Annotated in this window: 53 protein-coding genes, 1 tRNA gene, 1 other RNA gene and 1 riboswitch (1 of these 56 cut by a window edge); of the genes, 37 read left to right on the top strand and 18 right to left on the bottom strand. The window is 37.8% G+C overall.

Annotation, left to right across the window (positions count from 1 at the left end; genetic code table 11):
• The 3 genes in view from SOLCA_RS10755 to SOLCA_RS10765 are tightly spaced (at most 51 nt apart) and all read right to left on the bottom strand, a layout consistent with a single transcriptional unit that may run on beyond the window.
• Positions 1–188, bottom strand: the 5' portion of a protein-coding gene (locus SOLCA_RS10755; RefSeq protein ID WP_014680474.1) for a DUF1493 family protein. It extends 151 nt beyond the left edge of the window; the window shows 188 of its 339 coding nt (coding positions 1–188); the start codon lies at positions 186–188; its stop codon lies beyond the left edge, outside the window.
• Between the two features lies 1 nt (position 189).
• Positions 190–4,503 (bottom strand): DUF6443 domain-containing protein, encoded by a 4,314-nt coding sequence (locus SOLCA_RS10760; RefSeq protein WP_014680475.1) that lies wholly within the window; start codon positions 4,501–4,503, stop codon positions 190–192.
• 51 nt (positions 4,504–4,554) lie between these two features.
• Positions 4,555–7,812, bottom strand: coding sequence for a hypothetical protein (locus SOLCA_RS10765; protein ID WP_042479663.1), 3,258 nt, complete (start codon positions 7,810–7,812; stop codon positions 4,555–4,557).
• A 557-nt stretch (positions 7,813–8,369) separates the two neighbouring features.
• Between SOLCA_RS10765 and SOLCA_RS10770 the strand changes: the two genes are divergently transcribed.
• Positions 8,370–8,570: a hypothetical protein gene (locus SOLCA_RS10770; RefSeq protein WP_042479665.1), complete on the top strand. Its 201-nt coding sequence runs from the start codon at positions 8,370–8,372 to the stop codon at positions 8,568–8,570.
• A 42-nt stretch (positions 8,571–8,612) separates the two neighbouring features.
• Positions 8,613–8,891: a hypothetical protein gene (locus SOLCA_RS23335; protein ID WP_014680477.1), complete on the top strand. Its 279-nt coding sequence runs from the start codon at positions 8,613–8,615 to the stop codon at positions 8,889–8,891.
• Here the strand turns inward: SOLCA_RS23335 and SOLCA_RS10780 are convergent.
• The 5 genes from SOLCA_RS10780 to SOLCA_RS10800 all read right to left on the bottom strand — a co-directional run bounded on the left by SOLCA_RS10780 (position 8,871) and on the right by SOLCA_RS10800 (position 13,741).
• Positions 8,871–9,272: a hypothetical protein gene (locus tag SOLCA_RS10780; RefSeq protein ID WP_042479669.1), complete on the bottom strand. Its 402-nt coding sequence runs from the start codon at positions 9,270–9,272 to the stop codon at positions 8,871–8,873. The genes SOLCA_RS23335 and SOLCA_RS10780 overlap by 21 nt on opposite strands.
• Positions 9,259–11,202 (bottom strand): PPC domain-containing protein, encoded by a 1,944-nt coding sequence (locus SOLCA_RS10785; protein WP_042479671.1) that lies wholly within the window; start codon positions 11,200–11,202, stop codon positions 9,259–9,261. The genes SOLCA_RS10780 and SOLCA_RS10785 overlap by 14 nt, the downstream gene beginning before the upstream one ends.
• Before the next feature lie 15 nt (positions 11,203–11,217).
• Positions 11,218–11,781 carry a DUF6252 family protein gene (locus tag SOLCA_RS10790; RefSeq protein WP_014680478.1) on the bottom strand — a complete coding sequence of 188 codons (564 nt, stop codon included), beginning with the start codon at positions 11,779–11,781 and terminating at the stop codon, positions 11,218–11,220.
• Between the two features lie 374 nt (positions 11,782–12,155).
• Entirely contained in the window at positions 12,156–12,410 is a 255-nt protein-coding gene (locus SOLCA_RS10795; RefSeq protein WP_014680479.1) for a helix-turn-helix domain-containing protein, read from the bottom strand.
• 74 nt (positions 12,411–12,484) lie between these two features.
• Positions 12,485–13,741, bottom strand: coding sequence for a site-specific integrase (locus SOLCA_RS10800; RefSeq protein WP_014680480.1), 1,257 nt, complete (start codon positions 13,739–13,741; stop codon positions 12,485–12,487).
• Between the two features lie 486 nt (positions 13,742–14,227).
• Between SOLCA_RS10800 and SOLCA_RS23340 the strand changes: the two genes are divergently transcribed.
• From SOLCA_RS23340 to SOLCA_RS10815, 4 genes are read left to right on the top strand one after another with little or no spacing between them, the layout of a single operon-like run.
• On the top strand, positions 14,228–14,392 hold the full coding sequence (locus tag SOLCA_RS23340; RefSeq protein ID WP_014680481.1) for a hypothetical protein: 165 nt from the start codon (positions 14,228–14,230) through the stop codon (positions 14,390–14,392).
• A complete protein-coding gene (locus SOLCA_RS10805) occupies positions 14,379–15,854 on the top strand; it encodes a recombinase family protein (protein ID WP_014680482.1) in 1,476 nt (491 codons plus the stop codon). The genes SOLCA_RS23340 and SOLCA_RS10805 overlap by 14 nt, the downstream gene beginning before the upstream one ends.
• A 31-nt stretch (positions 15,855–15,885) precedes the next feature.
• Entirely contained in the window at positions 15,886–16,251 is a 366-nt protein-coding gene (locus SOLCA_RS23480) for an ISAon1 family transposase N-terminal region protein (protein WP_042479674.1), read from the top strand.
• Positions 16,252–16,261: 10 nt separating this feature from the next.
• Entirely contained in the window at positions 16,262–17,215 is a 954-nt protein-coding gene (locus SOLCA_RS10815) for an ISAon1 family transposase (RefSeq protein WP_042479364.1), read from the top strand.
• Positions 17,216–17,325: 110 nt separating this feature from the next.
• On the opposite strand, the gene SOLCA_RS10820 is transcribed toward SOLCA_RS10815, so the two are convergent.
• A tRNA-His gene (locus SOLCA_RS10820) sits at positions 17,326–17,401 on the bottom strand.
• 179 nt (positions 17,402–17,580) lie between these two features.
• On the opposite strand from SOLCA_RS10820, the gene rnhA reads away from it, so the two are divergent.
• From rnhA to SOLCA_RS10835, 3 genes are all read left to right on the top strand, one after another.
• A complete protein-coding gene (rnhA, locus tag SOLCA_RS10825; RefSeq protein ID WP_014680484.1) occupies positions 17,581–18,039 on the top strand; it encodes a ribonuclease HI in 459 nt (152 codons plus the stop codon).
• Complete coding sequence (locus SOLCA_RS10830) at positions 18,040–19,383, top strand: MATE family efflux transporter (RefSeq protein WP_014680485.1); 1,344 nt, start codon at positions 18,040–18,042, stop codon at positions 19,381–19,383. It abuts the gene before it with no gap.
• Between the two features lie 401 nt (positions 19,384–19,784).
• A complete protein-coding gene (locus tag SOLCA_RS10835; protein ID WP_014680486.1) occupies positions 19,785–21,998 on the top strand; it encodes a TonB-dependent receptor in 2,214 nt (737 codons plus the stop codon).
• A gap of 541 nt (positions 21,999–22,539) precedes the next feature.
• On the opposite strand, the gene SOLCA_RS10840 is transcribed toward SOLCA_RS10835, so the two are convergent.
• The 3 genes from SOLCA_RS10840 to SOLCA_RS10850 form a co-directional block, all read right to left on the bottom strand.
• Positions 22,540–23,583 (bottom strand): polysaccharide deacetylase family protein, encoded by a 1,044-nt coding sequence (locus SOLCA_RS10840; protein WP_157604556.1) that lies wholly within the window; start codon positions 23,581–23,583, stop codon positions 22,540–22,542.
• Positions 23,584–23,656: 73 nt separating this feature from the next.
• Positions 23,657–24,142, bottom strand: a complete 486-nt coding sequence (locus SOLCA_RS10845; RefSeq protein ID WP_014680488.1) for a YdeI/OmpD-associated family protein — start codon at positions 24,140–24,142, stop codon at positions 23,657–23,659.
• A gap of 12 nt (positions 24,143–24,154) precedes the next feature.
• Complete coding sequence (locus SOLCA_RS10850) at positions 24,155–24,727, bottom strand: C40 family peptidase (protein ID WP_014680489.1); 573 nt, start codon at positions 24,725–24,727, stop codon at positions 24,155–24,157.
• 28 nt (positions 24,728–24,755) lie between these two features.
• On the opposite strand from SOLCA_RS10850, the gene SOLCA_RS10855 reads away from it, so the two are divergent.
• The 19 genes from SOLCA_RS10855 to SOLCA_RS10940 all read left to right on the top strand — a co-directional run bounded on the left by SOLCA_RS10855 (position 24,756) and on the right by SOLCA_RS10940 (position 40,979).
• Positions 24,756–25,790, top strand: a complete 1,035-nt coding sequence (locus tag SOLCA_RS10855) for a TolB family protein (RefSeq protein WP_014680490.1) — start codon at positions 24,756–24,758, stop codon at positions 25,788–25,790.
• 92 nt (positions 25,791–25,882) lie between these two features.
• On the top strand, positions 25,883–27,262 hold the full coding sequence (locus SOLCA_RS10860) for a M20/M25/M40 family metallo-hydrolase (protein ID WP_217166116.1): 1,380 nt from the start codon (positions 25,883–25,885) through the stop codon (positions 27,260–27,262).
• Positions 27,263–27,296: 34 nt separating this feature from the next.
• On the top strand, positions 27,297–27,440 hold the full coding sequence (locus SOLCA_RS23485; protein WP_217166119.1) for a hypothetical protein: 144 nt from the start codon (positions 27,297–27,299) through the stop codon (positions 27,438–27,440).
• A 193-nt stretch (positions 27,441–27,633) separates the two neighbouring features.
• Positions 27,634–28,194, top strand: coding sequence for a DUF3575 domain-containing protein (locus SOLCA_RS10865; RefSeq protein WP_014680491.1), 561 nt, complete (start codon positions 27,634–27,636; stop codon positions 28,192–28,194).
• A gap of 165 nt (positions 28,195–28,359) precedes the next feature.
• Positions 28,360–28,971 carry an outer membrane beta-barrel protein gene (locus tag SOLCA_RS10870; protein WP_014680492.1) on the top strand — a complete coding sequence of 204 codons (612 nt, stop codon included), beginning with the start codon at positions 28,360–28,362 and terminating at the stop codon, positions 28,969–28,971.
• A gap of 201 nt (positions 28,972–29,172) precedes the next feature.
• On the top strand, positions 29,173–29,766 hold the full coding sequence (locus SOLCA_RS10875; RefSeq protein ID WP_014680493.1) for an RNA polymerase sigma-70 factor: 594 nt from the start codon (positions 29,173–29,175) through the stop codon (positions 29,764–29,766).
• Between the two features lie 23 nt (positions 29,767–29,789).
• Positions 29,790–30,752, top strand: a complete 963-nt coding sequence (locus SOLCA_RS10880; protein ID WP_014680494.1) for a FecR family protein — start codon at positions 29,790–29,792, stop codon at positions 30,750–30,752.
• 16 nt (positions 30,753–30,768) lie between these two features.
• Positions 30,769–32,514, top strand: a complete 1,746-nt coding sequence (locus SOLCA_RS10885) for an STN and carboxypeptidase regulatory-like domain-containing protein (protein ID WP_014680495.1) — start codon at positions 30,769–30,771, stop codon at positions 32,512–32,514.
• A gap of 63 nt (positions 32,515–32,577) precedes the next feature.
• Positions 32,578–33,708 (top strand): hypothetical protein, encoded by a 1,131-nt coding sequence (locus SOLCA_RS10890; RefSeq protein WP_014680496.1) that lies wholly within the window; start codon positions 32,578–32,580, stop codon positions 33,706–33,708.
• A gap of 104 nt (positions 33,709–33,812) precedes the next feature.
• Entirely contained in the window at positions 33,813–34,241 is a 429-nt protein-coding gene (locus SOLCA_RS10895; protein ID WP_052308581.1) for a pyridoxamine 5'-phosphate oxidase family protein, read from the top strand.
• 54 nt (positions 34,242–34,295) lie between these two features.
• Positions 34,296–34,796, top strand: a complete 501-nt coding sequence (locus SOLCA_RS10900; protein WP_014680498.1) for an SRPBCC family protein — start codon at positions 34,296–34,298, stop codon at positions 34,794–34,796.
• 323 nt (positions 34,797–35,119) lie between these two features.
• Entirely contained in the window at positions 35,120–35,821 is a 702-nt protein-coding gene (locus SOLCA_RS10905) for a YceI family protein (RefSeq protein WP_014680499.1), read from the top strand.
• Between the two features lie 11 nt (positions 35,822–35,832).
• Positions 35,833–36,216, top strand: coding sequence for a cytochrome c (locus tag SOLCA_RS10910; RefSeq protein ID WP_014680500.1), 384 nt, complete (start codon positions 35,833–35,835; stop codon positions 36,214–36,216).
• Between the two features lie 19 nt (positions 36,217–36,235).
• On the top strand, positions 36,236–37,192 hold the full coding sequence (locus SOLCA_RS10915) for a DUF5777 family beta-barrel protein (protein WP_052308582.1): 957 nt from the start codon (positions 36,236–36,238) through the stop codon (positions 37,190–37,192).
• Positions 37,193–37,204: 12 nt separating this feature from the next.
• Positions 37,205–37,426 carry a hypothetical protein gene (locus tag SOLCA_RS10920; protein WP_014680502.1) on the top strand — a complete coding sequence of 74 codons (222 nt, stop codon included), beginning with the start codon at positions 37,205–37,207 and terminating at the stop codon, positions 37,424–37,426.
• A gap of 11 nt (positions 37,427–37,437) precedes the next feature.
• On the top strand, positions 37,438–38,364 hold the full coding sequence (locus SOLCA_RS10925) for a 4Fe-4S dicluster domain-containing protein (protein ID WP_014680503.1): 927 nt from the start codon (positions 37,438–37,440) through the stop codon (positions 38,362–38,364).
• Positions 38,361–39,662, top strand: coding sequence for an NrfD/PsrC family molybdoenzyme membrane anchor subunit (gene nrfD / locus SOLCA_RS10930; protein WP_014680504.1), 1,302 nt, complete (start codon positions 38,361–38,363; stop codon positions 39,660–39,662). The genes SOLCA_RS10925 and nrfD overlap by 4 nt, the downstream gene beginning before the upstream one ends.
• Positions 39,659–40,552: a hypothetical protein gene (locus tag SOLCA_RS10935; protein WP_014680505.1), complete on the top strand. Its 894-nt coding sequence runs from the start codon at positions 39,659–39,661 to the stop codon at positions 40,550–40,552. The genes nrfD and SOLCA_RS10935 overlap by 4 nt, the downstream gene beginning before the upstream one ends.
• A 31-nt stretch (positions 40,553–40,583) precedes the next feature.
• Positions 40,584–40,979, top strand: a complete 396-nt coding sequence (locus tag SOLCA_RS10940; protein ID WP_014680506.1) for a c-type cytochrome — start codon at positions 40,584–40,586, stop codon at positions 40,977–40,979.
• Positions 40,980–41,167: 188 nt separating this feature from the next.
• On the opposite strand, the gene mutS is transcribed toward SOLCA_RS10940, so the two are convergent.
• Positions 41,168–43,792 (bottom strand): DNA mismatch repair protein MutS, encoded by a 2,625-nt coding sequence (gene mutS, locus SOLCA_RS10945; RefSeq protein WP_014680507.1) that lies wholly within the window; start codon positions 43,790–43,792, stop codon positions 41,168–41,170.
• 125 nt (positions 43,793–43,917) lie between these two features.
• Between mutS and SOLCA_RS10950 the strand changes: the two genes are divergently transcribed.
• A complete protein-coding gene (locus SOLCA_RS10950; RefSeq protein ID WP_014680508.1) occupies positions 43,918–44,778 on the top strand; it encodes a hypothetical protein in 861 nt (286 codons plus the stop codon).
• A 214-nt stretch (positions 44,779–44,992) separates the two neighbouring features.
• On the opposite strand, the gene ygiD is transcribed toward SOLCA_RS10950, so the two are convergent.
• On the bottom strand, positions 44,993–45,811 hold the full coding sequence (gene ygiD, locus SOLCA_RS10955) for a 4,5-DOPA-extradiol-dioxygenase (protein WP_014680509.1): 819 nt from the start codon (positions 45,809–45,811) through the stop codon (positions 44,993–44,995).
• Between the two features lie 203 nt (positions 45,812–46,014).
• Here ygiD and SOLCA_RS10960 point away from each other — a divergent pair, with 203 nt between their 5' ends.
• The 4 genes from SOLCA_RS10960 to fsa all read left to right on the top strand — a co-directional run bounded on the left by SOLCA_RS10960 (position 46,015) and on the right by fsa (position 48,200).
• Positions 46,015–46,548 (top strand): RNA methyltransferase, encoded by a 534-nt coding sequence (locus SOLCA_RS10960; protein WP_014680510.1) that lies wholly within the window; start codon positions 46,015–46,017, stop codon positions 46,546–46,548.
• 40 nt (positions 46,549–46,588) lie between these two features.
• On the top strand, positions 46,589–47,263 hold the full coding sequence (locus SOLCA_RS10965) for a YdeI/OmpD-associated family protein (protein ID WP_014680511.1): 675 nt from the start codon (positions 46,589–46,591) through the stop codon (positions 47,261–47,263).
• 90 nt (positions 47,264–47,353) lie between these two features.
• An RNA gene (ffs, locus tag SOLCA_RS22635) (signal recognition particle sRNA small type) lies at positions 47,354–47,452 on the top strand.
• Positions 47,453–47,534: 82 nt separating this feature from the next.
• Positions 47,535–48,200 carry a fructose-6-phosphate aldolase gene (fsa, locus tag SOLCA_RS10970; protein ID WP_014680512.1) on the top strand — a complete coding sequence of 222 codons (666 nt, stop codon included), beginning with the start codon at positions 47,535–47,537 and terminating at the stop codon, positions 48,198–48,200.
• 502 nt (positions 48,201–48,702) lie between these two features.
• Here the strand turns inward: fsa and SOLCA_RS10975 are convergent.
• Both SOLCA_RS10975 and SOLCA_RS10980 read right to left on the bottom strand, forming a co-directional pair.
• Entirely contained in the window at positions 48,703–49,806 is a 1,104-nt protein-coding gene (locus SOLCA_RS10975; RefSeq protein ID WP_014680513.1) for a DUF3810 domain-containing protein, read from the bottom strand.
• 80 nt (positions 49,807–49,886) lie between these two features.
• On the bottom strand, positions 49,887–50,372 hold the full coding sequence (locus tag SOLCA_RS10980; protein ID WP_014680514.1) for a D-glycero-alpha-D-manno-heptose-1,7-bisphosphate 7-phosphatase: 486 nt from the start codon (positions 50,370–50,372) through the stop codon (positions 49,887–49,889).
• 210 nt (positions 50,373–50,582) lie between these two features.
• On the opposite strand from SOLCA_RS10980, the gene SOLCA_RS10985 reads away from it, so the two are divergent.
• From SOLCA_RS10985 to SOLCA_RS11005, 4 genes are all read left to right on the top strand, one after another.
• On the top strand, positions 50,583–52,625 hold the full coding sequence (locus tag SOLCA_RS10985) for an OPT family oligopeptide transporter (RefSeq protein ID WP_014680515.1): 2,043 nt from the start codon (positions 50,583–50,585) through the stop codon (positions 52,623–52,625).
• Between the two features lie 168 nt (positions 52,626–52,793).
• On the top strand, positions 52,794–53,486 hold the full coding sequence (locus tag SOLCA_RS10990; protein WP_042479681.1) for an aspartate/glutamate racemase family protein: 693 nt from the start codon (positions 52,794–52,796) through the stop codon (positions 53,484–53,486).
• A 122-nt stretch (positions 53,487–53,608) separates the two neighbouring features.
• Positions 53,609–53,723: riboswitch (SAM riboswitch) on the top strand.
• Between the two features lie 160 nt (positions 53,724–53,883).
• Positions 53,884–55,125, top strand: a complete 1,242-nt coding sequence (locus tag SOLCA_RS11000) for a homoserine dehydrogenase (protein ID WP_014680517.1) — start codon at positions 53,884–53,886, stop codon at positions 55,123–55,125.
• Between the two features lie 93 nt (positions 55,126–55,218).
• Positions 55,219–55,866, top strand: a complete 648-nt coding sequence (locus SOLCA_RS11005) for an ankyrin repeat domain-containing protein (RefSeq protein WP_014680518.1) — start codon at positions 55,219–55,221, stop codon at positions 55,864–55,866.
• A 93-nt stretch (positions 55,867–55,959) separates the two neighbouring features.
• Here the strand turns inward: SOLCA_RS11005 and SOLCA_RS22815 are convergent, their stop codons facing one another.
• A complete protein-coding gene (locus SOLCA_RS22815) occupies positions 55,960–56,184 on the bottom strand; it encodes a PspC domain-containing protein (protein WP_157604557.1) in 225 nt (74 codons plus the stop codon).
• Entirely contained in the window at positions 56,169–57,455 is a 1,287-nt protein-coding gene (locus SOLCA_RS11010) for a DUF2851 family protein (protein WP_014680520.1), read from the bottom strand. Before SOLCA_RS11010 ends, SOLCA_RS22815 begins: the two co-directional genes overlap by 16 nt.
• Positions 57,456–57,671 lie beyond the last annotated feature (216 nt).

Genomic DNA, 57,671 nt, shown 5'->3' on the forward strand with positions numbered 1-57,671 from the left:
TCTGCTGCTGAAAATTTAGATACATCTACATTGAATTCCTTACCAAATGCGATAATAAATTCAACAGCATCATCACCTGTGATGCCTAAATCATTTTCTAAAGAGGCACATTCCGTAACTTCAATTTCAGTAACAGCAGCTTGTTTTACTATAAACTTTTTTATCGTATCAAAAATCTCATTGTCCATTTTATTTACTCAATTTTGATTTTTCATTTTTCAACTTCTTTCTTAAAATCGTTATCTTTTTATTATGCACAAGGGCTCTTGTGTTTGTAACAAAATAATTATGGTCACCATCGACTTCTATATTGTAGACGTCAACTTTTTTAGACACACACTTAATTTCCGATATTTTACAAGGTATATTCTTTATGGTTTTTAATTTATAACCAACCTTTAGCTTTTTAGCTTTCATCCACCCTAAATTTTCTACATAAAATGGATGTTCCGCAGTTACATGTATTCTCTCCTTCCCAAATTTTACTTCATAAACAATTGTTGTTTCTTTATGCAAAGTATTAATAACTTTATTTAACTTAATTTGATTGGTTGAGAAATTATATGAGTAAACACTATCTCCTATCGAGATTTTTTCAATTGGAACTAAATCTTTACTGCTATAAATAAATGTACCTGCTTCAAAACAAACACTATAATCAACTTTTTTTGAACCATCAGGATTTCTCATCCAACTAGTACTAGCATCTTTTCCGCCTTTCCACTCATTTAAGGCACCCCCAATATCCTCTTTATTTTCATAAACATCATAAGCAGTTAAAGCCCATCCAACATATGGAACGAGTCTTCCCAAGAATCTACCTACTACTCTTGTTCCTACTCTTTTTGCAAGTTTCTTGCTCACCACCCTAACTACTTTTCGTTGAGTTTTTTTTAAGGCTGTACTTTCCATTGGAAGGACCTTAGCTAATGTCCATGAGGCTATTGATGAACCAGGACTAGAAGCACATGCTCCTACAGGTTTTAAAGCTTTTATTGGTTGTCCAAGCATAATTAATACCGGGCCAAGCCAATTATTATTATTATTATTATTATCACTTGATGTAGCAACGGTGACTTCCGGTAATTGTCTGGCACTTATTGAATCTAGTCCAACTGGATCTATAAAATTTATTGGGTTATTTCCTACGTAGACATAAGGACTTTCATTGTAATGGACAGCAGAGGTGTTCGCATTTATTGCATTTTTAGGTGTCATTAAATTGAATATGCCCCCTGCATATTTCCTACCATCCGCTAAATCATCATCACCAACATCGTAACCTTCATTAACTAATTCTTCGCTATATTCTTTATCAAATTCAGATAGATATTCATCTTCCTGCAATGGATCAAGTATATTCCATCTTGCAATCACCGGATCATAGAACCGTGCACCATAATCATATTGATTCAGGTTATACTCATCTTGTAGCTCCTTGCCATTGTAAAGATACTTATTTGCAGTACTTCCCACCAGGTTCTTATCTGGGATCTGCATACCAAACGGATAATAATTGCTCTCTTGGATCAAAGTTCCAGCCTTATCAAGACTCACTCTTACATTACCCAGATGATCAATCAAGTTGTAGTTATACTCGAATGATGAGGTCTTGTTGACAGCTCTGCCTTCAGTTGTCTGTACAAATTCAACCGTATTACCGCTGTATTGAATGCCATTAACATAGTGGGTAGTACTGGTTCCAGCAACCTTTTTGAGTTTCTTACCCGTTGCATCGTAAGTATAACTGATCGTTCCTCCAGAAATGGTCATTGTTTGCGGAAGGTTCAACGTGTTGTATGAAATGGTAATCGCTTTGGCCCCGGTGCTTGCGGTCAGGTTGCCATTAGCATCGTATGCGCTGTAAGTAGTTGTTCCGGAAGGCTGGCCCAGCGTATTAGTGGCTAATGACTCCGTGACACTTGTCAAACGGTTGCCTGAATAAATGTAACTAAGGTTATCCACATTGTTTGACCGGCTCAGTGACAGGATATTGCCCATCAAGTCATAGCCACCAATGGTCTCATTATACGTTCCGTCATGAGATAGGGCATCTTTCAAGCGGTTCAGACCATCATAGGTGTAACTATAGGAAAGCAACTGGTTTCGGTTGCCATTTTTCCAGCTCATTGCCGAAATATTACCATTATATTGTGGAGTTGTTCCATCATCATACTTTAGTTCCAGTCCGAACTTATCCGAAGAGGTCAGACTTATATTTGCCGGATCATTGATCTTTTTCAACCAGCCGCGGACATTATAAGAATACTTAACAGTCTGTATATAGCTATTGCCATTATTAGTAGAATGTAGTTTTTTGGTCACTAATTGACCCAGTTCATTATAAACATAGTCCGCAAGTATTACCCTTGGTTCACTATTAATCTTCTCCATTTCCCGTATTTTTCGTCCTAAATGATCATATTGAAACCAGTTCAACACGGTTAAAGAACTTAGTCCTGTATGCCCCCGCTTAATGACCAATGGCTGGCCGGTAAAATTGTATTTGGTGTTGATTACATCTTTACCCCCCATGTAGTTCTGGTTATGCTGCTGGATCACTCGACCATCCTTATCATAATAGTTCACTGTCCACAGGAAATCAGTACTGCCTAGCACGTTAACCTTCGTTCCAGTTAACAAGCCGCGAACCATATCGCTTTTGGCGTTTAAAGTATCGGTTTGGTAAGGATACGTGCTTGCTTGGGGGAAGGAATAGTCATCATAATAATTGACTGTATACACCTGCGCTACACCGCTGGCAGGAAACGCAGCATTGCTGTAATCACTACCAGTAGCCCTGCTTTCCCATAAGGACGAAATCGCATTTACGGCCGAAACCATCTGGTTTTGTGTAACAGAAGACACATGTATATACTTACCGGTACTCACCACCCTGCCAAATACATCGTATTTTGTGTAGGTCCACTCTTTTGCAGCCCGTTGGTTACCATTCTGTGTCAAAACCAATTGATCCTGTTTATTGTACACCAGGTATTCCCAATCCTTTCCCGGAATCTTCTTTTCTACTAACCGCTTACGACCATCATAATGGTAACCATACATCAGATCTTTGAATTGGGTATCGGTTTCAACAAAACTGCTTACCGTTACTGCCGGAGGGAGCACATAGCGCAGGTTACCGAAATCATCGTATGCATAATAAGTTGACAATGTCTCAATTACTCCCTGCGGATTCTTATTATAGATACGCTTTAATACTACCCTGCCTAGCTTATCCTTGAACTCTTCCATCTTTCCAACCTGACCATTAGCCGTTTTCCAATTTTCATCCATCAGCGTTATCTTGTGTAGCTGACCAACCCCATAGTTAGTCGTCCCGGTAGCACCATTAGTGGTAACTGCCCACAGTTTGACTTCTGTGGCTGTATTGGTGCCGTATTCGGTTTTTACAGTATTACCCAATAAGGTGCTGCCGCCTGCAGCGTCTTTCAATACCCGGAATGCTTTGCCTGGCTGTCCCTGTTCGGTAACACGATTAAGTGGTGAAGGTTCAAATATTTGTTCCGAAAATGGAAAACTGGTCGTATCAACGGATTGTGTCGTAAGCTTATAATGTGCCCACACACCTTGGCCGGCTATTAAGGCATTGCTTCGATAAGCACTTGTGGGACAATCTGACGAAACATAAGGAAGGTATGTCTTTGCCTGTCTGCCAAAAGCATCATATTGCATTGGTTGCACAAGGTCGCGCTTATTCGAGCTCCCCTTTACTGTAACGATCTGCAGTGGACGACCAAGTCCGTCAAAGTACTGAACCTGTTGGTTGACCTCCTCTACAGATAATCCGGAAACCAAAGCCGGGTTGGTAACTCCTGATCTACGAACAGTATGGGTTAAGATGTAGTTTTGATCCTGTGAAGTTTGTTGCTGCAGTACCGTTACCATGATTGCGTTGCTGGAAACAGTCCCATAACAACCATTGGTTACGTTTCTGCGATAATAAGCCGTGGTTGTCAGGGCCGGTGCAGAATAGGTTGCCGCAGTAGCTCCGGAGATATTTGTCCAGGAACTACCGTCCAAGGAGCTTTGCCATTGATAGGTATAATTGCCATCCCCTCCATAAGGAGATGTTTGAGTGAAGGGTGTTGGACTAGAACCCGAACAAATCGTTTGGTTCCCGCTAATTGTTCCTGCTGTTAAGCCTGAACCAATAACCACATCTAAACAGGCAGACTCGATGTAATACTCATCATATGCTGTCACTCTTCCCGAGGTAGCACCACAGTTCCACTTTACCTCTATCCAGCTGCCATGATTAGCAACGATTTCACCGTTTTCCACATTGAAAAAATAAAACGGAGCACTATCTGAAACATAATAATTATAAACAAGCCCGTCAAATACCTCACTCTGCCCAATAATATAACCGATAGCCTTTCCTTTTGAATTGCCGCTTAAAGTCTTTGAAAACCCATTAAAACAAAGCAGTATACTTATAAGTAATAATGAAAAACGATTCACTAAATATTTGAATTTCATAGAAATATTAGTTTAAAAAACAACCAATCTTTGTAATACTCATTACTTGTCTTAATGTTTATAATTATAGTCTAAGACTTTAATGATATTACCATCCTGATCCTTGGTGCATTTTAAGCGGTGATAATCATCATACTCATAATACATCGTTTGACCCTTGATATCGGTAGAACTTGTCATACCTACTAATGGCTTGTAACTATAGCTGCTCATGTGGGCTCCTGCCGGATAGAGTTTAATGTCATCGATCAGCCCGGATCCGTAGAAACTAACTGAAGTAGCGTTAGTAAGGGTACGCTCATAACGGGTCCAGTTATTTAGCGATTGGGTACTTACCGGTGTGCCCAAAGTGCCTCCGGAAATGGTAAGTGATGCCCCCTGTTTAACCCAGTAAGAAAGTATGTAGGTTTGACTGGTCGTTAAACCGCTTCTTGTAATATAATCGGATGTCGTCGTACTCAATGCATAACATTTAGTGCCAATAGGAGCGCTCGGGTCTGTGGAGATACGTCCCTGGTTAAAACTCATATTACCTTTCCCCTCAGCTTCAAAACTTGTATGCGCTATTGTTTGCAACGGTGCATTGATGCCCTGTGCCACCGGGAACTGATTAGCATAATCCCATAAGTAGCTAACCGTTGTCCCGTTAGTAACGGTATACTGACTGAGGTTTCCATAAGAATTGTACTCATCAAACGTTAGCTTTGCTTCGAGACACGGATCGTATACCAGAGTTTCTGTGTTGTTACTAAGGTTTGCTTTTAGTGGTACGTAACTGCTCTTTAACAGAGGCTGCTCCAACACTGATGTATATTCCTTGTCCGGAAGGACGGTGTACTCAGGTGTACCGGTTCTGTTAATTTGCCAGCCTTTGTATCCGGTAAAACTGGCAGAGAGAACTTTTTCCTGACCAGAGATGGTAATGGTCTGCTGGGTTTCCAAAGGCTTTCCGATCATATTTGATCGAACCATAAAGCCTATAGGACAGCTTACAGCACTGGCAAGGCTATCAACCTGACTCACCACTTCTTGTGGATAACGGTAGTAGGTTTTTAACGGTTCATAATTGCTAGTCTGTTCGGTTTGCACCGATAGCTGGCCACGGCTGTTATAGCTATAGCTGGTAGTAGTAGTTGTTGTCCCTGCAGAACTATAGAGAGTTTCCTTCTTCTCCTTTAACTGCTTAGCACCGCTTTCAAGGGTATATTCGCCGAAACGAAAAAATGATGCGATATCGTTGTAGTAAGGTTGCCCCTCAATGTAATAAGCATCCTTCAACCGGGCATAAGGGCGCACCTTTAAGCCGCTAAAAACATTGAAGAAACTCTCATAACTTAGTACTGTTTCCTTTATCTTTTCATAAGCACCTGAAGCCGTCCTTCGGTATTCCAGCTGACTGCTTAGTTTGGGCTTATCCCAATACCGGTAACGGCTGGTATAGTGCGGGTAATCAAAGTATTTGCCTGACATGAAGAGATCCGCTACGGCATAACTGTTGGTACTAAATTGATAACCCAACTCATAATTATAAACGGTCTTACCTGCTGTTACACCCTCTGTAGCGGAACTAATGTATTCCGTTACCTGAGGATAAACCACCGGGCTTGAAATAAAGCCTCCCGGATCCACATCTCCTTGTACACTACTGGAATAGCTTACCACCCGCTGGGCTAACCAGTCGTCCCCGGCATGCAACTGAATCAATGGCGTTTGGCTTGCAAAATGCTTGTAGCTTAACAATAATGTAGCAACGCCGCTGCCGCTTTCATTCAATCCATATACATAGTCCCGAATGATCGACTGACCGGTGACACCGTCAGAACTCTTTATTTGTTTGATCCGTAAGCCTCCGCCATTCATGTCCTTCTCTGCAAGTTCACGGTAACGGTTAGACTCGTAAGTATACTGGGTCGTACCTCCTGTGGGATAGGTAATACTTTTTAGCGAATACATTGTTGGAGGAAAGTAACTATAAAGATCATCCCGCTGGGTGCCTGAGATAAAATGACTCATCGACACCAACCCAGTAGGTGGTTCTTGAGACAATAACCACATTTGATCATCCTCGAACTCCTTATGAAATACGTTATTAGAATTGACTGCCTGGTGGTAGTAACCCCATTGGTCGGCCACAAATGGGGAACCTGCAAGAATCTGATCTTTGTAATAACTGAATTTATACACTTCCACCTTTTTCCCCAGCTGATCACAGATGCTGACAGAGTCCAACAAGCCTCCATTGGAGTGGAACAAGATTTTTTTGTAAAGCTCATTACTTTTATTATAAATGGCAATCGAGGCGATAGATCCATTTGAATGTGAAATCTTTACGGTCTCATTCGGACCGGTGATTTGGTCTATGGCAAAAGAGATATAGGAACCGTCCGCACCTTCATCATTCAAATTGTAGAAAGAACTAAAATAATATATATCATTAAAGGATCTTTCTTCAGCAATGGTAAAGCTTCTGGCCTGAGACTTCCAGCCTCCGACATTGATCTGGGAATAATCAAAGTGAACCAACTCCTGCAAAGGTGAAATAATATCTGTCAGGGCCCATGCTGTATTTACCCTGCCGTTATATGGTGAAGAGGTTGTTTCACACACATAGTTACCCTTTAACGACATGGACTCACCGAAATGATAATTATTACCTGTCCCATCAGTCATCTTAAAGCCCAATATGCCGGGGGCAAAATTGTTGATGCTTGTGCCAGTGGAATAGGAGGTCAGTAGCAGTGAGCTTTCATCCAGGTTTTGAATCAGTTTGTTCTTGCGATCCTTGATGATAAAACTACCGGATTCTGCCGGTAGCGAGTAACTGAACTGATCATATTCTCCGTCCAATTGCATGTCGTAACTGCAACTCGGTCGATCGCTCTCATTGGGTGGCATAAAACGGGCCACGTATTTATCCAGTTCGGTTCCTTCATTTACCCGGCTAATGGCATCACTGAAATCATCCGGCATCGTTTCCCGCTCATCAGCATAACCATACATCGTGCGGGAGATACGATACCCGGGATTAACCACCCAGCCAAGTCCCACCTGTCCCCGTTCCTGGCCCACTTTAATGCCTGAGCCGTGATAAGAAAGACTTATAGGAATGGTAAGACCTCCTTTAAGCTGAATCGTGTACAATGGGATGGAAACATCGGCAAGACCATTATACATATTCACCGGATGAGTAATGTATTTGGTAAATTCCGCTGTTACTGGAGAAGGGGGCAATACTCCAGGAGATTTTTGGCCGTAAACAGTCCTTATAGTTGCTCCCGCAACCATTAAAAGAATAATTAACCTTTTCATAAGAATCACTTTCAGCTTACTTTTCTGCTTAATTCTTTATTCTCCTGTTGCAGACTGATCACCTTCTCGAGGGAATATAACCTCGTACTTAACAAAGTCCTTTCTTTGATGGTATCAGTCGTGACACTGGTACTGTATTCTTTTACAGATGCTGATAGGTTTTGTGAAAAAACTGCGCATAGCAGTATAATCAAAAGTAGAGTAGAGTATTTCATGTATTATTAATTAAAATAAGAGCTTACAATAGTTTCATAGGTATTCAGAGCTAATTTCCAGATGTTTTCTGTTTAAGCACCTTTGAAGATTAGATCTTTATTTTTTTAAGATATTTAACCTTCATAATGATTTTGATTGCTTGAAAACAAAGGTGTTATTAGTATTGCTGATGAAACATGTTTTTGATCATGTTACCATATCTGTCAAGTTAATTAGCTGTATTATTCTCTTTTTGCGGTGTGGTTATTCTTAAGGCACGACACCTTACGGAAGAACAGTCAAAGAAATGGGTTCAAAGTAAAGGAAGAGCGTCAAATAGTTTCCTGGGAAGATATTGAAGCTTGGGATGCCGTACAGTTGCTCCTACTTGTACCTTTCAATGTGAAAATGTTACTATTCAAGGTCCTGCAGAGTTTTGTGTAAATGCACAATATTCAATTGCAAATCTGCCAAGTGATGTTAATGTTTATTGGTCTACCAACGGAAGTGTAGATGTAAAGGGAACTTCCAATCAACCGACTGTAACTCTTGAAAAAAGCTAGTGACGGTCCGGGGACTTTATTTGCATTCTTATCTAAAGCAGGATGCTCAACAACAACCTATGTTACAAAAATGTTTTAGTGCCAACATTAAATCCAACTTTAAGGTCAAATACTTTAGAGGTTGGTCAAGAGTGTTGGATTTCTATAAATAACCCAAGGCCTGATGAGGGAAATTTACATGTAACCGTTACGATTACCGATGCTTGTGGGATTACGACTACAATTAACAATACATATTACATAACTGGTCTTAATCTGACTATGTACCCAAATCCTGCTAACGAACAGATTACAATTTCTTTAATGGATGAAAACATATAATCCACCGGCATAACTTTCATAAGAAAGCATTCCAGTTGGAGCATTTCTAACATCGCTTGTCAATGTTGTTGTAATAGGAATTAACCAAAGAAGTTTTTTGGTGTAGGTCACTTTGTTATAATATACTTGGTTGCCTCCACCATCTGCGGTGGCATACAATTGCATATCCGCTTTTATTTCACTCCTTCCCGGCAGTACACCTAATACTAATGAGGGTTGCCCTGTAAGAAATCCAATAGCCGGAAATAATGGAGGTACTACTGTTCCTATTAAATCACTTAAAAAAGTAGTGTTTGCTTTCCCTGCATAGTAGACTAAGGAACTTCCTGGTACTGATGCTTGAGGCGTTGCACATTCTGCACCATTGCTAACAGCAATCATTTTGAATGGAATCCCTGTTACTCCGGCAGGATAACCATAGTTTTTTAATTCTAATTGGCCAAGCATCATGAAATGAGTTATCAACTACACCTTTAAAATCAACATAGTTGATCAACATTTGTCTTGCAGCCGGAGTACTTGCAATCTCCATTTTTTGCTTTAACCCAGGTCTACCTGCCAACCAAAGAATACTTTCGACTGCTATAGCGATAGGGGTTCTTATATACAGACTTTTTGCATGATTGGCTAAATATTGGTAAGCCAATGGAACGCTTGCACCCTGGTGTGGAGAATCAAAACTAATGTACAATTTGGTTTGATGATTCTCCCCACTATTTTCCATTCCTTTTAATGCATACCTTGCTACTAATCCACCCATACTAATACCTAGAACTATGTTTGGATTTGTACTTCCTGATTGTGCTTTTCGAAGATTCACCTCCCTAATTGCCTGTTTTAAAACAATTGCGTTATTTTTAATATCATCAGTACCATTTATCCAATCAATATAAACAATATCATACTTCTGTATATCTACTAAATCGGTCTTAAGGTTACTAGCTGGTATACCGTCTTTGAATGTAACAATATTTGTTATGCCGTATTTTTTATTGGGCATCAGAATATTCGCTGGATCAAATCCTTCAGCAACTATAAGAGGTTTTTGCAATCCAAGAGCAGGAGAAGCATATGCAATTGTCATATATCCACTATATGTTTTCCCTGATTCGGTTACATTAATTGGAAGTGTAACACTTGATGGATAAGATTCAACTACAGAGATTTGTATTTCAATTTTTGATCTTGAATACAATGTTGTCCCATCGGTTAAGTTTAATTTAAATTTGATCTCCTTTACACCAAAATTTGAGTATGTAACCGAAATATTTTGGCCTATGGTTACAGTTCGATATCCAAGGCCATCACCTGCATCAAATTGTAAATTATTCACCAGTGAAGCTACATTTGTGAACCAGAGATTTGATGGCATTGTAAATATTTGTGCTTTACCCTCAAACCCATCACTTACAGTGCTAATAGCAAAAACCTTCTGTTTGTCATAAGGATCCTGCCATGTACCTGAAACATACTTATCATAAACTTGATTATTTATCACTTGCACTTTACCACTTTGCAAAGCATCATCTTTAAATTTTGAATACCCGTAAAACAATCCGTTTAAAATAATTTTACCCGGCTGTGATAAAGACATGCCTTGGTCGTATACACTAGAAAGATCAGTAAAAGTTGGCGCACTTGAGCTGATTTTGGCAGAAACCAATGTATTATAAATTGAGCCAAAGACACTTCCGTCGACATAATTACTGTCGGTTAGAGCAACACCATTATAGTTTTGAAGATCTGTTTGTTCTAGGGCAATATCTTTGAGTAGACCATATGGCACCCTGCTTACTTCAAGATGAGAAAAAACCTGTTGCATCTGTAAAGCAAAATCTGTATTTACTGAATCAACAGTTGCCTTTATTGCACTTAAAGAAGTAGTAATATTGCCATAATTTGAGCCATTACCCTCAGAAACAACATAGTAATCACCGGCTGGAAGTTCCTTTTGTAAAGAGGCTGCTTGTCCGGAACAAAGAGGCCCATTATCATTATTAGAGCTTATTAATGTTCCTGAAGAATTTAATAAATAAACATAAGTGTCGAAAGTGGTACCGCAATGACTAATTTTTACTAAAGCATTGCTGGGTATTGTAAATTTATAATAAATATCATCACTTAGTTGACCAAAATCATTTGCATAGCCATTTGTGGGATTATTGTTTTTAGTATCGGAATATGAAGCTCCTAATATTAGAGTTCCGACATTAATTGGGTTACTTAAGTTTTTGCCTTGCCCAAATGCGTTAAATGATTGAACAAATAGAATAAAGCAAACTAAAAAATAGGTAGGTATTTTTCTTTTCATATGGTTTTTTAATAACTATTTCACATATTTCATATCAAATCTTCCATCTCTTATTTCAACCTTTTCTCCTTCAGATGAAATTGCGTCAAACCAAAATGTTCCAGAAACTATTTGTTTCTCCTTATCCATCTTAATAATCTTTAATTCGCCTGTAACAGTTGAGTTTGTTGAATATGAAATCTCTTTTTCTAAGCATCCTGGATAATGAACATATTCGGCATTCATTTTTCCATCTTCATTTGTATCAAGTTTATAGGTTTTATTTTCTTCCACTTGGATTAAATTGCCATTGATATCAATTGAAGTAATCTCGCATTCCTTATCGGACTCTCTTGAAGCAGACACATTAAAAAAGAAACCAAAACTGTCTGGATTAGATATAAATTGATAAGTTGCCGTGGTGGCTGGACTGCCCGCAAAAGGGTTTTTCTTAGGTAAAAAAATCCTACCGTTGACAAGACAGCCGAATGTTCCTTTTCCTTCTTGGGTTATAGGAGGAAGTGTTGATACATCCTGCTTTTCCTTTTTACAGGATATAAAGGTAAATAGTAGAAGGATGATTGATAGATGTTTTCTCATTGTTAAATTAAATAATTAATAGTTTACAAAGAATATAAAAGCCTATTACGTGTTAGTAAACTAAATGTTAACTAAAAGTAAATTTGACAAAAAGCCTAATCAATGCCTAAATTGACTAGGCCTCATATCTATGCCGTATTTAGTGGCATTAAAAATTTAAAAATTATTGGCTCTCTTTCTATTTATTATATACTTAGTAATTGAAGGGCTAAAGGAAAGCCTGTAACATATTTCTCTTTAGTTGAAGGTCTTATCTTAACCCCAAAGTCTTAAACCTGAACGCTTCTTATAAACTCAAATGACTTGAACCACCCTTTATTGACCCTGTAATTATTAAAATTCCTTTCAAGTGTTCAAACAATTTCTCATCAGGGCTATAACTTCAGCATTTGACCAATATCAATTTTACTATAAAAAATTGATCCTCCTATCTTCTTATAAGGTAGCTTCCTTGTTTTGCGTAGAGTTTGCAATATACCTGGAGATATCTTCAATAATTTACAAACCTCCCAGCTTTTTAAATACTCGGATTGTAAAATCGTGCCACTGGACAATAATTTCCTCACTTCTTCCAACAGTTCTTTTTTGAATTCATTTAGATCTTCTTTTGTGATTATTTCTATTTGCATATCTAGATTTTTTCTTTACAATCTATCAGTTAGTAAGCATTCTGGTTATATATGTCTACCCTTGTATTGCATTATTATCGCAACACTCGAAGTATTGAGTTATTGTTAGGCTCGAATTTCTTTTGCAAGTTTTTCATATCTCTTTTAATCTTCATCTCTTTCACCTTAGAATAGGATTGAGTTGTACGTATTGACTTATGCCCAAGCATATCACTCACTGTTTCAATTGGAACATCATTATTTAATGTTACTGTTGTTGCAAACGTATGTCTTGCTATATGAGTTGTAAGTCCAAACGAGAAGTCAAGAAACTCTGTGATTTTCTTTAGGCTTCGATTATATACCTGATTGGAAGGAACCGGAAGACAAACCTTCTTTCTTATACATTTAGGGTAATCTTTATATAGTTTAAGTATGGCAATTGCTTTAGGAAGCATTAAGATAGACATTCTTTTTTCTGAATACCGCTTAGTTTTCTTTCGAACAATTTTAAGCCATTGATCATTGTCAGAATCAAATTCAATATGAGAAGGTGTTAAGGCTTTAATTTCCATATAGGCAAGACCAGTATAACAACTAAAAACAAATAGATCACGAATCGTATTAAGTTGTTCATTTTTGAAATCAGTATTCTCTAATTTAGAAAGCTCTTTTTCATCTAAACACTGATGTTCTCGCATTATAATATTCTTTTCATAAAAAGAACATGGATTAATAATTAACCATTGCTTCTTAAGAGCTAGCCCTAAAATCCGGTTAAATCTATCAATATGTTTAATTACTGTATTGTTACTACATCTCCGCTGCTTGGGATCAGGTTTCCTTTTTAACAGGTAACTTTCAAATTGAGCTATGAAATTAAAATCAATGGAGGTTAACCGAATATCATCCGTTTTAAGTTTTAATGTCATAAACTCTTTGAGATACCGATCTGTTGTCCTGTAATTTTTTAAAGAGCCTTCTTCTAGTTTAGAGGTAAATAGTTCAAAGAAGTCATTCAACAGTTCCAAAAGCATTGGTTCACCATTGATAGTTCCAAGAATACGACCTTTTAATATATCAGCATTAAACGGCTTCTTGTTGTCCAATATTTCCTTATGAATTGCAGCTGCATCAAATTTGACTTTATCGATATAGGAATTTATATCAATTGCTTGTTGAGAACTACCTTTAACATAACCTACCTTCTGATCCCATTTCGATATATCAATCTCTCTTTTTAGCGAAAATTCCTTTCTTACACTCCCTACTGAGATACGGCAATAGATCAATCCTTTGTTGACGCTATTAACAGAAGAACGGATCAAAAATTTTAAAGAATAGTTTCTCATCACAAATCACATTAAAATGAAACAATTCGCTTTAAAAGGCGATTTAACTCACTGATTTTCAAATAAAATGAGACAAATGGATACAAGTTTAATTAATTGATTAACAATTACTTAAATATATCATTTAATCAATTTATTAAACATAAATCAACTCACCAATAGCTCACCAGAAATTTGATTTGTTTTGATTTTAGATGATAGGAGAAAAAGAAAAAACCCTCTAAATCATATAATTTAGAGGGTTTTGACTTTGCTTGTTAAGCTTGTGGTCGGGGTGGTAGAATTCGAATCTAAGTCCACATATCCTGTTCAACATTATATAAGTAAAAAATCAAAAACTTTTCGTTGTTTTAGGATTTCTTATTATAATTCTAATTGTTTAAAGCATGTAATAAGTATATAATTAAAAAACAACCCGAGTATACAACTCGTTGTGATATCACCAACAACTTATGCCTCAAATTAACCCCATAAGAAGCTTATATTATGGGCAATACTACCGCTAAAAATATAACACCAGAACTAGCTGTTCAAATTCTAAAAAAATACGGCACTGAAATAACAATTGAAGAAGCCAAATTAGTTTTGCATATCCTAAATAAATTAGCAAACTTAGCTATAAATCAAATATCTATTTATGAAAACGGCTGATTTATATATTAGAGTAAGCACAGATGAACAAGCTGATAAAGGTTATTCGCTTCGCAGCCAGGAAGACACTTTACTGAAATACTGTGAACTCAATTCTATAAAAATTCGTAATATAATTTCTGAAGACCATTCAGCAAAAACGTTCATTCGCCCGGAGTGGACCAAACTTTTAGTCAATCTCAAAAAAAATAAAGGCAAAACTGATTTGATATTATTTACAAAATGGGATCGCTTTAGCCGAAATGCAAGTGATGCTTATCTTATGATTAGTGCACTTCGCAAATTAGGAGTGGAACCTATGGCAATTGAACAACCATTGGATACAACAATTCCTGAAAACAAAATGATGCTTGCCGTTTACTTAACTGCACCTGAAATTGAAAATGACCGTAGGGCCTTAAATACCTTTTATGGAATAAGACAGGCAAAAAAAGAAGGTCGCTGGATGGGAATTGCACCGATAGGTTACGTGAACAAAACTTATGAAAATGGAAAAAAATATATTGCATTAATTGAACCTCAAGCTTCAATAATGCGATGGGTATTTGAAGAAATTGCACAAGGGATATATTCTTCAGAACAAATCTTAAAAATGGCAAGAGAAAAAGGATTAATCTGTAGTAAAAATAATTTTTATACAGCAATCAAAAACCCTTGCTACTGTGGAAAGATAACCTTAGCAAAATTTAAAGATGAGGAGGCTCGTTTAATCCAAGGTCAGCATGAATCATTGATTTCGGAGTCCCTATTTTATAAAGTACAGGATATACTAATGGGGAGAAAAAAACAATATGGCACTCCAGTTGTGTCACCTGAAATGTTACCTCTAAGAGGATTTCTTAAATGCCCTAAATGTACAAGGATGTTAACAGGGAGTGCTTCAAAAGGTAGGAATAAATATTTCTATTACTACCATTGTACTTCTAGTTGCGGCTGTCGATTTAGAGCTGATTTAGTCAACCAGTCATTTATTGATAATCTTAAAAATTTTATTCCAAGACCTGGAATGATTGAACTATATAAGGGAGTCATTATTGATCAATTCAATAATAAAACCAAGTTTTCTAAGGATGAGCGCAGGAAAATTGTTGTACTTATTGAGGCTCAAAACAATCGTTTAAGTAAAGCCAGAGAATTGTTGTTAGTTAATGATATTGATCCAACGGATTACCGATTAATAAAAAAGGAATGTGAAGAGAAAATCATTAGACTAGAAGCTCAATTAAATAATCTGACATTAGATCCACTGCACAAAAATGATTTAAACTTATTATTGGAGAAAGTCGCCCTAAATCTATCCAAACTGGATATTATCTATACAAACTCAAATTCGGAGGCTAAAAGAATGATCATTGGTTCGATCTACCCTGAAAAATTGACTTTTGACGGATTTCAACATCGAACCACTTATGTCAACGAAGCAATCTCGGAACAGGAACAAAAGTTGTGGAGTTTAGGATAAAAGCTGATTTTTGTGGATCAAAAAAAGAATAATGCACGATTCCTTTCAAGCCCTTCTTCACTTGGTTATTCCCGAAGGTGTTTCAGATTATTTCAAACTGGTTGACCATAAAGCTGAAGCCAACTCCATTCATATTTACCTGGAAGAACTCAATAGCATTCCCCTGGAGTACCAGTCCAACCGGCTGCAATCCAAAGGTTTTTTCGATGAAGTGATTTTACAGGATTTTCCCCTCCGTGGCCGGGAGGTGTTCTTGCACGTGAAGCGTCGCCGATGGCTGAATTTAGATAGCAATAAAGTGGTTTTCCGTAACTGGGAGGTAGTGGCCAAGGGAACGCGAATCACCCAGGATTTTGCCGCTTTTTTAAAAGCTATCAGCCGATACCAAGGCACATAGCCTGCAAACGATCGGTTCATTTTATGGTGTTAACGGAAAGAAACTACAGCGCTATTATCGGGATAAACTCAGTGACTACTCCCTTTGGGAACACAAAGAGAATGCTCGCAAGGGACTTGTTTTTGAACAGAATATGGGACCTTTTCTATCGATTGATGAAACCTCGCTGTCTCACGGAGAACTCTATACGGTGGTGACCAACAAGCAAGCAAAAGGGAAGGCAGGAACTTTAGTGGCCATTATGGAAGGCACCAAGTCGGAAACGATCATCCCTTTGCTGCAAAAGCTATCGCTGAAACAACGCAATAAGGTACAGGAAATAACCCTGGACCTGGCGGGCAACATGAGCCTGATTGCCAAGAAGTGTTTTCCCAATGCCACCCGGGTGATCGATCGGTTTCATGTGCAGCAGTTGGCCACAGAAGCCTTGCAGGAGATAAGAATTAAATACCGCTGGCAAGCAATCGATGCAGAAAATCAAGCAATAGAAGATGCTAAAACAGCCCAAGTAACCTACTGCCCTCCGGTTCTCTCCAATGGAGATACGCTCAAGCAGCTGCTGGCCAGAAGCAGGTACCTCTTGTATAAAAAAGAGGATAACTGGACTGCCGAACAGGCCCAGAGGGCCGGCCTGTTATTTGAAAAATACCCCGATCTAAGAAAAGCCTATGAACTCACTCAAAAACTATCCTGGATCTTTAGTACTACCACAGATAAATTATATGCTTTTGCAAGATTGGCCAAATGGAACGAACTGGTGGAACAATCGGGATTCAAGTCTTTCAATACCCTCTCCAGAACAATTATTAATCACCATCAACACATTCTTAACTACTTTGATAACAAAAGCACCAATGCTTCTGCCGAATCGTTCAATGCCAAGATCAAAGCGTTCAGAGCTCAATACAGGGGTGTGGGAAATGTGAATTTTTTCCTTTTCAGGCTGGCTAAATTATATGCTTAGTCCACAGATTTTGGACCTGATCCGCAATCTCACTTATCTATCAGATTAACAAGGAGTTATATCACAAAATAAATGGGACAAATTCGAATAATCTCGATTTGTCCCATCAAGGGTGGAATATGGGGCTCGAACCCACGACCTCCTGAACCACAATCAGGCGCTCTAACCAACTGAGCTAAAACCACCGTTTATTTCCCGTTTGGGATTGCAAAAGTAACACTAGTTTCTATTTCTGCAAAATATTAAACCAATATTTTTTCAATTAATCTCTAATTTACACAAAATGAATGTATTAATTTTTATGTGTTTTATTAAATCGGGGTTTTAGCATTAATCCTGCTATTTTTGCAGCACACTAATTAAACATGATTGAAATTTTTACCGATGGCGCTTCAAGCGGCAACCCGGGGCCCGGTGGCTATGGTGCTATTTTGCGCGCAGGGAAACATTATAAAGAATTGTCGGCTGGCTTTAGGAAAACAACCAATAATCGCATGGAGTTATTGGCTGTTATTGTTGCACTTGAGGCCCTAAAAGCCGATAACCAACAAGTGTTGGTTTATTCAGACTCAAAATATGTGGTAGATGCAGTTGAAAAAGGATGGGTTTTCGGTTGGCAGAAAAAAGGCTATAAAGACAAAAAAAATCCTGATCTGTGGGAGCGGTTCTTAAAAATATACCGCAAACACCAGGTAAAGTTTCAATGGGTAAAAGGGCACGCTGGCCATCCGGAGAATGAACGTTGCGATGAACTTGCAGTTCTTGCCGCCAAAACTCCCCCATTACAAGTCGATATTGCTTTTGAACGCGAAGAAAACAAATAAGTGAGTACTACATTAACTGCTGCTGCCGATAAAATAAGTTTCAGAGAAATTAATCGTTTGGCTATTCCTGCGTTATTGGCAGGTGTAGTAGAGCCGATCATTTCACTTACCGATCTGGTAATTGTTGGGAGAATTCCTTTTGATAAAACTGAAATTATTGCAGCAGTAGGTATTGCCAGCTCGTTAATATCTGCACTTACGTGGATCCTTGCCCAAACCAGTTCTGCTATTTCGTCGATAGTAGCTCGTTACCTGGGCAATAAACGTCTGTTTGAACTCGACAGCCTTGTAGTGCAAACATTCATTTTTAGCCTATTGATGAGTGCTGTAGTAACATTGACCACTAAATATTTCTCTGTCGAGATCTTTAAACTCTATAATGCGAATGGAAAGATTCTGAGCTATGCCGTTGAGTATTTCAATATCCGTGTTTGGGGATTTCCATTAAGTTTGATCACCTTTACGCTGTACGGCGTATTCAGGGGACTACAAAACACTGTTTGGTCGATGTACATTGGACTTGCAGGCGGATTTTTACATATTTTCCTCGACATATTTTTAGTATTTGGCGTAAAAGGACTCATCCCTCCTATGAACATTGAAGGTGCAGCCTATGCAAGTTTATTTACTCAAATACTCATGTTTTTGGTGGCCTTGTATTTCTTTATCACCAAAACACCATTCAAACTTCGTCCAGGCAAGTATATACATGCCGAGCTTTTCAACCTGATTAAATTAAGCATTAATCTATTTTTCAGAGCTGCCGCATTAAATTTTGCCTTTTACCTTGCCAACCGTTACGCTACCGGTTACGGAAAAGAACAAATTGCAGCACATGCTATTATTGCTAATATCTTCTTGTTCGTTGCTTTTGTAATCGATGGATATGGAAACGCAGGAAATGCTATTTCCGGTAAATTATTAGGCTCAAAGGATTTTAGGAAATTATGGTTATTGGGTATCGACCTTAATAAAATCGTTATTGCTATTGCGGTTGGAATAATGGTCATTTGTGGTGTTTGTTATTCTTTTATTGGCAAATTGTTTACCAGTGATCCTCATGTACTAAAACTCTTTTATCAAACCTTTTGGATATTACTGTTAATGCTTCCTATCAATGCAGTAGCATTTACTTTTGATGCAATCTATAAAGGATTAGGCGAAGCTGTTTTTCTCCGGAACTTATTAATTGGAGCCACCTTTATCGGTTTCATCCCTGCTTTATGGTTGTTTGACAAGCTAAACATGCAATTATACGGTATCTGGACAGCCTTCACCATTTTTATGCTTTACCGGGCAATCGGTTCTTATTGGAAATTCAAAGCGAAGTATCTTGTGAGTTAGATTTGAGATGTTAGATTTGAGATGTGAGACTTCTTAACTATTTCAGTTCCCTTTCTTGTTTTAGAATTTTCTTTAGATGTGGGATCTGGGATAGCAGAGAATCTCCAGTAAAAAATACCATTCATTTCTCACATCGCATACCTAACATCTCAATCTAAAACTATTCTGCTCTCAAATCCCATGTCTCAAATTTCACGTCTCAATTAAAAAAACACCCAGCTCTCAAATCTCAAATCCCATATTTCAAATCTAACACCAATCTAAAACCACCCAGTTCTCAAATCCCATATCTCAAATCGCATATCTAACATTCCGTATCTCAAATATAATTTTTAGACAAGTCTAAAATTATATTTAAATATAACTAATAAAATATTTACATTTGCGTAAACCTAACATAAATGAAACAGTACATTTACTACATCGTGCTTATGCTCTCTTTATGCAGTTTGCAGACTGCTGCTCAAAATGGCTCGATTAAAGGAGTTATAAAATCCAAAGGAAAACCCATTGAAAATGTTCAAATCAGCATTGAAGGCAGACCCAATGCTTTTTTTTCAGATCAAAAAGGTTTTTATCAACTTACCGATGTTCCGCCTGGAAAGTTGAAACTTTATTTTACTGCTTACGATTTTGAGAATGAAAATCGTAGTGTACAACTAAAACCAGGAGACACGCTTACGGTTAATATTGAATTAGCTCCCGTAAACACCAAAATGCTGGATGAAGTAGTAGTAAGCGGTACTATGAAAGAAGTTTCCAAGCTAAAATCTCCCATTCCGGTTGAAGTATATACGCCTACCCTTTTTAAGAAAAACCCATCTCCAAGTATTTTCGAATCGCTAGGAATGATTAATGGTGTACAGCCTCAGTTAAATTGCAATGTTTGTAATACTGGCGACATTCACATTAACGGTATGGAAGGCCCTTATACCATGATATTAATTGACGGAATGCCCATTGTAAGTAGCCTGGCTACTGTTTATGGACTGTCAGGTATTCCTAATAGCATGGTAAAACGAATTGAAGTGGTAAAAGGTCCGGCCTCTACTCTTTACGGCTCCGAAGCTGTTGGCGGACTGGTAAATATCATCACTAAAGATCCGGGATCTTCTCCCCGCTTTAATACCGATTTATCCGCAACAGGGTATGGAGAATACAATGCAGATGTTGCTGCTAAATTCAAAGCAGGAAGAGCTAATGCGTTAGTTGGTGTTAATTATTTCAACTATTCGGGTTTACATGATAGTAATAGCGATTACTTTACAGATGTTACGCTGCAAAACCGTGCTTCCGTCTTTAATAAATGGAGTCTTGGGCTGGCAAGCGGACGATCTGCCAATCTTGCTGTGCGTTATGTATATGAGAATCGATGGGGCGGACAATTAAACTGGACGCCGGATTTCCGTGGTAGCGATAGCATTTACGGCGAATCCGTTAAAACCAACCGTTTTGAACTTTTGGGAAATATAGATCTACCCAACCAGTTCGTGGTTGATTATTCCTACAATTACCATTTACAGGATTCGTACTACGGAATCAATAAATTTTATGCGACTCAACAAGTGGCTTTTGCACAACTTCGATGGTCGAAAAATATTGGCCAGCATGAATTGTTAGCCGGATTGCCCTTACGATATACTATTTATGATGACAACACATCCGGAACGAAAGCGATAAATGGAGTTAATGCTCCTTCAAAAACATTTTTGCCGGGTATTTTTGTTCAGGATGAATGGAAAACCTCTGAGAAGCTTAGTATTTTAGCCGGTATCCGTTATGATCACCATAATGAACATGGCAACATTTTTACACCTCGGTTAAGCTTTAAATACGCTCCCAACACTACTAATACGATACGCTTGAGCGCAGGAAATGGATACCGTGTTGTTAATTTATTTACGGAAGACCATGCTGCTTTAACGGGTGCACGTGAAGTGGTTATTAAAAACGACCTGCTGCCCGAACGATCGTGGAATGTCAACCTTAATTATTCAACGATTATTAGTCATAGTGCCGGATTTATTGGCTTAGACGGAAGTGTGTTCTATACTTATTTTACGAATAAAATTACGGGTGACTTCCTTACGGATCCTTCAAAGATCATTTATGACAACCTGAATGGTTACGCAATATCAAAAGGTCTTACACTTAACACCGATTTTAGCTTTACTAATGGCTTAAAAATTATGTTAGGGGCTACTTATATGGACGTTTATCAAAAGGATGATATAAACGGACAAATGATTACTACGCCACAGCTATTTGCTCCCAAAATTTCGGGAACTTATGCGGTTAGTTACACCATTCAACCTTGGAAATTGTTGATTGACCTAACAGGGAAAGTGAACGGACCAATGCATTTACCTACTGTTCCAAATGATTTCAGGCCGGCAAAATCACCTTATTACAACCTGATGAATATCCAGTTAACTAAGCGTTTCAATAAGGATATTGAAATATATGGAGGATGTAAAAACTTATTGAATTTTGTCCCTCAAAATCCATTGTTTAAGCCGGAAGATCCATTCGGACCTGAGTTTGATACCACTTACAATTATGCCCCGATCCAAGGTATCAAAGGTTTCCTTGGCATTAGGTATACTGTAAAGTAATAATTGGTAAAATGTTGATTTTTAAGGATACAAAAGCTTAGAAATAATATTACTTCAAACAAAAAGGCTTCCTATAGGAAGCCTTTTTGTTTGACCATTATAAAAGTCTAAAGATCATTAATAACTTTTATGACTGCGAAGTATTAAACACACCCCTAAAGGGGAATCCATACTGCTTGAAAAAATCACTCTCTACATTAATCAGAGTTAATAATTGATGTTAACTCTGACATATGTTCAATTCCACCTTGTACAGTTCGGAAGAGTTGAATTTGGTTTCGACAGAAACTGCGGGAGAACTGTACGCAGTCTCGGCTTAGCCGAGAGCGTTTTTTTGCTTACTTTTTTTCGCTGCAGAAAAACATGCGAAGCATTCTTGAATACCATTGAAATGAAACACTGCATGAAAAAAGTAAGTCCCGCGGAAAGCGACTAAGTGAAATAAAGCATAGTCGAATCTAAAATGAGGCATTTTGGACACCACTGTCAATAGCAAATAACCTCAGGATGGAAAAGGATATCCGGATCCTGTTGAAGTACCCTATTTCACTATGGCTATCTTGTAATTCTTCTTTAATTCTGAATTTAATTTATCCTGCTGACTTTCAGGAATTGTAATAGTTGCCGGATCACCATCACTGATAAAGCGTGAATTATTCTTAAGCTGACTTTTTACCATTGCTCCCGGCCCCCAAAACTCGTCACCTGCCTGAACTCGTTGCATAGCTAATGAAGAAAATGTTTTATCATAAGGTGAAACACTTGATGATGAACCAACCAACAATACTACTTTATGATCATAATTAGTTCCTTCGAAGGAGCCTTTTGATTCATATGTTTTATTTTTAGCACGTTCTCCTAACGGTAGAGCAAGGCTCTGTACCTCGTAATCCGGAATAAATGCCTTGATTTCTTTAACAAACATACTCAGGTGTTTTTGCACATCAGCATCACTTAGCTTACTTAACGGCGCATGATACCAACTATGGCTACCGATTTCATACCCATGCTTAATTAACCATTCAAGTTTTTGCTTTTTATACTCAGGTTGTGCGAATAAACGTAAACTAGGTTTTATTGCAGGTAATACATAGAAAGTTGCAGTGAGAGGAAAATCAACGTGTTTCTTCTTAAAGGCTTCCATAATGCCAACAGCACATTTAGGATCTACAACGGGTTGTCCATTTTCGTCAATAAAACGAAACTGTCCGGCGCTTGAATCGTCAAATGTGATGGCAAATGGAGTTTTACCGGCAGGAACATTTAAATTACCTGACGCTAAATCCAATACCGATACCGGATAGTAACCATTGTCATACAACATCTGTAAATCCTTTTCAAAGTTTTCAGGAGTTCGTCGCCACCTATCTTCAGGATAACCAATTAAGTGGTACTCTAAAACCATAACCTTTCCCAGTTCATTTGCATTGGCAACTTTTGCAGGTACTATGTTAATTGCTGAATCCGCCTTTTTTACCTCACTTGAGTCTGATGCTTTAGTGGTTGATTTTTGCTCGTTCTTTGTTGTGCATGAGGCTACCATTAGGGCAGCGCCTATCATCGACAGTAATTTATTCTTGTTCATGGTTTGGTTTGGAAAATTGAAAACTGAGGGCCGAATATAGAAATTGTTTTGAGGAAGATTGCAGCAACTAGCGCTATTTCTTCAACAAATTTTTGGGTAGTCTGTATCCTTTGGCAATGTAATCGATTGCGGTGGCAATGCGTTCGATCTGAGCTTCTTCAATATCCGTTGAAAAAATCCAGTCCGTATACTGTTGTTGCTCTTCATCCGTAAAACTTTTGAATTGTTTTAATGCCTCAGGCTCATCTTCCAAGCATTCAATAAACATCTCAGGCACCACAAATGATGTTTCAAATTTATAAAGTGTGATCTTAACCCAATCACCAACTTCTTTCTTTAGTTGTTTCCGAATCCCTGCATTTATTGGAATAAACAGTTTCCCATTTCCCATGGGCATCAAATGCGCTTCGGCAAAATCATAATTGTCGATATTGCCTTTAACTTTTACCTGGCCAAAAGTCTTATTGACTTCTTTTTCGATATCAATCCGGGCGATTGTCCACCCACCTTTGCCGCCGATTTTTTCAAGTAGTACCTCTTTGTCAAATAAAAGCTCCATTGTTTAGTAAAACTATCTTTTTACCTCTCCTCCAACACTATAAGCTTTCTTGTACCAAGGTTGGTTAAAATCACTGATCATAACTCCTTTGCTGGTTGAAGCATGAAAAAAACGTCCGTTACGAAGATAGATACCAACGTGAGAGTTTTTCTTGCCATCGTAATTCATAAACACAATATCACCTTCGTTTAAATTGGTGTAAGGTTTTGTGGAGATTTTATTATAAATCTGACTGGTAGTACGAGGAATAGCAACCTGGTAAACATTCCTGTACAACAAATTAGTTAATCCGGAACAATCTATTCCTGATTTACTATTGCCTCCTATCCGGTAAGGAACTCCCATCCATTCGTCAATAAATCGATACAAGGAAATATCTTTCAGATCCTTCTCATTTATTCCCAGTTCCTGCGCATAAAAACCAAGGATATATTTGTCCTTGACAGTTGCATAAGTTTTCGCGTTAAGTTCTGTAACATAACCTGATGATCCCGGATAACCTGTACTTGCTATTTTTTTAGTACCACAGGCTGAAAAAGAAATCAACAAGATTAATACGTATAGTTTTGGTTTAACGTTCTTCATTAATAATATCAATTAATATTTTTGAAGCATGAGCAAAATTAATGTCAAAATAACACAGTTCGGTTTAATTTCTTGCCTTTTAATTTCAACATTTCAACTTAAGGCTCAAAAATCAGCACCAAAAACATTGGTTGATGTTCCATTAGAAAGTAATATCTCCCTGTTTTACAGCACAAATAAGACAGGTACTTATCAGATCTATAAAAAATCTGCTGATGGTGAAAAACAACTGACCGAAGATGTAAATTTTAATTTTTGGGGATTAAAAGTTTCTCCCGACAAGAAAAAATTCATTTGCTACCGCTCTCCCAAAGGTCTAATTGTGAAAGATAATAATTCTAAAAATGCTGAATTATGGTTATTCGATATCGATGGAAGTAACGGAGAAAAACTAATCAGTTTAGCTGATTATAAATGGAGGTCACACAATTCTGCCAGCTGGTCGCCGGATGGCAAACAATTGTTGATGGCTGCAGAGGTAAGCGATAAAAATGATTTCAATAAGTTTCATTGGCATTTATTCCTCACCGACTCGTTAGGAAAAGACCCGGTACAGATTAGTAGCCGTTCAACAATGTTTGCAGAGCCTGTATTTTCCCCAAATGGGCAATACATTGCTTACTCAGCATTGTCAGAAGGAACACCTTACAGTTTATGTCCATCTAAATACATGGAAATTTACGTAGCCCAGCTTGATTCAACAGCGCAAAAACTTAAAAACGAACGAAAATTAACATCAAATGATTTTTGGGATGGAAATCCATGTTTTACAGCAGACGGTCAGGATATTGTTTATAGTATTGCTCCAGGCTGCTTAAACCAGGTTGAGTATATGGATTTGCAATTGGTGAGTTTAACTGGGAAAGTTTACGATGTAAAAACAGATAAATCCGTTAAGATGAACGCAACAACGATAGCTGACGGAACTGTTTATTTTCAATATCGCCCGGGCTTAACAGGTAATTCCTGCATAGCAAGAGTAGAAACAGGTGGTGATAATTTTACCATTATATACCAGGGAAGTAATTTTAGTATTATTAACCCTCAGGTAGTTGAATACTAAGACATTAATACTCCTTTGTAAAAAAGGCATGATCAATGAGATCATGCCTTTTTTAATTCCATTTATCTTCCTATGTTTAAGATACTATGAATATGAAGAAAATTTTTACACTAAGCATTTCCCTGCTGGCAGTCGGGTTATCCACCGTTTTTGCGCAGGAAGAAAAGGTCGACCTTGAAGCCGTCGATAAAATCAGGAACGAAGGGATGAACAATTCCAAAGTCATGGACATTGCTTTTTACCTGACTGATGTTTCTGGACCGCGCTTGTCGAACACTACAGGATTAAAAAATGCTCAGAACTGGGCCATCCAACAGTTTACTCTATGGGGATTGAAAAATGCCCATAAAGAAGCATGGGGAGATTTTGGCCGGGGGTGGGAAATCGAACGCTCGTACATCGCCATGACGGAGCCTTACTACCAGGTTTTAATTGGATCTCCCAAAGCGTGGACCAACGGTACCAATAAGCTAACTAAAAACAATGTGATGCTGGTTAAAATTAAGTCGGATAGTGATTTCGTGAAGTATGCGGGACTACTAAAAGGCAAAATTGTATTAATGGACATGCCAAGTACCATTAAAACAGGTTTTGAACCTGATGCAAAACGTTATACCGATGAAGAATTAGCGAAAATGGCCTCTTATTCGGAGGAAAATCCGGCTGAAACCTATTCGCCAAAAATGATACAAGAATTTCGTGCGCGAGCCACGATGATGAACAAATTCCGTGAATTTTGTCTGAATGAAAAAGCAGCCATGATCATCAATTATGGTCGCGGCAATAACGGAACTTACTTTACCAGCAATGGAGCTCCTTATGCGATTGATGCGAAACCTGTATTACCTGAAATGGAGCTATCAGCTGAACACTATCTGAGAATAGTTCGTTTGCTAAATGCGGATATCCCGGTAGAATTAGAGGTTGATACCAAAACCAAATTTTTACAAGATGACTTAAAAGGGTATAATGTAATTGCTGAAATTCCGGGAACAGACCCAACTCTAAAAAATGAAATCGTAATGCTTGGCGCCCACCTTGATTCGTGGTTCGCTGCCACCGGAGCTACCGATAATGCAGCAGGAAGCGCCGTTGTAATGGAAGCCGTACGTATCTTAAAAGCAGCTAATCTAAAGCCAAAAAGAACGATCCGAATTGCATTATGGTCATCTGAAGAACAAGGATTATTCGGTTCACGAGGTTACGTAAAAGATCATTTTGCAGATAAAGCCACCATGACACTTTTGCCTGAACATGAAAAATTATCGGCTTATTATAACCTTGATAATGGAACCGGAAAAATAAGAGGTATTTACACGCAGGGAAATAAAGAAGTGATGCCCATTTTTGAGAAATGGCTTGAGCCATTTGCAAACCTTGGCGCAAGTACAGTAACACTAAGTAATACCGGAGGAACTGATCACCTTGCTTATGATGGTGTAGGTACCCGGTTTCCAGTTTATACAGGATGAACTAGATTACTCAACCCGTACCCATCATACCAACATGGATACCTATGATCGATTGCAGCCTGAAGATCTAAAACAAGCTTCGGTGATCATGGCTACTTTTGTTTATAACACGGCGGTAAGAGAAGCAAAAATTCCAAGAAAAGAATTACCGAAAGTAAGCACTACAACCGGACGATAACGATAAAATGTTAACAAAAACCTGATAACTAGACTATCAGGTTTTTTTATGGCTATTCTGCAATAAACATTCATTTTTAATTAAGTTAGCATTTCAAAAAATACATCAAATATTCTCTTAAGTAACTAATATTAACTATTAAGATGTTTGTGCAATAATAATTTTTAGTTTTGCACCTCACTTAAAACTTAATATGAAAAAATTCTACGTACTAATGGCTGCCTTATTAATGGCTGCTGCTGCGACGGCACAAGACGGACCCAAAAATGCGATTAAGGTAAATCCTCTATCTTTGGGAGTTTCAACTATTAACGTTTCTTACGAAAGAGTTGTTACTGCCCGATCAACTTTTCAGTTAGGCGTTTACTATACTGGTTACAAATTTACCGATACTAAATGGACTGGTTTTGGAATTACTCCTGAATATCGAATTCACATGGGTCAGGAAGAATCTGCAATCGAGGGTTTTTACATAGCTCCTTTCTTACGTTACCAAAATCTAAAAATGACAAGCCCTTCTTTTAGCAACGATGTAAACGCTGAAAACAAATCTACGTTAACTACTTTTGGTGGCGGTGGTGTATTAGGTCGCCAATGGGTTTGGGGTAAATTCGCTTTGGATATCTTTGGCGGTCCCGCATATAATGCTGGTAACATAAGCTATGAAGACACCAGTGACTCTGAGGTAGAAGGAGTTAACAGGTTCAAAGGATTCACTCTTCGTTTCGGTGTATCACTTGGTTTAGGTTTCTAAGAAATCAACATATTCTTTTGAGGGACCGGCCATAGTTGTCGGCTCTTTTTTTGTACATTCCTAATCATATATTTAACTATTAATACCTTTTAGTAGCCTCCATTTAAAGTATGTTAATTATGGCATAGCTTTTTCAGCCGTATTGGTAATTTAGCGCGCTCATCCATGAAAAACATGCTCAAAGAGTTTCTGTATGCACTTCTCTTCATTGCAGTATCCTCCCCTGTTGAAGCTCAAAAAGATGTTCGTGATTTAAAAAATCGTTGGTGGATTTCAGCAGGCATTGGACCAGGTTTTTTAAAAACTACTTTTACCCAAGACACATTAAACCGCTCAGGAAAATTTGGAATTAATGTAAAAGGGGGCCATACCTTCACTAAATATTTGTTAACCGGAATTGAAATAAACGGATGGAATTTAACCAATAAGTCTTTTTTGAGTTTTGACGGAAGCCGACTATCCTCCGCATCAGTTAACGATTTACTGTTGAACACTGCTTTTTTAATGCAAACCTACCCTACCCGCGTTCCCGTGCTTTTTAAAGCAAGTATTGGTTGGAGCTTTTACATGCCTTCTGCAAATAATTATAAAGGTTCCGGAATTGGAGTTTCTCTCGGTACAGGCTATGAACATACAATGAACAAGCACTTCGGATTAGGTTTATATCTCAATTATGATTTCGGAAAATTGACAGATCGTGTTATTACAAATAATGAATTTCTGATAAACAGAAAATATAGCGTTATTAATATGGGTTTAAATTTCATCATTTATTAAACCATAACTCATGTTAATCAAGGCCCTTGAAATGCTAACCTAACGGCTTTGTTGCATGGCAGAAGCTGGTAATAACTTATTTTTATGTCTTCACAATTTTATCTGTAAAAAAATTAAAACCCGCATAGGGGTATACATCTTTTCAAATGTCATATATACAGATTATTTAAACCGAGATATTAATCTATTTAAAACAACCTGGTGGATCTTTACGATAATCAAACTATAAAACTGCTCGCCGACGGTGATGAACTGAGCAACGAAGTGACTTTTGAGCGCCTATTTAAAAGTCATTTTAAGGCTTTACATGCGTATGCTTATACCATAGTGAATGATGAAATAACAGCGGAGGAAATGGTACAAACCGTGTTTCTTAAAATATGGGAGAAAAAAGAACAATTACAAGTGGAAACATCGATAAAAGCTTATTTGTATCGGGCGGTCCACAATTGTTGCATGAATTATATAAAACATCAAAAGATAAAATCCTCTTATCAGGAGCATATAACGTATAGCATGAAGAATGAATTTGATGATGCCTCAAAAAAAGTTCAGTTAAGCGAGCTTGAAACCCGTCTTCGGGCTGCATTAAATGAATTGCCTGAACAATGCAGAACCATCTTTCAGCTAAGTCGTTTTGATGAACTGAAGTACAGGGAGATTGCTGCACAGCTTGGATTATCGCCCAAAACTGTTGAAAATCAAATGGGGAAAGCGTTGAAAATTCTACGGCTTAAACTAGCTGATTTTTTACCGGTTGCGTTTTGGTTTTTTGTTAATCTTTTATCACGTTAATTTTGAATACAGATTTACATAATATGAATGACGAGTTATTGATCAAATTTCTGCTCAGGGAAACTGATTCTCACGAGAATGAGTTGGTAGATAAATGGCTCGCTATCGACGCTGCAAATGTTAAGCATTTTGATCAGCTAAAGTTTCTCTGGGATAGTAGTAAACGATTGGCTTCTGAAAGTTCAGTAGACGAAAATGCTGCTTGGGCTCGCTTTAAGGAAAAGGTATCTGAAAAAAAAAGTATTGAGGTAATTCCGCTCAGAAAAACCAATTGGTTAAAAATTGCAGCTATTTTATGTGTTATTACAGGTGCTGGGTGGCTAAGCTATCGTTTCCTGATCAGGCCGAATATGTTTCCATTAGACCTAGCATTACAAACCCAAACAGGCACACGAATAGATACATTGCCTGATGGTTCTGTAATTACGCTAAACAAGTTTTCGGAATTAAAATACCCTGAAAAATTCGTTGGAAACTCAAGGAATATCAGCCTCGAACAAGGAGAAGCTTTTTTTGATGTAGCAAAAAACAGGAACAAACCATTCATCATCCAAGTGAAGGATATAACGGTAAAAGTAGTGGGAACATCTTTTAACATTAAAATATCAGACAAAAACACAGAAGTAATCGTAGAAACAGGCATTGTTCAGGTGAGCAAAAATGGTAAAACAGTAGACCTTTTACCATCAGAGAAAGTAACAGTAAGCAGTAGTAATTCTTCATTAATAAAAGAAAACAGCACTGATCATTTATATAACTATTACAGAAGCAAGGAGTTTGAAGCAAACGAGACTCCACTAAAGCGTGTAATCGAAGTGCTGAATGAAGCTTATGGCGCTCACATTATTTTAGAAAGAGAGGAACTGGGAGAACTAACCCTCACCACTACTTTCAAAAATGAATCGCTTGATGACATTCTGGACGTAATCAGCAAAACATTCAATCTGAAAGTGGAAAAGAAAAACAAGACGATTATTATCAAGTAAGCTCTTTTAAAATTCAATGAACAACCACAACCTATTAAAAAGAACATTACTTGTGTTTATGGTAATGTTCTTTTACCAGGCAGCATTCGCCCAAAATAACCTTAATAAAAAAATCACTATTACGATTGAAAACCAGAACCTATCTGATGCCTTAACAATTATCAGCAAAAAAGGTGGTTTCTATTTCTCCTATAGTAGTAATATTATCCCTAACGACAGTCTGATAACATTCAGGGCTACTAATAAATCTGTTAAAGAAATCCTTGACCAGTTATTAAAGGGACATTACGAATACAAAGAGTCAAAAAACTATATCATCATTAACAAAAAATTACTTAAAGGACTTTCGATGATTGATTATGATATAAAAGCTAGTGGAAATCAGTATACCATCAGCGGTTATGTTATTGATGCTCAAAGCGGTGAAAAGATTTACAATGCTTCCGTTTTTGAGCGGCAAATGCTCTCATCAACTTTAACCAATAAGGACGGTTATTTCTCGCTCCGCTTAAAGAATGTCCAAAAGAAAACCATTGACCTGACGGCGAGCAAAAGTTTATACCGGGATACAACGGTTATGATTTTGCATGAAATAACCGTCAGACCCGGAGGTTACAAGGAAAGCGATAACAGGATGTATGACGAGGATTCGAGTCAGGTTGAACGAACCTTTATGGGACGCATCCTCCTCTCCTCCAAACAATCTATACAAAGTTTAAACTTGGCCGGTTTCTTCGCAGACCGGCCTTTTCAGGCTTCCGTAGTTCCCGGATTGAGCTCGCATGGAATGATGAGTTCACAAGTGGTAAATAAATTCTCCTTTAATATCTTGGGTGGATATACCGCCGGTGTAGATGGTTTTGAGATGGCAGGTATCTTCAATATCAACAAGAAAAATTCGCAATATGTTCAGCTAGCCGGTGTGTTTAATGTGGTGGGCGGCAGTGTTAAAGGGGTACAACTTTCGGGCATTACTAATACTATTTTAGATAATGTAAATGGAGTACAGCTTACCGGTATTTATAATTTTGTAAATCATAGCATGAATGGTGTACAACTCTCAGGTATTTTTAATAACGGCCAATCCGTGGCAGGCGTTCAATTAACCGGTATCGCCAATCATGTAAGCACCAATGCAAGAGGATTCCAACTGGCCGGAATTACTAATATTGTTGAAAAAGATGCAGATGGTGTGCAGTTGGCTGGCATTTTAAATTACTCGCGAAAATTCTCAGGTTTTCAATTAGCCGTTATCAATATTGCAGATTCTTCTTCAGGATGTAGCCTGGGGCTACTAAACTTTATTAAAAACGGATATTTTAAAGTCGGCGTAACAGTCAATGAATTAACTAATACCAATGTTTACCTTAAAACAGGCAATTCAAAGCTTTATACGATGTTGATGGCCGGAACTAACCTTTCTGACCAGGAGAAAATATTCACCTTCGGATTGGGTATTGGTCACGATTTTATTTTTAGCCATCGGTTCTCTGTGTCAACAGAAGCCTCATCTCAGTCTGTGTTTATCGGTGAATGGGCTAATACAGGAATACTAGCCAAAGGTAATTTAAACATCAACTTTAAACTGGCAAAGGGAATCGCTATAACAGCTGGACCAACATTCAGTATGTACACTAATGGAAATGCTGTTCCTGTGGAAGGTTACAGAACTCAGATCCCTCCTGCCAATTACCGTACTTACACAATTAACAAGAATACAGTGGGTTGGATCGGGTGGAACGCAGGATTAATTGTATTTTAATTTCTTAGTGCAGGTGCATAGGGGTAAAAAGCACTTTCGTTGTCATACTTATAAAGAAAACAAATGAAAGTAAATATTACTATGCACCCAATTTTTAAACTTAAATCACTCGTCGTACTTGCTATCGCTCTGTTTTTAACTACTACTGTATCTGTTGCTCAGGATAAAGAGAATAAAGAAGAAAAGAAAGAAAGTATTTTTCACATCGGATTTATTTACCCGGTCAGCAATCATGGATCAAATGCAGGAGAATACGTAAATAAAGTATCTTTTCATGTTTTAGGTGGATTGTCTGCCGGTGAAACCGGATTTGCATTATCAGGACTTGCAACTGTAGTTAACGGAAATGCTGAAGGCGCACAGATTGCAGGGCTTTCAAACCTTGTGAAGGGACATGTTCAGGGATTCCAATTAGCCGGATTAGCCAATTTATACGGAAGTTCAAGAGGCGGACAAGTTGCCGGGTTAGCCAACTTCGCCCGTGAGAACGTAGATGGTTTTCAACTGGCCGGATTGGCAAACTTGTATGGAAATTCAAAAGGTGCTCAGATAGCCGGATTAAGTAATATTGCCCGTCAGAACGTAGATGGCTTTCAATTCGCCGGATTATTTAACAAAGCCCGCAACGTTAACGGATCTCAGTTTGCAGGTTTAGTGAATGTGGCTAAAAAAGTTCGTGGTGTGCAATTCGCTGGCCTAATTAATATTGCGGATAGCAGTGATTGCCCAATCGCTTTGATCAATATTATTAAAAAAGGAGAAAAAACAATCGGCCTTAGCACAGACGAAACGCTTACAACACTGGCTTCGTTCCGTTCAGGTGGCAGAGTGATGTACGGAATTTTAGGGTTAGGTTATAACTTCAAAAATGATGACCAGGTTTTCGCGGCCGAAGCCGGATTAGGTGCTCATTTCTTCCAGGGCAATAAATTCAGGTTAAACACCGAGCTAACAAGTTTAACCCTTACCGATTTTGATTCCGGAAATTACTTTAAATCATCGTTACGCCTTTTACCTTCATTTAAACTTTCTAAGAGAATTGAGATTTATGCAGGACCAACTCTAAACTTTGTAAACACCAATACTGAAGAAGGGAAAAAGCTGGTTGATCACTATTTCTGGAGCGATGATTCAAGCAATGATTTCAAAGGTTTGTACATTGGATACACCGGAGGTATTCAGTTCATTTTGTAAAAATTTCGCAGCACAAACCTTAAAAATCCCGGTTATTTACCGGGATTTTTGTTTTATGACCTGCATCAGTTTTTGTAGTTATGCCATTATCTACTTTTACATCCATGGAACCTATAAATGAATCTCTCGCTGCTTTTATAGCTGAACAAACAGTCCTTACGATTGCGACAACTGTTAATGACGAACCACATTGTACGCCGGTTTATTTTGCTTTTGACCCCAATAATAATTGGCTGATATTTAAATCATCAAGTGATACAAAACATGTAGAAGAAATGTCTGTCAACCCATTTGTTGCAGGCTCCATTTTGCCTGATCATTCAACAGTTGGAACAACAATCGGTGTACAGTTTAAAGGGAAAGTACATGTATGTAATGAAACACATGCTGCCGCAAAGGATATTTTCTATAAAAAGTATCCGTTTGCAATTGCCATTACTGGAAATATCTGGGTAATACAGGTCACATTCTTCAAATTCACTAATAATAAATTAGGATTTGGGAAAAAGATCGTCTGGAGCAGGACAAAATAATTATGACAAGTAACAATAGGGTCTGAATGTTGTTATAGATCATATTGTTTTGCCATGGCAAAGATATACTCGTTAAAATCTGTTCAACGATTACCAATAACGGTTGAAAAAGCTTGGGATTTTTTTAGCACGCCTGATAATTTGAGTGCTATTACACCCTCTCATTTGGGATTTAAGCTGATTAGCCATCATCATGGTAGCAAAATATATCCGGGACAGCTAATTCAATACCGTATAAAACCGGTTTTGGGAATACCTATCCGATGGTTAACAGAAATAACTCAAGTAAAAGAGAAGGAGTTCTTTATTGATGTACAGCGTTATGGACCATATGATTTTTGGCATCATCAACATATTTTCAAACCCATAACAAATGGCGTTGAAATGATTGATATTGTACATTACCGGCCACCGTTTATGTTCATTGGAACCCTGGCAGACAAGCTGTTCATTAAAAGACAGTTAAAAGAAATTTTCGCTTTCCGTTACAAGGTCATTGAAAATCGTTTCGGAAAATGGGAAGATCAACAACCCTTGATTAATTTTTTTGATTAATAAAACAACATAACTTCACTTAAAAATCGGGCGCCGTTCCATTATGGGGGAACGGCGTCTTTTTTTTGCCCACTACTATTATCAAACTTAACAACTTTGTTAAGGGCGATTCTATCAATTTAAAATAACTTACAGGGTTAATTACAGCAAACTGTAAAGTTCCATCTTAAGGATTCCTCCCTCTCAATGGAAATCATTTTTTTAATCACTTCCGAAACACAATAATTGATTATGAGAGCCTAGAAAAAAATTATCATAATTAATTAAAAACTAGTAAATTAAGTGTAGACAAGAAGTGATATCTCATTATCAAAAGCTACACCATGAAAAAATTAAAATTTACGCTCGTTGTACTGTTGGTTTTGACCGCGGCATTTTTTGCCACACACTGTCAACACGAAGATTCGGAAGCAATTCCAGTCGTTGGACCTGATCCGGTTGAACGTGGAGACCAAATTATAACCTGTACGGATTGTAATACTGTTCCGGCAGCGTCTGGTGTTTGGTATCATGATAAAGCCCACTCCAACGTTGAATGGGAGACGCAGTATAAAGAATTTGGTTCATTGCTTACGGGCAGGTTCGATTCCTTCTTTATGACTAGTCTAAACTTTGATGAAGCAAACCCATCTAACATTTCATTTGAAGGTTACGTGTGGTTAAACTCAGTAAATACGAGTGAGCCTGCCAGGGATGATGGTTGTTTGCTGGTATCATTTGGAACAACTAACGATTTAACTGATGAGGCCCAAAATAGAGCGACACTTAAAACAAAGGCAGGCACAGGAAGATACAGTACCACAGATGCCGGTTTTTTGATAGATGCTGATATAACATTTCTGGGTATCACAAAACCAATTACGGTTAAAATGTTTTTTGCCCCAAAATATGATATTGGTACCTCCTTCGCTGCTGGTTTTAATTCAGAATTTGAAATAAAAAAGGCCGATTTTCTACCGAACGATACCAATATTGGTGATGTTATCCGTATTAAAATCAATAGCCTGATGAAGGCCAAAAAGTAAATATTTGTTTTATGAAAAAGAAACTTATTTATCTGGCGATTGCACTTATATGTGCTTCGGGCGGTCTTCATGCGTGCTATTATGATACTGTTGCTTCAATTGACGGACTTCCTACCAATGTGAGTCTGAAAAATGACGTTCAACCTATTTTTGACCGAGATTGTAACATGTCGGGTTGTCATGACAGTAAACCAACACATGCGCCTGGTTTAACCCCCGAAAAAGCCTATGAAGATCTAACTTCTGGTGGCTATATAAATACAACAGATCCCGCAAATAGCGTATTATACCTGGCTATCAATGGTGGTGGAATGCCAGCAGGACGTCCTCCATTAAGTGATAGGGATAAGAAATTAATTCTAGGATGGATAACAGACGGAGCTAAGAATAACTAAAGCTTTTAAATAGATCAATATGAAAAATTTAAAAACTATAAATAGCTTCCGTATGATATTCATAACGGGGCTTTTGCTTGCATCGCTATCTACTTTTGCTCAGGTGGATTCTGTTAAAGTACAAGAAGATTCTGTTAATGTAGAAGAGTCAGATAAGGCACAAGATAGTGGAAACAAACCGGTGCGTTCTGCATTTGAAAGCACCTGGATTATAGACAACCAAACGACAGTTGTACCTCAAAAAGGTTCATTAGAATTTATGATTAATCACCGGTTTGGAACAATATACAACGGTGTTAGTGATCTCTACGGTATGTACGGTGCAGGTGCAAACATCAGGCTTGGTTTAAATTATTCCTTGTTTGATAACGTTGGCTTTGGAATATTCAAAGGTACTGTTGCTACCGGAATTGGTGTTACGAAAGCAGGCATGGTTTCAGACATCAACCTGAAATATGGCTTTCTTCAACAAACCAGAAACGGAAGAATACCAATAAGTGTGACCTACTATATGGATTTTGGCATATCTACCCAAAATAAGGTAGAAGATCTTCCAAATGGTAACGCATCTGACCGGCTTTCATTCTTTCATCAGATCATTATTTCCCGGAAGTTTAATGATCAGTTTTCCCTCATGGTGGCGCCGAGTCTTTCACACTTCAATGTGGTGGATCCTACCATGCAAAACGATTTTTTTGCAGTCGCTGTAGCTGGTAGGTATAAAATCTCTGAACAATCATCGATCCTCCTAAACTACGATCAACCGATTACCAAATTTACAGACAGCAATCCCCAGTTTAATTTGAGTACCGGTATAGAGATAGCCACAAGCGCTCACCAGTTCCAGATTTTTATATCGAATTTTCCGCTGATCGTACCTCAATACAACAATGTTTACAATCAGCCAAATTCTCAGCATAAGTGGTATCAGGATTTGTACATAGGGTTCAATATTACCCGGCTTTGGAGCTTTTAAAACTAAAAGCATATGAATAATCTAAGCAGAAAAAAATTTTTGTTCTCAGGCTTAAGCCTTGCAGCAGTAATCACTTTTTTTAAATGGAAGAGTATACCGGAAAAAAAGAAAACTGCAACCGCGAAATTTTTAACGCAAGATGGAAAGCTAGTGGAAATCGATATTGAAAAGTTGCCACTTTCTAAGAAAGTTATTGCCTCTAAGGAGGATGTGCAGAATTGGGTTAAAAAATAAAAACGATATCTATGATCGATTTATCCAAAATAATTCCAATAAAACAAATCCAACGCAGGGATTTTCTTAAAGGAGCCCTACTGGCTGGCCTAGCTGGTTGTACGTCAAAAGATCCCTTTACTTCACAGGCTAAACAAGAAAATGTGAAGCCCTCGGGTCAAATGGTGAAGCTCCTTTCTACTTCTGGAGAGATCATTGAAGTGGATAAAGCTTATCTTAAACCTACCGAAGAGATCCCTTCCATTAACAATATGGCTGAGCGTATGGGCATTGAGGGTAAGAAATTTGTGATGGTAATTGACCTATCCCGCTGCCGTAATCTTAAAAAATGCCAGGAAGCTTGTAACCATGCTCATTTTGTGAGTGATCATCAAAACTGGGTCAAAATATATCCAATGCAGGACGCTGAGAATACATCCCCATTTTGGCAACCTACAATATGTCTGCATTGTGATGACCCTCCATGCGTAAAAGTTTGCCCGGTAGACGCCACCTTTAAACGTCAGGATGGTATAGTAGGTATTGATGCAGAAAGGTGTATTGGCTGCCGTTTTTGTATGGCTGCTTGTCCCTACTCTACCCGCGTATTCAACTGGGATAAACCAATAATTCCTAAGGCGGTTGAAGGTCTTCCATATTCTATCGAAACAAGCTGCCCTCCTAAGGTTGGAACAGTTTCGAAATGTGATTTCTGTCCGGATATGGCACGAAAAGGAGAACTGCCACATTGTGTTTCCGCATGTCCAAACGGGGTATTTTTCTTTGGAGATTTAAATGAAGATACGGTAACCAATGGTTCAGAGACGGTTCGCTTTAGTGAGTTAATTCGCGATCGTGCAGGCTATAGATTAATGGAAGAGCTTGGTACCAAACCAAGCGTTTATTATTTACCGCCGGTAGATCGATTGTTCCCTTTTAAAAATGAATCAGGCACATGAACTCCTCTAAAATAACCTCGGATCTATTACCCAAAAAGTTTGGAAAAGCTGGGTTTGTTTGGACAGCCCTGCTAGTAGTGCTTTGTCTGATCGGATTATATGGTTATTATCGGCAAGTCACTTTAGGTTTAGGTGTAACCGGTATGCGTGATTATGCCTCTTGGGGAATTTATATTTCCAATTTTGTTTTTTTTGTAGCAATAAGTTTAGTGGGTTCACTCATCACCGCTATTTTTCGTCTTGCTGGCGCAGAATGGCGCACCCCTATAACACGCATTTCAGAAATTATTGCCGTATCGTCAATCTTATTTGCTTCTATCATCATTATCGTTGATATGGGGCGACCTGAACGATTCTATCATCTCTTTTTTTATGGCAGATTACAATCTCCTATTATGTGGGATGTTATTGTTATCACTACTTATCTTACTATCAGTGTATTATTCCTTTATTTTCCATTGTTGCCTGATATTCCTATTCTAATTAAGAATAGTAAACCAGGAAGTTTCGTTCAAAAAATTTACAAATTTCTGGGGTCGTTTTGGATAGGCACTGCTGCACAATTTAAAATAAGCGAGAATGCAATTAAGATAATTTCAGTGATGATCATTCCCATTGCTTTGGCCATTCACACAGTTACTTCATGGCTATTTGCGACCACCTATCGCCCGGGATGGGACAGTACCAACTTTGGCGCCTATTTTGTTTCCGGGGCATTTTTGGTTGGGGCCGGTGGAGTGGTTGTAGCGATGTATGTATTCAGAAAAGCTTATCAGCTTGAGGCATACATCACTGATAAACATTTTAACAATATGAGTAAGATCGTAGTAATGCTTGCTCTGTTGTATTTGTATTTCAATATTAATGAATACCTGGTTCCTGCTTTTAAAATGAAAAAGGCAGAAGAACATCATCTTCATAGTTTGTTTATGGGTGACTTCGCCCTCTTATTTTGGTCGGCCATTATATTAGGTATGATTGTTCCGATAATTGTATTATTATTTCCTAAAGGAAGAAAACCAGTCCCAGCCTTTTTAATGGGTGTGTTAGTAGTGGTAGGTGCATGGTTTAAGCGATTTCTTATTGTTACCCCAACTATGCTAAGTCCGTTTCTTCCTATGTATGATGTGCCGGAATCTTACAAACATTACATGCCAACCTGGGAAGAATGGGCCATCACCATTGGTTCACTAGCAGGCACTTTACTCATCATTACCATTTTTACAAGATTGTTTCCCATTATACCTATTCATGAAACGATAGAAGAAATGGAACACAGTAAACAGGAAACAGTATGAAGCAAGTAATTTCAATAGGATTCATTTTACTGGCACTCTGCCTGATAACTTTTTCGGTTCAAAGTCAAAGTAAAGCGGCGAAAGGCACTATTCAAATATATCTTGCCTATTCACAATTCAATAATGATCTGCCAGTCATTAAAGTTTCAACAAAAACTAAAAAGGATCAAAAGTTTATGCCTGTAGATGGAGTTGAAGTTAACCTTTTCTTCAATTCAGAAACCGCATCTAATTTTATGGGCCGGGTAAAAACAGACATTCATGGAAATGGGTCATTATCCTTACCTGTTCGGTTTAAAACTCAATGGGATTCAATGGCCAATTTTAAATTTATTGGTACAGTTACTCAGAATAGCCGCTTTGATGATCAATCCTCTGAACTGGAAATCACAAAAGCAAAGATTGAACTTAAGCTTGATGTGGTAGATAGTACGCGTAATATTCATGCAAAAGTATTGGCTTTTCATCCGGATAGCGGATGGGTTGCACAACCCGAAATCGAAATTAAACTGATAGTAAGAAGAATGTTAAGTGACTTAAAGGCTACTGAAGAAGAATCATATACTACTGATGCCAATGGTGAAGTATCCGGTGAATATAATCTCAGTAACATTCCCGGAGATATGCAAGGAAATATTCTTGTTGGAGCGAAAATGGATGAAAATGAGCTGTATGGAACTTTGGTTGCGGCAAAACCTGTAAAATGGGGAATACGAGTTGAACCTGACAATAGCTTTGCAAAAAGAAGTTTGTGGGCAACTCGGGATAAAACACCTCTGTGGTTACTTATTTTCCCTAACATCATCATTATCAGTGTTTGGGGAATTATATTTTATCTGATCTATCAGATCATAAAACTTAAAAAACTTGGAAAACGCGATACTATATAATTGAATTTCTAACTCTATAAAAATCCATATTATGAAAACAAATTTGATTGGAGTAGTAATGGTTGGCGGTCTCCTTTTATCATTCACTTATTATCAGACTAAACCTTGGGTTGTACCTGAAAAAAATGCAAAAATGGCCAATCCTGTGAAAGCCGATGCCGCTTCGCTAAAAACTGGTAAAGAAATGTGGACTAAACATTGTGCTTCATGTCACGGCAAAACCGGGTTAGGTGACGGAACCAAAGCGGCCTCATTAAAAACAGCCATGGAGGATTTGACCACAGCAGCAGTGCAAAAACAATCCGACGGAGCATTATATTATAAGGTTTCAGAAGGACGTGAGGAAATGCCTTCTTTCAAAAAGAAAATTCCTGATAGCGAAGACCTGTGGTCAATCGTAAATTATATGAGGACGTTCAAAAAATAAGGATATATCAGGTACTGAAAAAATGATACTGATTTTACTACCAGCAGCAAATCCTAAGAACTGGTTGTAAAAAAGTAAAAACAAGGGACTCCACCACAAATGTTTTATTATAATGGAAGGAGTACGTAGTTTAAGAATTTTCGATTGTCAGCAGAAGTATAAAGGTAGTAGTGTCTTTACGGACACTACTATTTTATCAATTTTTGTATCTCATTTATTTTCAATAACGCCTCTACAGGAGTAAGTACGTTAACATCCAGGTCTGTTAAAGAGTCACGTATTTTAATTAGGATAGGATCATCCAGTGAAAAGATGTTCAGCTGCATTTGATCGGATTTCTTTAGCTTCTTAACACCGTTCTTTATAGCTGCACCTGTACCACTTTCTGAACTACGCTCCTCTTCCAGTTTTCGTAAAACTTCTTCCGCTTTCTTTACCACTTTTGGAGGCATCCCAGCCATACGGGCCACATGAATACCGAAACTATGTTCACTTCCGCCCGCAACTAATTTGCGTAGGAAAATGACTTTATTGTCAACTTCTTTAATAGAAACGTTGAAGTTCTTGATTCGCTCAAACTCATTCTCCATTTCGTTAAGCTCATGGTAGTGAGTGGCAAACAATGTTTTAGCTTTCGATTTAGGATCATTATGGATGTATTCCGCGATTGACCAGGCGATTGAAATACCATCGTAAGTACTGGTACCCCTACCGATCTCGTCCAGTAATACTAAACTCCGGTTCGATAAGTTATTCAGGATACTAGCCGTTTCGTTCATTTCGACCATGAAAGTCGACTCACCGGAAGAAAGGTTGTCGGATGCTCCTACCCTTGTAAAAATCTTATCAGTTATACCCAAACGGGCAGCTTTCGCAGGAACAAAACTTCCGACTTGCGCCATCAGTACAATAAGTGCCGTTTGTCTTAACAAAGCGGACTTACCCGCCATGTTTGGCCCCGTTATCATGATGATCTGCTGTGTTTCATCATCCAAGAACACATCGTTCGGAATATACTCCTCGCCTAAAGGCAAACTTTTTTCAATAACCGGATGTCGGCCCGCCTTAATGTCGATCACATTATCATCCACAATTTCAGGCTTACTGTAATGATTTTTTACAGCAACCTGCGCGAAACTCAGTTGCACATCCAGTTGGGCAACTAACAAGGCATTCAGCTGAATTGGACGGATATACTCCAACATACCCATCAACAAATCATTATAGAGCTTATTTTCAAGAGCAAAGATCTTTTCTTCAGCACCCAAAATTTTCTCTTCATATTCCTTCAGTTCAGGGGTAATATAACGCTCGGCATTTACCAGCGTTTGTTTACGGATCCATTCCTCCGGGACTTTATCTTTATGAGCGTTGGTTACTTCAAGGTAATAACCAAAAACATTATTAAAAGCGATTTTAAGGGAAGGAATTCCAGTTGCATCACTTTCACGACGCTGCATATCCAGCAAGTAATCTTTTCCACTGAACGCAATCTTGCGTAACTGATCCAGTTCCTCACATATGCCGTCAGCAATTACACCACCCTTTTGCACTAAAACCGGAGGTTCAGGATTCAGCTGATTTTCTATTTTTTCACGAATAAGCTTACATGGATTCAGCTGATCAGCGATTTTCTGCAGACTTTCCTGTTTGGTATTCTCTGTTACCGATTTAATTTCAGCAATAGCCGCCAACGCTCTTCCCAACTGAACCAATTCACGTGGATTAGCTTTTTGCAATGCCACTTTAGAAATCAGACGTTCCAGATCACCGATAGGTTTTAGTTTGGCTTGAATATCTGACGCAAGCTCCTGTTGTTCAAAGAAATGCTGAACAACACTTAAACGTTCTACAATTAACACCTTTTCTTTCAATGGCATCACCATCCATTTTCGGAGCAAACGTGCCCCCATCGGCGTTGCTGTTTGATCCAAAATAGAAATTAACGGAGTTGCTCCCTCATTTGGAGAAAAAATAAGCTCGAGATTACGAATAGTAAAACGATCCAGCCAAACATAGCGATCTTCTTCAATACGCGAAATTTGGGCAATATGTTGAACATTGCGATGCTCGGCTTCAAAAATGTAGTGTAAACATGCTCCTGCAGCAACAATACCATGATGTAGGTTTTCAATACCGAATCCTTTCAAAGAAACAGTACCAAAATGTTTTAATAGGGTTTCATTCGCATAATCATAACCGAAAACCCAATCGTCAACAGCGTAAGTATAGAATTTATCCCCAAACTGACTTACAAAATCGCGGCTTTTGCTTTTTGAAAAAATAACTTCCGTAGGTCTGAAACTTTGGAGCAATTTATCAATATAATCAGCTTCACCTTGAGCAGTTAAAAACTCACCGGTAGAAATATCCAACAGTGCAATGCCTAACGCATCTTTATCAAAATAGACAGCAGCTAGGTAGTTATTAGCTTTATTATTAAGAATATTTTCATTGTAAGCAACACCGGGAGAAACTAATTCAGTTACCCCACGCTTAACAATTGTTTTAACCGTTTTAGGATCTTCTAACTGGTCACAAATGGCAACACGCTGTCCCGCCCGAACCAGTTTCGGTAAATAAGTATCTAATGAATGATGAGGAAATCCTGCTAATTCAATATGAGAGGCTGAACCATTGGCCCTTTTTGTAAGCGTTATACCCAGTATATTGGCCGATTTTACCGCATCATCTCCAAACGTCTCATAAAAATCGCCTACCCTGAACAACAGAATTGCTCCCGGATATTTTGTCTTTATCTGGTTATACTGCGCCATTAGAGGCGTTTCTTTTCCGTCTTTACCTTTAGCCAATGTTCAATTTGTTTTAAATGGCGAAAATAAGCAGGATGAACTAATAAGACAATGCAGAGTTTTGAACAATTTGAGATTTAAGTGAATAAGTGCATTGAATATCAAAACTTTTCTATTTTTGGCCCATGAATTTTTGTCGCTTAATATTAATCGCCCTCTCCTTTATTGCCGTTGCCTGTTCAACTAAGAATGTGGAAAAGGAAACCGATTACCGGAGAAAACTTAATAATAACTGGATTGAGATTAAAAGAAGTAACCCTTCGGGAGGATTATATAGCACTTATGGAGAGCGCTATAAAGCAGATTGGCTGATGTTTGTGGATGACAAAGGATTTGCAACCATCAAAACTCCCCAAAACTATTACCGCAACATTTTCGTTCGTCCCGACTCGATCATCAAATGGGAAAAATATAAATACCGTATCGTTAAGCTTAAAACTGACACTATGGTGTTAGAATTTATCCCCAACAAAAATGACAATGTAAATAAACCGCATCATTTGATGTTCGTTACTGAAAAGGTTTATAAAAAGATAAATAAAACCACGTTAGAGCAACTACAAACATTAAGTAAGAAAGACACCTTATTCCTGGAGAAGTTATTAGACTCCTGCAAGAAATCGCCTGATTATTATTTTTCAGCAGAAAAAATGCCTTTTGCTAAGCCGCTTCAACCTTATATAAAAATCGATACGCTTACTTCCAATGATGGACGTTTGGAGTTTAAAATTATTGAACAAGGGGCCGAAGTTAAATACGACCATCTTTATTCGGGCAAATTCATCGTGAGAGAAAATGGCAAGATCAGCAATTTTGATGTAGGATTAATGACCTGGGGTGGAGAAGAAATTCACCCGGATACTTATAAATACATCAAGCAATTTATAGAAAATAAAATCCGGTTTGAGGCTGGAACTACTCTAGGGGTAAAACACAATTCATTTGTTTACTTCACCTTTATGAGGACAAACGAGATAAAAGGTTAAAATATTTAAAAGATTCCCGCAGGCCGCTAAGGAATATTACTATACAAAACCCTAAAGAGATTCAAAAGAAGTGAAAGCACTGTCTTGATTCCCCTCTTGAGAGGGGTTAGGGGTGTGTTCTAAAACTATAAATCGCATTAGAAAAATACACGCAAAGCCGCCAATACGCTAAGAATATGCCTTTGCGTCTTCGCGGCATTGCGAGCATTCTCCTTTAACTAAACATCACCGAACGCATGGATATTGAACCCAGATCCATACCTTCTACTGGAAACGACGTATTTTCATTTTCCTGTTTTAAACCCATAGTATAGATTAACGGAATATAATGTTCAGTAGTTGGAATTGATAGCAACGCACCTTTCCCAAGCTTCTCAAAATTAACAAGCTCTTGCAATCGGTCACCTAAAAGGTATTCTTTCACACGTTCATCAAAATCAATTGCCCAATCATAACCGCCTTTTTCATTAAAGTTTACCATTCTCAGGTTATGCACTACGTTTCCACTTCCCATAACCAACACTCCTTTTGAGCGTAAAAAAGCCAGTTCTTTTGCTAATTCAAAATGCCAACTTAGTGGTTTGGTATAATCAATGCTTAATTGATATACAGGAATATCAGCTTTAGGGAACATCTTTATTAAAACAGACCAGGTACCATGATCCAAGCCCCATTCATGGTCTAACTCAATGTTAGCCAACGTTATTTGCTGTTTGGTAAGCTGAGCAAACTCTGGACTCCCTGGAGCCGGATATTCAGTTTCAAACAATTGTCTTGGAAAACCACCGAAATCATGAATTGTGCGTGGCTTTTCCATCGCCGTCACAAATGTTCCGCGGGTAAGCCAATGAGCAGAAACCACCAAAATGGCTTTGGGTCGCTCGACAGCATCCCCTATCGTTTTCCAGGCCCTGGTATAATTGTTTTCTTCTATGGCATTCATCGGACTACCATGACCAACAAATAAAGTTGGCATGATATCTTTATTATCATCAGCTAAAAATGGTTTAGCCCACTCTTTTAAGCTTTCCATATTGATTTCATTTTTAATTTATACAAAAGTACAAAAAATAAATGTTAAAACATATAATGTTGTTGCATTACATTTTACTGCAAAGGCGCGAAGACACAAAGTACTACTGATAAGGTATTAAGTTTTGCCTATACAACTTAAAATCTTAGCGTCTTCGCGCCTTTGCGGTTATCTCTTATCTTTGTGATCTTAATCAATTAAAGATGCGTAAATTAAAGCTCGACGAACTGAATCGTGTAAGCGTTGAAGAATTCAAAGAACAGGAAAAGTTACCGATTGTAATTGTGTTAGACAATGTGAGAAGCATGAATAATATAGGCTCGATTTTCAGAACGTCTGATGCATTTGCCCTGGAAGGTATTTATTTATGTGGTATCAGCGCCCAACCTCCGCATCGTGAAATAGAAAAAACGGCTTTAGGAGCTACACAGTCGGTTGATTGGTTTTATTTTGAGTCAACTCAGGAAGCGGTAAAAGACTTGCATGAAGAAGGTTATGAGGTACTGGCTATTGAACAGGCTGAAAACAGCATGATGTTGCAAAATTTCAGGCCTGAAAAAGATAAAAAATACGCACTGATATTTGGTAATGAGGTAAATGGTGTAGATGATGAAGTGATGAAAATGGTAGATGGTTGCATCGAAATCCCTCAGTTTGGCACCAAACATTCATTTAACATTGTAGTGAGCATGGGAATTGTTGGATGGGATTTTTATAGTAAAATGAAGTTGTATTAGGGTGATAGTTAATGGTTCATAGCTCTTAGTAATTGAAATCATGTCTGAAAATATTCTTCATAGCCGGCTAAAAATCAAGGTCGGACAACGATTATTGGTTTTAAATGCTTCTGCAGATTATTTAAAACAGTTACAGCCTCTACCGGAGAACTGTATACTCGAAAACGAGATTTCAGATGGCCTCTATGACCTGGTACATTTATTTGCCAAAACAACGGCTGAACTTAACGATTTGGTTAAAGCTGTTCTTAATCAGCTAAGTAATGACACTGTTTTTTGGATTAGCTTTCCAAAGAAAAGTTCCGGTTTTCAAAGTGATCTTACCATGTACACTGGCTGGGAAGTGCTGGATCAATCGAATTACAATGGTATTTCAATGGTTTCTTTAGATGATAACTGGTCGGCTTGCAGGTTTAAACCAAGAGGAACTTCTAAGAAAACAGATCTGTGTAATGATTCGATTCAGAAGCAGGATAAATACAGTACTTATATTGATGTAGAAAATAAAGTCATCAAGCTGCTGCCGGAAGATCTTGCTAAAGAATTAAAGGGAAATACAACTGCAGAGAATTTCTTTCATACCCTGTCGTACACCAACCGGAAAGAATATTTAATGTGGATATTAACAGCAAAACAAGACAATACCCGGACAGATCGGATTCAAAAAACGCTTGCAAAGCTAATGGCACAAAAGAAAAATCCTACTGAAAAGTGATTTTAAACAAAATAGTCATCTAAGCGTCAGACTATTACAACTTTTTTATTTTTTATTAGCAGAATTAATAAAAAAACGTACTTTTGTGACGGGTAAGTCTTATACGACCAGCTCCCGTTGAACTCCCCCAGGTTCGGAAGGAAGCAAGGGTAGATGGTTGTAGCGGTGCGATATAAGGTGCTTGCCCATTTTTTATTTGATGGCAATGCCCCGAATCCCCAATCAATTTTCTTCGATTACAATTCACAAATTTTATATTTAAAATAATAAAATGAAGTTCTTCATCGATACGGCCAATCTGGCTCAAATTAAAGAAGCACAAGACTTAGGAGTGTTAGACGGTGTTACCACTAATCCATCTTTAATGGCTAAAGAAGGTATTACCGGCGACGATAACGTATTAGCTCATTACAAAGCTATTTGCGATTTAGTTGACGATAATGTAAGTGCTGAAGTAATCTCAACTGATTTTGAAGGTATGATTGCCGAAGGCGAGCGTTTAGCTGCTATCGACAAAAAGATCGTGGTTAAGGTTCCTATGATTGCTGACGGTGTTAAAGCCCTTAAGTATTTCTCTAAAAAAGGTATCCGCACTAACTGTACATTGGTATTTTCGGCTGGTCAGGCTTTATTAGCTGCTAAAGCTGGTGCTAGTTATGTTTCTCCTTTTGTTGGTCGTTTAGATGATATCTCAACTGATGGTTTACAATTGATCGAAGATATCCGTTTGATCTATGATAACTACGGTTACGAAACTGAAATCTTAGCAGCATCTGTGCGTCACCCAATGCACATCATCGAATGCGCTAAAATTGGTGCAGATGTTATGACTGGACCTCTTTCAGCTATCAAGGCGTTATTAAAACACCCATTAACTGATATCGGTTTACAACAATTCTTAGCTGACCACGCGAAAGCAGCTGCAGCTACTAAGTAATAATATTTCATCGCGCAAAGCCGCTAAGACGCAAAGTAGTTTTATAATGCGTTTTAGTGGCTTTGTCATTTGAAATGCACATCGCTATCTTGAGGAACGAAGGATCTGTTAGTTATTGAGTTGTGAAGTATACAGGTTAATACCCCTAACCCCTAAAGGGGAATCCATATCGCTTGAAAAAACCACTCTCTGCATTAGTCAGCATTATTAATTGACAGTTAAGCCTGACAAATGCTCAATCCCGCCTTGTACAGTTCGGCAGAGATAAATTTAAGTTCTTGCAGAAACTGGGGGAGAACTGTACGCAGCGGCGGCGTTTTTTGCTTACTTTTTTTCGCTGCAGAAAAAAAGTAAGTCTCGCGGAAAGCGACTAAGTGAAATAAAGCACGATTAAATACTAAAATGAGGCATTTCTGACACTACTGTGAATAGCTAACCTTTATCCTCTAGATGGGAACTTAGACGATCCTTAAATCTTTAGCGGCTTTGCGTGTATTAAAAATCACTGCGACTTCACCGTTATCAATCCTTTTTTCTCATAATAGCCCACCAGTAAATTCACAAACTCATTATAGCTGCGGATACCTTTAGGCTGATTATTGGACTTCAGAAACAAATCATAATACCATTCAAAATACGGTTCAATCGCATTTTCGTATTTTCTCCAAAACTGACGATACTCTTTTATGTCTGCCTTAACACCTCTGTTTAAACTCAGGTAATAATGCTTTCGCGCAAGCGTATCCATTCTTCCTAACTCCGACACCGTATACATAAATGCTTCCAGTTCAGCAGAGTACTTAAAGAACTTATCTTGTGTATTCAATGCGGTAATATATCCAACAAAGTTGGCTTCTTCCTCCGCCGAAATCCCACTCTGATGCGCCATCTCATGACAAATGGTAAAAGGCAAAGAAAATTTAGGTGGATCTGTGTTTACTTGCGACTCGCCTGAAAAAGGATTGTAATAACCCCCTATTCCGCCATAATTCATCAATAATTTGTAAAGCGAGGTCTTGGTTGATCGTATCTTAAAATTAAAATCAACAGATTTGTCGTATCCTACTGAAGCAATTTTATAAAGCGAGTCACTATGAATGGGATTCCTGTATTGCACTAAAGAATCATTGGTTAATTCCAAATGCGCAGTGTTTACCCGTTGGGTTAGAATAGCTGCAAGTCGCATTAATTGCTCCTTATCTGCACGCTCCGAATTTAACATCAACCGCTCTGAAAGTGGTTGACGGAAATAATTAAGCCCCCAGCAAAACTGAAAAACCAGGTATGCACAAAGAAAAATAATAGTGCCTTTTAATAAACCATTCAGGGCAAAGCTCCCTCTATTTTCTTTTGCTTTAACAATACCCCTAATGTATTGGAATATTCCAAGCAATATCAACAGAATCACGACAGCATACACCACGTCGCCTAAACTAAATGGCAACCATCCAGTTATCGATCGTTGCAAAATCGAAATCAGTTTATAAATACCATTTGCATATACATTCTCAATAAAAGAAGGCCAGTTAGCAAAAAAGCGAAAAAGGAAGATGACGAAAATTAATACAAGTAGTAGGTAGAGCTTTTTGCGAAGCTGTTTGTTCATAGAAGTAAGATTAAAGAAATTTCACGCAAAGCCGTAAAGTCGCCAAGGTATTATTTCTTTACGGCATTGCGTGTCATTTATTATTTTATTAAATGCATAACTTCAGCAATGGGTTGATCGCTATCGATAAGAATCCCGGTAACCCCAGCCTTCTCTCCTGCCTCAATATCGCGCTCACGGTCGCCGATAAAATATGATTTTGCCTTATCAATGTTAAATCGGGCAATAGCCTTTTCTAATAATAAAGACCCCGGTTTACGGCAAAAACAAGCACTATTATATTCAGGATGGTGATTGCAGTAATAGATTTCTTTGAATTCAACCCCATGTTCAGCATATTGTCGACGCATTTCACTATGCATACGCTGTAGTGTAGCTTCAGTATACCACCCTTTGGCTAATCCTCCCTGGTTGGTTACAACAATTAACAAATAACCACGGTCCTGAAGTTCTTTTAGCGGTTTAAAATTATGGGCTAATACCTGAAAATCTTCGAGTGTACACACATAATCACCTAATTCTTTATTCAAAACCCCATCTCGATCTAGAAAAACCGCTTTATTCATTTTACAATTACTTTTTATAAACTATTTTAAATCAATTAATTTCAGAACCGAACAGAAAGTTTATACGTATAAATATCAACCGGCACCTGTGAACTCTGAGATTACTCTTTATATTAGACACAAATATGATGATTAAAAACCTTTACTAATACTAAAACCCGTAATTAATAAAATCAATAACCTATTAGCTACTTTGTAAACATATAGTACATGCAAGATTCTACACCTCATTTCAAACCTTATGTTTCTCCCGACACCAGGATGGCTGAGTTTACCCTTAAGTCCGTTCTATTGGGAGGCTTTTTCGGAATTGTTTTTGGAGCAGCCAACGTTTACCTGGCTTTAAAAGCCGGATTAACTGTATCGGCCTCCATTCCTATCTCAGTAATGGCAATTTCTTTAGGCCGGAAGCTCTTCAAAACAACCATTTTAGAAAACAATATTATTCAAACAGCAGGTTCTGCCGGTGAATCCATTGCTTCAGGTGTTGCCTTTACATTGCCAGCCTTCCTCTTTTTATCGATTACGGAAACAGGTGGAAGTGTGGGAGCCGAATATTTCAACTACCTGACTATTTTTACATTAGCAGCAATGGGAGGTGTTTTAGGAACATTAATGATGATTCCGCTTCGCCGCTCATTAATAGTTAAGGAGCACGGAAACCTTCCTTATCCAGAAGGTACAGCCTGTGCATCCGTATTAATTGCAGGAGAAAAAGGCGGCGACTTTTCAAAAACCGCTTATCAGGGCTTAGGCTTTGCTATCATTTATGCCATTTTCCAAAAGATATTTAACCTGATTGCAGCAGTTCCTACTTTGGTAACCCAGCAAACAAACAAATATTTCCCATCAGCAACTGTTAACGGAGAAATTACGCCGGAATATTTAGGTGTTGGTTATATCATCGGCCCTCGAATAGCGGGTGTGTTGGTAGCCGGAGGTGTGTTGGCCTGGTTAGGATTAATTCCATTATTAGCAACATTGGTTCCTGGTGAAGTAATTGCTGCTCAATTAGTAAAACTAGGTTATTTAAAAGATGTAGCTGTAGCGGGTGGCGATTTAGGATGGAATCCTCTAACAAAAACCTTTGAAGACACAGCATCCGCTATTTACTTCGCTTATGTACGTCAGATTGGTGCAGGTGCGGTAGCGGTTGGGGGCTTAATGACGCTTATCAAAACAATTCCAACAATTGTCCGCTCATTTAAAGAAAGCATTGGGTCATTAAAGGATCGTCAGTCTGATGAAAGTGTTTTACGTACCGAACGTGACCTATCATTCAAAGTGGTAATAGTAGGTAGTATTGCCCTGGTGTTATTGATTTTGTTTATGCCACAAATTCCAAGCAGCACCTTAATTGGCAAATTACTGATCGGAATTTTGGTGGTGGTATTCGGTTTCTTCTTTGTTACTGTATCCAGCCGCATTGTGGGTTTAATCGGATCGAGCTCCAACCCTATTTCAGGTATGACGATCGCTACCTTAATGGGTACTTGTTTAATTTTTATCAGTGTTGGATGGACCGGAAAGTTATTTGAACCAATGGCCCTAGTTGTCGGTGCAATTATTTGTATTGCCGCAGCCAACGCCGGTGCTACCTCTCAGGATTTAAAAACTGGCTACATAATCGGTGCAACTCCTAAATATCAGCAATTAGCTTTATTTATTGGGGCTATTGTATCATCGGTTGTAATTGGAGCCACTATTAAAATGTTGGACACTCCTACTGAAGCTGCTATTCAGCAAGGTATCACCCATACAATTGGTACTAAAGCTTTCCCTGCTCCTCAGGGTACGTTAATGGCTACCTTAATTCGCGGTTTATTATCTTTTAACCTGGATTGGCAGTATGTTTTAGTAGGTGCATTTTTATCTATTACCATTGAGCTTTGCGGAGTAAATGCTCTTTCATTTGCTGTAGGAGCTTATTTACCGTTATCAACTACACTGCCGATTTTTGTCGGAGGAGCTATCAAAGGTGTTGTTGATCGCAAAATGAAAAAACAAAACCGCCATGAAGATGATGAACTTGGTAAAGGCAGTTTATTTGCTACTGGTTTGGTTGCTGGTGGTGCTGTTGCTGGAGTATTAATTGCATTCGGACAAGTTTTGTTCGAAGAACAGTTGAAAGCCATTAGCTGGCAAGCATCCCTTGAAAAGGCTTTAGGCTCAGGTGGCTATCAATTACTTGGTACAGCTTTGTTTGCCTTTATGGGCTTTGTTCTTTATAGAATTGCCATGAAAAAAGAGTAATTTTCTCTCTTTGCACACTAATAATGAAAATGCACAAGGAAATACCTCCTTGTGCATTTTCATTACCAGACATGTTACAAATAACTCTTCGCAAAAACTGTAAATTAGCCCCTCTTCCCAAAAACTAAACGTAAAATCATATAGATAAAAGTAATGAGAGAAACGACCATGAAAAAAATCGGCCTGGTAGGTGGCATTAGCTGGGTATCGACAATAGACTATTACAGATTCATTAATGAGGGAATTAATGAAAAATTGGGTGGACTTAATTTCGCTGAATGCATTATTTATTCGTTAAACTTTGATGATTTTCAACGAAATAATACAGCCGGCAACTGGGATGCTACATTCCTGTTAATTGCTGAGGCATGCGAATCTTTGAAAAAAAGTGGTGCAGAAGCTATTGTTTTATGTGCAAATACGGCACATGCAGTTGCAGAAAGAATAGAACGACAAATACAACTACCAATTATTCATATTGCCACTGTAACAGCGAATGAAATAACCAAGCAGGGTATCAAAAAAGTAGGTTTGATCGGAACAAAATTCACAATGGAAATGGATTTTTATAAGGACAAACTAAAAGAAAATAATATAGAGTCTATTGTACCTGCTCACCAAGATGTACGTGATTTCATCCAAAAAACAGTAAAAGAAGAATTGGGCAGAGGCATTGTAAATACTGAAACGAAAAAGGCTTATATTTCAATTATAAATGAATTAATTGCCAACGGAGCGGAAGGTATTATTTTGGGTTGTACTGAAATACCCATGATCATTAATCAGGAAGATGTTTCTGTGCCGGTTTTTGATACAACGAAAATTCATGCAAATGCAGCAATTTCGTTTGCTCTTTCTTAAAAAAATTTGAGCTTAAAGCCTGTAAATATCGATCTAGTAAAAAAACCAAACTAACTTTTTCAATTCAATTTGCATGGCATTACAAAAATACTTTACTTTGCGCCAGTAAAAGTTCTTTAAAATTCTTATCCAGAAAGACGGAGGGACAGGCCCGATGAAGTCTTAGCAACCTTAATGATCTCGCATTAAAAGGTGCTAATTCCTGTGACGCAATATATTGTGTCATGAAGATAAGCAAGTAGCAATTTTTAGATTCCATTCTATCTGATTCCGCCATTTTCTTCCTGACATCATTAAAAGCGCTCTTCCTTTCGGATAGTTTTTTGTCGTTTCCACGAAAAAGATCTCTTGCTTTAATTAACAAATTACCAGTTAAAATAAATTTTCAGCAAGCTATATGAGCTCAAAAACTAAACTTGGATTATTCGGATTTGGCTGTGTTGGCCAGGGTTTGTACAATGTTTTACACCAAACGGAAGGTATTAAAGCTGAAATCCTAAAAATCTGCATTAAAAATCCTAACAAAAAACGCAGTTTACCCAACGAATACTTCACATTAGATAAAAATGACATCTTATTTAATGAAGATATAAATGTGGTGGTTGAAATGATCGATGATCCGGAAGCGGCTTTTGAGATCGTTAAAATAGCTTTACAAAATGGTAAAGCAGTAGTAACTGCTAACAAAAAGATGATTGCTGATCATTTTGTTGAATTATATGAACTGCAGCAACAATACAATGTACCGTTATTGTATGAAGCTTCAGCCTGCGCAAGTATTCCGATCATCAGAAATTTAGAAGAATACTATGACAATGATTTGTTAGGAGCAGTTGAGGGAATTTTCAATGGTTCTACAAACTACATCTTAACCAAAATCTTTAAAGATAATATCGATTTTGATACTGCACTTAAACAAGCGCAGGAAATTGGTTTTGCAGAAACCGATCCAACCCTAGATGTTGAAGCGTACGATCCTAAATATAAATTATGTATTATCCTTGCCCACACCTTTGGTTTATTTGTTAAACCAGAAGAAGTATTTAATTATGGGATTCAAAACCTGTCGACTTTCGACATTCAATATGCCAACGAGAAAGGGTATAAAATTAAGCTGGTAGCCTTCTGTCGCAAAGTAGATAATAAAATTGTTGCTGGTGTATTGCCTCGTTTTGTTAAACCCGAAAATAAATTATATACTATTGAAAATGAGTACAATGGTATTTTAGTGGAAAGTGCATTTACTGAATATCAGTTCTTTGCAGGAAAAGGTGCCGGAAGCAACCCAACTGGCTCGGCTGTGCTGTCTGATATTTCGGCGCTAACTTACAACTATAAATACGAGTACAAGAAACACAACCGTGGTGCAAAGGTTGAATTAACCAATAACTTCACTGTTGATCTGTATGTTCGTTATTCCACTTCAAACCCAATTGATACTTCTTTATTCTCAAATATTAAAGAATCTTACTCAAATGCTGATTCAGCATACATCGTTGGTACTATAAATTTCAATGATCTGCGTAACTCAGATTTATTAAAAAGAAAAGATGTTAACATAATTGTTTCCGCAGATAATAAATTTGACGTAGTTGCAAATACGGCTAAAACAGCTGCTGAACAAGTGGAAGTGATCTAATTTAGAAAGCTTTATAAATAACAAAATGCCTGTTAAACTTTTTTGTTCAACAGGCATTTTTATTTATATTCATCTCTCCAACAAGCAATTACAATGGAAGCAACAGCAGAATTTATAAAAGCCATTGAAGCTAATGAAACCACAATTGTTGAACAATTGATCTCTTCACAACCCGAATTAGCAAGTGCTAAATTATCATCCGGGTTATCCACGCTCCTACTTGCCTCCTATTACAGGCATCGGGAGTTGATCGATATTTTATTAAGAAACCGAAACCAAATCGATTTGCACGAAGCATCTGCTTTAGGGCAAACCGCATTAGTAGATGAATTGCTATACAGTGAACCTTTCTCTGTCAATTCTTTTTCTGTAGATGGTTTTACTCCATTAGGATATGCTTGTTATTTCGGACATTACGATACTGCCAAATTACTGATCTACTGCGGAGCCAGTGTTAACCTGCCTTCCAATAATGAATTTAAAGTTTCCCCTATTCATTCAGCTGTCGCCAATCAGAGTGAATCAATCACTCAATTACTGATTGACCATAAAGCAAATGTAAATGCTACCCAGGTAAGAGGAATTACGGCATTACATACAGCAGCTCATAATGGCAATAAGCGACTTATTGAACTCCTATTAAATGCAGGGGCCAATAAAAATGCAAAAATGGAAGACGGAAGAACCCCATGGGAAATGGCCGAAAAAAACCATGAAGAATTAGTAGAATTACTTTGCTGAATACAAGTGCCTTCTTTCTAAATAACGCCAATAAATAATAAACCCATACAATTACTTACTGTATGGGTTTATTATTTTATATGGAAATAATTTTTACAGCTCCCAGATATTGGTACCTCTTCGTTGTTTAAAATACATGCGAACGTTTAGCAACAATACTCCTACTAAGTAAAATATTACGGGAAATCCTACAGCAATAAATGAAGAGTAAATAAAAAACAGACGTAATTTCGAAGTGGAAATATTAAACCGGTCGGCAATGTAATTGCACACTCCAAAAGACTGACGTTCAAAAAAACAGATTATTCGTTGTAACATTTCTTTAAGATATTTACTCCAATACTGCAATTTAAACAATATTTTTTATCGCAGTAGTTATTTTTTAATTGGACCAATGCTTGTGATTGTGCAGCATTTTCACATTTTACTCCAAAGGTCGAAAAAAGTTTCGTTATCACATTATTCTCACTTGGTATAGTTTCTAACAAACTTAGTGCCTGTCGACTTACATCTTCATTGTGATGCTGTTTGCCATAGAAAAATATAAACGGAATAACTACATTAATAAGTATGTTATAGATTGATTCCCTACCTAAAATTTTCTCATCTTCTCTATCGGTAGCTTTATCAAAGCTAAAATGAGTGTTCCAATACGATGAAGCCTTTATATCAAACAAAGGTATTAATTGCTTTACTTCTGCTTTTTCCAGTATCCTATTTAATAAATGATTGGATTTAAAAACTAAATCAGCGAACTGTGCGATTCTAAGTGTGGGGAAGTTTGAAGGCCTCAACCGCAAATATTTCCACAAATGAGCATCCACTGGTTGTAAACGATGCTTTATCGCTAAAAACTCGTATTCTTTCCTTAATTTCTGAGGATATTCATCGTTAAAATCTTCTATTAATAATCCGGACTGCCCAAATAAAAGCGACTCAAGTTGAAAAAGGCTGTTTTTATGTTTGGCTAAAATTAAAGACGGTAGTGACCTGGCTAAAAGTAAAAATGGTTCAGCATTTATATTAAAACCGAATCCTCTGGCGATCATTCTATAAAAGGTTTCTTCCCAATTATTAACAGTATTCTTCAATTCATACTCAATGAGTTGAATTTTATCTTCCAATCGCTCTACAAGCAACCGCTCTAACCAATTGGTAATTGCTAAAGAGTTAACAGTTGATAAAAACGACTGGCAAGGAAGTCCCTGACTTGCTTTCAATAATGCATGATAGTTTTGAAGTACCTTTTCATGAAGCCTGTTGCCTAACGACAAAGTCGGGATAGCGATACCCAAAGTGTTTATGATTAGCTGATCAGCATTTAAAACAACGTGTAAAATAACGTTATCATAAGTTTTGTCATTAAAATGTTTGTGTTTATACCAATCAGAGGCGTTCTTATGAATCTCCACATTCCCGGCCCAAACGGTTTGCCCTATTTTAATACGGGCATTGAAGAAATCAGGTCCGGCGTGTTTATTATGAGTTCCTGCATTAATAATCGTAATTAACTCACCATCTGTTGTGTACAAATTAAGTACATCCATTAATTTGTACTTCCATACAAAATGTAAAAAATCCTCATTCATAAATAGCTGCTAATTGGAACCGATTAAGTTTGGCACAAAATCGGCATCCTTTTATCAGTAATTTAACGACGATCAACGGAATTAGTTGATATGTTTTTTACCTAATTATAAAGCGAATCAATTAGCTCAGGATGCAGTGAAAACAAATCACTCTGTGCGGAAAACTCCGGCGTTGGACCTACAGCTCCGGTTTTCTTTAAGATGGCCGGCTGCTAC

Source organism: Solitalea canadensis DSM 3403, from assembly GCF_000242635.2.
Taxonomy (GTDB): domain Bacteria; phylum Bacteroidota; class Bacteroidia; order Sphingobacteriales; family Sphingobacteriaceae; genus Solitalea; species Solitalea canadensis.

Bases quoted from the DNA above. Each gene is read 5' to 3' on its own strand.
- SOLCA_RS10925 (WP_014680503.1), top strand. From the start codon at position 37,438: ATGATCGATTTATCCAAAATAATTCCAATAAAACAAATCCAACGCAGG.
- SOLCA_RS10850 (WP_014680489.1), bottom strand. From the start codon at position 24,727: ATGAAGAACGTTAAACCAAAACTATACGTATTAATCTTGTTGATTTCT.
- SOLCA_RS10780 (WP_042479669.1), bottom strand. From the start codon at position 9,272: ATGATTGCTGTTAGCAATGGTGCAGAATGTGCAACGCCTCAAGCATCA.
- rnhA (WP_014680484.1), top strand. From the start codon at position 17,581: ATGATTGAAATTTTTACCGATGGCGCTTCAAGCGGCAACCCGGGGCCC.
- SOLCA_RS10890 (WP_014680496.1), top strand. From the start codon at position 32,578: ATGAAAGTAAATATTACTATGCACCCAATTTTTAAACTTAAATCACTC.
- SOLCA_RS23480 (WP_042479674.1), top strand. From the start codon at position 15,886: ATGCACGATTCCTTTCAAGCCCTTCTTCACTTGGTTATTCCCGAAGGT.
- SOLCA_RS10990 (WP_042479681.1), top strand. From the start codon at position 52,794: ATGAAAAAAATCGGCCTGGTAGGTGGCATTAGCTGGGTATCGACAATA.
- SOLCA_RS10940 (WP_014680506.1), top strand. From the start codon at position 40,584: ATGAAAACAAATTTGATTGGAGTAGTAATGGTTGGCGGTCTCCTTTTA.
- SOLCA_RS10975 (WP_014680513.1), bottom strand. From the start codon at position 49,806: ATGAACAAACAGCTTCGCAAAAAGCTCTACCTACTACTTGTATTAATT.
- SOLCA_RS10935 (WP_014680505.1), top strand. From the start codon at position 39,659: ATGAAGCAAGTAATTTCAATAGGATTCATTTTACTGGCACTCTGCCTG.
- fsa (WP_014680512.1), top strand. From the start codon at position 47,535: ATGAAGTTCTTCATCGATACGGCCAATCTGGCTCAAATTAAAGAAGCA.
- SOLCA_RS10795 (WP_014680479.1), bottom strand. From the start codon at position 12,410: ATGCAAATAGAAATAATCACAAAAGAAGATCTAAATGAATTCAAAAAA.
- SOLCA_RS10805 (WP_014680482.1), top strand. From the start codon at position 14,379: ATGAAAACGGCTGATTTATATATTAGAGTAAGCACAGATGAACAAGCT.
- SOLCA_RS10960 (WP_014680510.1), top strand. From the start codon at position 46,015: ATGCGTAAATTAAAGCTCGACGAACTGAATCGTGTAAGCGTTGAAGAA.
- SOLCA_RS10835 (WP_014680486.1), top strand. From the start codon at position 19,785: ATGAAACAGTACATTTACTACATCGTGCTTATGCTCTCTTTATGCAGT.
- SOLCA_RS10895 (WP_052308581.1), top strand. From the start codon at position 33,813: ATGGAACCTATAAATGAATCTCTCGCTGCTTTTATAGCTGAACAAACA.
- ygiD (WP_014680509.1), bottom strand. From the start codon at position 45,811: ATGGAAAGCTTAAAAGAGTGGGCTAAACCATTTTTAGCTGATGATAAT.
- SOLCA_RS10905 (WP_014680499.1), top strand. From the start codon at position 35,120: ATGAAAAAATTAAAATTTACGCTCGTTGTACTGTTGGTTTTGACCGCG.
- SOLCA_RS10790 (WP_014680478.1), bottom strand. From the start codon at position 11,781: ATGAGAAAACATCTATCAATCATCCTTCTACTATTTACCTTTATATCC.
- SOLCA_RS23485 (WP_217166119.1), top strand. From the start codon at position 27,297: ATGGATACCTATGATCGATTGCAGCCTGAAGATCTAAAACAAGCTTCG.
- SOLCA_RS11005 (WP_014680518.1), top strand. From the start codon at position 55,219: ATGGAAGCAACAGCAGAATTTATAAAAGCCATTGAAGCTAATGAAACC.
- SOLCA_RS10855 (WP_014680490.1), top strand. From the start codon at position 24,756: ATGAGCAAAATTAATGTCAAAATAACACAGTTCGGTTTAATTTCTTGC.
- SOLCA_RS10965 (WP_014680511.1), top strand. From the start codon at position 46,589: ATGTCTGAAAATATTCTTCATAGCCGGCTAAAAATCAAGGTCGGACAA.
- SOLCA_RS10985 (WP_014680515.1), top strand. From the start codon at position 50,583: ATGCAAGATTCTACACCTCATTTCAAACCTTATGTTTCTCCCGACACC.
- SOLCA_RS10785 (WP_042479671.1), bottom strand. From the start codon at position 11,202: ATGAAAAGAAAAATACCTACCTATTTTTTAGTTTGCTTTATTCTATTT.
- SOLCA_RS22815 (WP_157604557.1), bottom strand. From the start codon at position 56,184: ATGTTACAACGAATAATCTGTTTTTTTGAACGTCAGTCTTTTGGAGTG.
- SOLCA_RS10980 (WP_014680514.1), bottom strand. From the start codon at position 50,372: ATGAATAAAGCGGTTTTTCTAGATCGAGATGGGGTTTTGAATAAAGAA.
- SOLCA_RS10885 (WP_014680495.1), top strand. From the start codon at position 30,769: ATGAACAACCACAACCTATTAAAAAGAACATTACTTGTGTTTATGGTA.
- SOLCA_RS10870 (WP_014680492.1), top strand. From the start codon at position 28,360: ATGAAAAACATGCTCAAAGAGTTTCTGTATGCACTTCTCTTCATTGCA.
- SOLCA_RS10915 (WP_052308582.1), top strand. From the start codon at position 36,236: ATGAAAAATTTAAAAACTATAAATAGCTTCCGTATGATATTCATAACG.
- SOLCA_RS10950 (WP_014680508.1), top strand. From the start codon at position 43,918: ATGAATTTTTGTCGCTTAATATTAATCGCCCTCTCCTTTATTGCCGTT.
- SOLCA_RS10765 (WP_042479663.1), bottom strand. From the start codon at position 7,812: ATGAAAAGGTTAATTATTCTTTTAATGGTTGCGGGAGCAACTATAAGG.
- SOLCA_RS10845 (WP_014680488.1), bottom strand. From the start codon at position 24,142: ATGGAGCTTTTATTTGACAAAGAGGTACTACTTGAAAAAATCGGCGGC.
- SOLCA_RS10920 (WP_014680502.1), top strand. From the start codon at position 37,205: ATGAATAATCTAAGCAGAAAAAAATTTTTGTTCTCAGGCTTAAGCCTT.
- SOLCA_RS10865 (WP_014680491.1), top strand. From the start codon at position 27,634: ATGAAAAAATTCTACGTACTAATGGCTGCCTTATTAATGGCTGCTGCT.
- SOLCA_RS10900 (WP_014680498.1), top strand. From the start codon at position 34,296: ATGGCAAAGATATACTCGTTAAAATCTGTTCAACGATTACCAATAACG.
- SOLCA_RS23340 (WP_014680481.1), top strand. From the start codon at position 14,228: ATGGGCAATACTACCGCTAAAAATATAACACCAGAACTAGCTGTTCAA.
- nrfD (WP_014680504.1), top strand. From the start codon at position 38,361: ATGAACTCCTCTAAAATAACCTCGGATCTATTACCCAAAAAGTTTGGA.
- SOLCA_RS10880 (WP_014680494.1), top strand. From the start codon at position 29,790: ATGAATGACGAGTTATTGATCAAATTTCTGCTCAGGGAAACTGATTCT.
- SOLCA_RS10760 (WP_014680475.1), bottom strand. From the start codon at position 4,503: ATGAAATTCAAATATTTAGTGAATCGTTTTTCATTATTACTTATAAGT.
- SOLCA_RS10800 (WP_014680480.1), bottom strand. From the start codon at position 13,741: ATGAGAAACTATTCTTTAAAATTTTTGATCCGTTCTTCTGTTAATAGC.
- SOLCA_RS11010 (WP_014680520.1), bottom strand. From the start codon at position 57,455: ATGAATGAGGATTTTTTACATTTTGTATGGAAGTACAAATTAATGGAT.
- SOLCA_RS11000 (WP_014680517.1), top strand. From the start codon at position 53,884: ATGAGCTCAAAAACTAAACTTGGATTATTCGGATTTGGCTGTGTTGGC.
- SOLCA_RS23335 (WP_014680477.1), top strand. From the start codon at position 8,613: ATGCTCAACAACAACCTATGTTACAAAAATGTTTTAGTGCCAACATTA.
- SOLCA_RS10840 (WP_157604556.1), bottom strand. From the start codon at position 23,583: ATGAACAAGAATAAATTACTGTCGATGATAGGCGCTGCCCTAATGGTA.
- SOLCA_RS10910 (WP_014680500.1), top strand. From the start codon at position 35,833: ATGAAAAAGAAACTTATTTATCTGGCGATTGCACTTATATGTGCTTCG.
- SOLCA_RS10860 (WP_217166116.1), top strand. From the start codon at position 25,883: ATGAAGAAAATTTTTACACTAAGCATTTCCCTGCTGGCAGTCGGGTTA.